General features: G+C 69.2%; 49 protein-coding genes and 3 pseudogenes. 16 read left to right on the top strand and 36 right to left on the bottom strand.

The window, feature by feature from the left end; all coding sequences use genetic code 11:
* Together AOM45_RS47140 and AOM45_RS47135 are read right to left on the bottom strand one after the other, a co-directional pair.
* On the bottom strand, window positions 1-786 hold a 786-nt coding region (locus AOM45_RS47140), incomplete at its 3' end, for a transposase (RefSeq protein WP_174517981.1).
* Between the two features lie 120 nt (window positions 787-906).
* Complete coding sequence (locus AOM45_RS47135) at window positions 907-1,998, bottom strand: alkaline phosphatase family protein (protein WP_236704091.1); 1,092 nt, start codon at window positions 1,996-1,998, stop codon at window positions 907-909.
* Between the two features lie 48 nt (window positions 1,999-2,046).
* Here AOM45_RS47135 and AOM45_RS47130 point away from each other — a divergent pair, with 48 nt between their 5' ends.
* Window positions 2,047-4,371 (top strand): Tex family protein, encoded by a 2,325-nt coding sequence (locus AOM45_RS47130; RefSeq protein WP_030473582.1) that lies wholly within the window; start codon window positions 2,047-2,049, stop codon window positions 4,369-4,371.
* 54 nt (window positions 4,372-4,425) lie between these two features.
* Here AOM45_RS47130 and AOM45_RS47125 read toward each other — a convergent pair whose 3' ends face one another.
* Window positions 4,426-5,664 carry an ABC transporter substrate-binding protein gene (locus AOM45_RS47125; protein WP_030473583.1) on the bottom strand — a complete coding sequence of 413 codons (1,239 nt, stop codon included), beginning with the start codon at window positions 5,662-5,664 and terminating at the stop codon, window positions 4,426-4,428.
* A 211-nt stretch (window positions 5,665-5,875) separates the two neighbouring features.
* Here AOM45_RS47125 and AOM45_RS47120 point away from each other — a divergent pair, with 211 nt between their 5' ends.
* From AOM45_RS47120 to AOM45_RS47110, 3 genes are read left to right on the top strand one after another with little or no spacing between them, the layout of a single operon-like run.
* Complete coding sequence (locus AOM45_RS47120; RefSeq protein ID WP_030473584.1) at window positions 5,876-6,415, top strand: hemerythrin domain-containing protein; 540 nt, start codon at window positions 5,876-5,878, stop codon at window positions 6,413-6,415.
* A complete protein-coding gene (locus tag AOM45_RS47115; RefSeq protein ID WP_035913860.1) occupies window positions 6,412-7,275 on the top strand; it encodes an NAD-dependent epimerase/dehydratase family protein in 864 nt (287 codons plus the stop codon). The genes AOM45_RS47120 and AOM45_RS47115 overlap by 4 nt, the downstream gene beginning before the upstream one ends.
* Window positions 7,272-8,810 carry a phytoene desaturase family protein gene (locus AOM45_RS47110; protein ID WP_030473586.1) on the top strand — a complete coding sequence of 513 codons (1,539 nt, stop codon included), beginning with the start codon at window positions 7,272-7,274 and terminating at the stop codon, window positions 8,808-8,810. The genes AOM45_RS47115 and AOM45_RS47110 overlap by 4 nt, the downstream gene beginning before the upstream one ends.
* Here the strand turns inward: AOM45_RS47110 and AOM45_RS47105 are convergent.
* From AOM45_RS47105 to AOM45_RS47090, 4 genes are all read right to left on the bottom strand, one after another.
* Window positions 8,804-9,238 (bottom strand): SRPBCC family protein, encoded by a 435-nt coding sequence (locus tag AOM45_RS47105; protein ID WP_030473587.1) that lies wholly within the window; start codon window positions 9,236-9,238, stop codon window positions 8,804-8,806. The two genes, AOM45_RS47110 and AOM45_RS47105, sit on opposite strands and share 7 nt — an antisense overlap.
* Window positions 9,239-9,259: 21 nt before the next feature.
* A complete protein-coding gene (locus AOM45_RS47100) occupies window positions 9,260-9,889 on the bottom strand; it encodes an SNIPE associated domain-containing protein (RefSeq protein WP_169792654.1) in 630 nt (209 codons plus the stop codon).
* Between the two features lie 75 nt (window positions 9,890-9,964).
* On the bottom strand, window positions 9,965-10,723 hold the full coding sequence (locus tag AOM45_RS47095; RefSeq protein ID WP_030473589.1) for an LLM class flavin-dependent oxidoreductase: 759 nt from the start codon (window positions 10,721-10,723) through the stop codon (window positions 9,965-9,967).
* Window positions 10,724-10,769: 46 nt separating this feature from the next.
* Window positions 10,770-11,237 (bottom strand): hypothetical protein, encoded by a 468-nt coding sequence (locus AOM45_RS47090; protein ID WP_030473590.1) that lies wholly within the window; start codon window positions 11,235-11,237, stop codon window positions 10,770-10,772.
* A gap of 147 nt (window positions 11,238-11,384) precedes the next feature.
* On the opposite strand from AOM45_RS47090, the gene AOM45_RS47085 reads away from it, so the two are divergent.
* Entirely contained in the window at window positions 11,385-11,936 is a 552-nt protein-coding gene (locus tag AOM45_RS47085; protein WP_051784756.1) for a hypothetical protein, read from the top strand.
* On the opposite strand, the gene AOM45_RS47080 is transcribed toward AOM45_RS47085, so the two are convergent.
* The 5 genes from AOM45_RS47080 to AOM45_RS47060 all read right to left on the bottom strand — a co-directional run bounded on the left by AOM45_RS47080 (window position 11,937) and on the right by AOM45_RS47060 (window position 18,030).
* The gene (locus AOM45_RS47080; RefSeq protein ID WP_051784757.1) at window positions 11,937-14,765 is read right to left on the bottom strand and encodes an AfsR/SARP family transcriptional regulator; all 2,829 of its coding nucleotides are present in this window, start codon (window positions 14,763-14,765) and stop codon (window positions 11,937-11,939) included.
* Between the two features lie 193 nt (window positions 14,766-14,958).
* Complete coding sequence (gene mug / locus AOM45_RS47075) at window positions 14,959-15,453, bottom strand: G/U mismatch-specific DNA glycosylase (protein WP_030473593.1); 495 nt, start codon at window positions 15,451-15,453, stop codon at window positions 14,959-14,961.
* Between the two features lie 9 nt (window positions 15,454-15,462).
* On the bottom strand, window positions 15,463-15,771 hold the full coding sequence (locus AOM45_RS47070; protein ID WP_030473594.1) for a sunset domain-containing protein: 309 nt from the start codon (window positions 15,769-15,771) through the stop codon (window positions 15,463-15,465).
* 10 nt (window positions 15,772-15,781) lie between these two features.
* On the bottom strand, window positions 15,782-16,240 hold the full coding sequence (locus AOM45_RS47065; RefSeq protein ID WP_030473595.1) for a hypothetical protein: 459 nt from the start codon (window positions 16,238-16,240) through the stop codon (window positions 15,782-15,784).
* A 74-nt stretch (window positions 16,241-16,314) separates the two neighbouring features.
* Entirely contained in the window at window positions 16,315-18,030 is a 1,716-nt protein-coding gene (locus tag AOM45_RS47060; protein ID WP_081902800.1) for a bifunctional metallophosphatase/5'-nucleotidase, read from the bottom strand.
* Window positions 18,031-18,129: 99 nt separating this feature from the next.
* Between AOM45_RS47060 and AOM45_RS47055 the strand changes: the two genes are divergently transcribed.
* Both AOM45_RS47055 and AOM45_RS47050 read left to right on the top strand, forming a co-directional pair.
* Window positions 18,130-18,846, top strand: a complete 717-nt coding sequence (locus tag AOM45_RS47055; protein WP_428829547.1) for a response regulator transcription factor — start codon at window positions 18,130-18,132, stop codon at window positions 18,844-18,846.
* Window positions 18,824-20,167, top strand: a complete 1,344-nt coding sequence (locus AOM45_RS47050) for a sensor histidine kinase (RefSeq protein WP_030473598.1) — start codon at window positions 18,824-18,826, stop codon at window positions 20,165-20,167. The genes AOM45_RS47055 and AOM45_RS47050 overlap by 23 nt, the downstream gene beginning before the upstream one ends.
* 180 nt (window positions 20,168-20,347) lie before the next feature.
* On the opposite strand, the pseudogene AOM45_RS53355 reads toward AOM45_RS47050, so the two are convergent.
* The 4 genes and pseudogenes from AOM45_RS53355 to aspS all read right to left on the bottom strand — a co-directional run.
* A pseudogene (locus AOM45_RS53355) lies at window positions 20,348-20,890 on the bottom strand (SGNH/GDSL hydrolase family protein); the annotation flags it as partial.
* 38 nt (window positions 20,891-20,928) lie between these two features.
* Window positions 20,929-22,101, bottom strand: coding sequence for a hypothetical protein (locus AOM45_RS47045; RefSeq protein WP_030473600.1), 1,173 nt, complete (start codon window positions 22,099-22,101; stop codon window positions 20,929-20,931).
* A 102-nt stretch (window positions 22,102-22,203) separates the two neighbouring features.
* On the bottom strand, window positions 22,204-23,145 hold the full coding sequence (locus AOM45_RS47040) for a DUF389 domain-containing protein (RefSeq protein ID WP_030473601.1): 942 nt from the start codon (window positions 23,143-23,145) through the stop codon (window positions 22,204-22,206).
* On the bottom strand, window positions 23,145-24,917 hold the full coding sequence (gene aspS, locus AOM45_RS47035) for an aspartate--tRNA ligase (protein WP_030473602.1): 1,773 nt from the start codon (window positions 24,915-24,917) through the stop codon (window positions 23,145-23,147). The genes AOM45_RS47040 and aspS overlap by 1 nt, the downstream gene beginning before the upstream one ends.
* 96 nt (window positions 24,918-25,013) lie before the next feature.
* On the opposite strand from aspS, the gene AOM45_RS47030 reads away from it, so the two are divergent.
* Window positions 25,014-25,301 carry a hypothetical protein gene (locus AOM45_RS47030; protein ID WP_030473603.1) on the top strand — a complete coding sequence of 96 codons (288 nt, stop codon included), beginning with the start codon at window positions 25,014-25,016 and terminating at the stop codon, window positions 25,299-25,301.
* A 66-nt stretch (window positions 25,302-25,367) separates the two neighbouring features.
* Here AOM45_RS47030 and AOM45_RS47025 read toward each other — a convergent pair whose 3' ends face one another.
* From AOM45_RS47025 to AOM45_RS47015, 3 genes are all read right to left on the bottom strand, one after another.
* Window positions 25,368-26,546: a S8 family peptidase gene (locus tag AOM45_RS47025; RefSeq protein ID WP_030473604.1), complete on the bottom strand. Its 1,179-nt coding sequence runs from the start codon at window positions 26,544-26,546 to the stop codon at window positions 25,368-25,370.
* 110 nt (window positions 26,547-26,656) lie between these two features.
* On the bottom strand, window positions 26,657-27,730 hold the full coding sequence (locus AOM45_RS47020; protein ID WP_051784758.1) for a S8 family peptidase: 1,074 nt from the start codon (window positions 27,728-27,730) through the stop codon (window positions 26,657-26,659).
* Window positions 27,731-27,804: 74 nt separating this feature from the next.
* Complete coding sequence (locus tag AOM45_RS47015; RefSeq protein WP_081902802.1) at window positions 27,805-28,968, bottom strand: S8 family peptidase; 1,164 nt, start codon at window positions 28,966-28,968, stop codon at window positions 27,805-27,807.
* 179 nt (window positions 28,969-29,147) lie between these two features.
* Here AOM45_RS47015 and AOM45_RS47010 point away from each other — a divergent pair, with 179 nt between their 5' ends.
* Window positions 29,148-30,053 (top strand): hypothetical protein, encoded by a 906-nt coding sequence (locus AOM45_RS47010; protein ID WP_051784759.1) that lies wholly within the window; start codon window positions 29,148-29,150, stop codon window positions 30,051-30,053.
* Here the strand turns inward: AOM45_RS47010 and AOM45_RS47005 are convergent.
* From AOM45_RS47005 to AOM45_RS46970, 8 genes and pseudogenes are all read right to left on the bottom strand, one after another.
* A complete protein-coding gene (locus tag AOM45_RS47005) occupies window positions 29,993-30,796 on the bottom strand; it encodes an alpha/beta fold hydrolase (protein WP_030473608.1) in 804 nt (267 codons plus the stop codon). The two genes, AOM45_RS47010 and AOM45_RS47005, sit on opposite strands and share 61 nt — an antisense overlap.
* 13 nt (window positions 30,797-30,809) lie before the next feature.
* The gene (locus tag AOM45_RS47000) at window positions 30,810-31,949 is read right to left on the bottom strand and encodes an acyl-CoA dehydrogenase family protein (RefSeq protein ID WP_030473609.1); all 1,140 of its coding nucleotides are present in this window, start codon (window positions 31,947-31,949) and stop codon (window positions 30,810-30,812) included.
* Entirely contained in the window at window positions 31,946-33,778 is a 1,833-nt protein-coding gene (locus AOM45_RS46995; protein WP_030473610.1) for an ATP-binding protein, read from the bottom strand. The genes AOM45_RS47000 and AOM45_RS46995 overlap by 4 nt, the downstream gene beginning before the upstream one ends.
* 8 nt (window positions 33,779-33,786) lie before the next feature.
* A complete protein-coding gene (locus AOM45_RS46990) occupies window positions 33,787-35,337 on the bottom strand; it encodes an acyl-CoA carboxylase subunit beta (RefSeq protein ID WP_035913872.1) in 1,551 nt (516 codons plus the stop codon).
* The gene (locus AOM45_RS46985) at window positions 35,337-36,449 is read right to left on the bottom strand and encodes an acyl-CoA dehydrogenase family protein (protein ID WP_030473612.1); all 1,113 of its coding nucleotides are present in this window, start codon (window positions 36,447-36,449) and stop codon (window positions 35,337-35,339) included. The genes AOM45_RS46990 and AOM45_RS46985 overlap by 1 nt, the downstream gene beginning before the upstream one ends.
* Window positions 36,446-37,941, bottom strand: a pseudogene (locus tag AOM45_RS46980) (acyclic terpene utilization AtuA family protein). Before AOM45_RS46980 ends, AOM45_RS46985 begins: the two are co-directional and overlap by 4 nt.
* Window positions 37,942-38,221: 280 nt before the next feature.
* Window positions 38,222-38,956: a TIGR03084 family metal-binding protein gene (locus tag AOM45_RS46975; RefSeq protein WP_030473613.1), complete on the bottom strand. Its 735-nt coding sequence runs from the start codon at window positions 38,954-38,956 to the stop codon at window positions 38,222-38,224.
* Window positions 38,953-39,480 (bottom strand): TetR/AcrR family transcriptional regulator, encoded by a 528-nt coding sequence (locus AOM45_RS46970; protein ID WP_081902805.1) that lies wholly within the window; start codon window positions 39,478-39,480, stop codon window positions 38,953-38,955. Before AOM45_RS46970 ends, AOM45_RS46975 begins: the two co-directional genes overlap by 4 nt.
* A gap of 306 nt (window positions 39,481-39,786) precedes the next feature.
* Between AOM45_RS46970 and AOM45_RS46965 the strand changes: the two genes are divergently transcribed.
* Together AOM45_RS46965 and AOM45_RS46960 are read left to right on the top strand one after the other, a co-directional pair.
* On the top strand, window positions 39,787-40,524 hold the full coding sequence (locus tag AOM45_RS46965) for a putative protein N(5)-glutamine methyltransferase (protein ID WP_030473615.1): 738 nt from the start codon (window positions 39,787-39,789) through the stop codon (window positions 40,522-40,524).
* A gap of 67 nt (window positions 40,525-40,591) precedes the next feature.
* The gene (locus AOM45_RS46960) at window positions 40,592-40,939 is read left to right on the top strand and encodes a hypothetical protein (RefSeq protein WP_051784760.1); all 348 of its coding nucleotides are present in this window, start codon (window positions 40,592-40,594) and stop codon (window positions 40,937-40,939) included.
* A gap of 63 nt (window positions 40,940-41,002) precedes the next feature.
* Here the strand turns inward: AOM45_RS46960 and AOM45_RS46955 are convergent, their stop codons facing one another.
* Window positions 41,003-42,979 carry an intein-containing Rv2578c family radical SAM protein gene (locus AOM45_RS46955; RefSeq protein WP_030473617.1) on the bottom strand — a complete coding sequence of 659 codons (1,977 nt, stop codon included), beginning with the start codon at window positions 42,977-42,979 and terminating at the stop codon, window positions 41,003-41,005.
* A gap of 45 nt (window positions 42,980-43,024) precedes the next feature.
* Between AOM45_RS46955 and pnuC the strand changes: the two genes are divergently transcribed.
* Genes pnuC through AOM45_RS46940 form a run of 3 tightly spaced genes read left to right on the top strand, consistent with a single transcriptional unit; the run spans window position 43,025 to window position 46,015 of the window.
* A complete protein-coding gene (gene pnuC / locus AOM45_RS46950) occupies window positions 43,025-43,594 on the top strand; it encodes a nicotinamide riboside transporter PnuC (RefSeq protein WP_236704090.1) in 570 nt (189 codons plus the stop codon).
* Window positions 43,591-44,649, top strand: a complete 1,059-nt coding sequence (locus tag AOM45_RS46945; protein ID WP_030473619.1) for an AAA family ATPase — start codon at window positions 43,591-43,593, stop codon at window positions 44,647-44,649. Before pnuC ends, AOM45_RS46945 begins: the two co-directional genes overlap by 4 nt.
* A gap of 34 nt (window positions 44,650-44,683) precedes the next feature.
* The gene (locus AOM45_RS46940; RefSeq protein ID WP_063757208.1) at window positions 44,684-46,015 is read left to right on the top strand and encodes a YibE/F family protein; all 1,332 of its coding nucleotides are present in this window, start codon (window positions 44,684-44,686) and stop codon (window positions 46,013-46,015) included.
* Here AOM45_RS46940 and AOM45_RS46935 read toward each other — a convergent pair.
* Entirely contained in the window at window positions 45,936-46,289 is a 354-nt protein-coding gene (locus tag AOM45_RS46935; RefSeq protein ID WP_030473621.1) for a DUF1304 domain-containing protein, read from the bottom strand. The genes AOM45_RS46940 and AOM45_RS46935 overlap by 80 nt on opposite strands.
* Window positions 46,290-46,334: 45 nt before the next feature.
* Here AOM45_RS46935 and AOM45_RS46930 point away from each other — a divergent pair, with 45 nt between their 5' ends.
* The gene (locus AOM45_RS46930; protein WP_030473622.1) at window positions 46,335-47,171 is read left to right on the top strand and encodes a spermidine synthase; all 837 of its coding nucleotides are present in this window, start codon (window positions 46,335-46,337) and stop codon (window positions 47,169-47,171) included.
* An 18-nt stretch (window positions 47,172-47,189) separates the two neighbouring features.
* On the opposite strand, the gene AOM45_RS46925 is transcribed toward AOM45_RS46930, so the two are convergent.
* From AOM45_RS46925 to AOM45_RS46915, 3 genes and pseudogenes are all read right to left on the bottom strand, one after another.
* Window positions 47,190-47,816 carry a hypothetical protein gene (locus AOM45_RS46925; protein ID WP_030473623.1) on the bottom strand — a complete coding sequence of 209 codons (627 nt, stop codon included), beginning with the start codon at window positions 47,814-47,816 and terminating at the stop codon, window positions 47,190-47,192.
* 92 nt (window positions 47,817-47,908) lie between these two features.
* Window positions 47,909-49,156, bottom strand: a pseudogene (gene hisS, locus AOM45_RS46920) (histidine--tRNA ligase); the annotation flags it as partial.
* Between the two features lie 5 nt (window positions 49,157-49,161).
* The gene (locus AOM45_RS46915; protein WP_030473625.1) at window positions 49,162-49,869 is read right to left on the bottom strand and encodes an MBL fold metallo-hydrolase; all 708 of its coding nucleotides are present in this window, start codon (window positions 49,867-49,869) and stop codon (window positions 49,162-49,164) included.
* A gap of 114 nt (window positions 49,870-49,983) precedes the next feature.
* Here AOM45_RS46915 and AOM45_RS46910 point away from each other — a divergent pair, with 114 nt between their 5' ends.
* Window positions 49,984-50,838, top strand: a complete 855-nt coding sequence (locus tag AOM45_RS46910; protein ID WP_030473626.1) for a peptidylprolyl isomerase — start codon at window positions 49,984-49,986, stop codon at window positions 50,836-50,838.
* A 66-nt stretch (window positions 50,839-50,904) separates the two neighbouring features.
* On the opposite strand, the gene AOM45_RS46905 is transcribed toward AOM45_RS46910, so the two are convergent.
* The 4 genes from AOM45_RS46905 to AOM45_RS46890 all read right to left on the bottom strand — a co-directional run.
* A complete protein-coding gene (locus AOM45_RS46905) occupies window positions 50,905-53,190 on the bottom strand; it encodes a RelA/SpoT family protein (RefSeq protein WP_030473627.1) in 2,286 nt (761 codons plus the stop codon).
* Window positions 53,191-53,312: 122 nt separating this feature from the next.
* A complete protein-coding gene (locus AOM45_RS46900) occupies window positions 53,313-53,519 on the bottom strand; it encodes a DUF397 domain-containing protein (protein WP_030473628.1) in 207 nt (68 codons plus the stop codon).
* A complete protein-coding gene (locus tag AOM45_RS46895) occupies window positions 53,494-53,832 on the bottom strand; it encodes a Scr1 family TA system antitoxin-like transcriptional regulator (RefSeq protein WP_269083685.1) in 339 nt (112 codons plus the stop codon). Before AOM45_RS46895 ends, AOM45_RS46900 begins: the two co-directional genes overlap by 26 nt.
* 141 nt (window positions 53,833-53,973) lie before the next feature.
* A partial coding sequence (locus tag AOM45_RS46890; RefSeq protein WP_269083684.1) for a group II intron maturase-specific domain-containing protein occupies window positions 53,974-54,582 on the bottom strand: 609 nt, incomplete at its 5' end.

Here is a 54,582-nt window from a genome sequence, read left to right as displayed (position 1 = left end):
CGCTTTGACCCCGTCCTGGGCGGGAAACCCGATCGAGTACTCCAGGCCCAGCTCGGTGAGATAGTGCAGCAGCGCCTGGGAACATCCGCCGGAGTCGGCGCGGATGAGCACCTGGTCCCGTTCGGTCTCGGGTAGCTGGGCCAGCGCCAGATCGACCGCCTCGATGTGGTCGCGGGCGTTCCAGGGGGAGGCGTTGCCCGGCCGCAACTGGGCGAGCAGGGTCTCCCCGGTGCCGTGCTCGCCGTGATCGACGAACGCGCACATCGGCGCGAACCCGAAACCCCGTTTGTGGGTGCCGGTGGCGTGTTGTTTGTCCGAGTGCGCGGTCACCAGTGTCGCGTCGATGTCCACGATCACCAGTCCGCCGTCACGGGTCCCAGCTCGCCCGGCCAGTGGCCGCCGCCGCGCCCATACCGCCGCCCGTGCCTGGGCACGAGCGGCGCGGATCGCCGCCAGCGACGCGCCGATGTCGGCGGCGAGTGTGCTGACCAGCCGTGACACCGTCGGGTCGCTGGCCACAGGGCCGAACAGCCCCGGCTGGGCGCGCACGAGGGCGAGATCGGCCAGGCAGTCTCCGCCCAGCGCGACCGCGATCGCGACATCGCAGAGGATCTTGCCCGGATCATGCGTGGCACGCCGGCCCCGCCACGGCGTCAGCGCGCCCGATAACGCCCGCTGCGCCCCGGACAGCCGCAGGGTCTGCCGCAGCAACACCGCGCCCGCCGACGACACCAACGACTCACGAGCCGGATCAAGAACCAGACACGGACCTGCGCTACGCTTCACCTGCGGAGTGCCTTCCTGTTCGGTGTATCTGATGTCTTCGCAAACACCAGTTTTCCTTACAGGACAGGCACTTCCGCGCATTCAGAGGCGTGTCACCTCAGATCAGGTGAAATCCCGAGGCTAAGGCGCCGAGTGGACGAGCAGCGGGATTGCGAGCTCCTGCGGGGTCCGCGAGCCGTGCATCCCGGTCAGCTTGCTCAGCACGGGTTCGGCCTGGCTGCGCACGACCACGGCGGACTTCCTCATCGCCACGACGACGTCCCCGATGCGGTCGACGGCCAGCGGGCCGACCGGGCCGAACCACCCCGCCGCCACGGCTTCCTCCCGCGACAGCACGTCCGCGCGGTCGCCGAGGAACTCCCGCCACACGTCCAGCACCTCGTCGCTCTCGGTGTGCAGGTAGCGCACGCGAGGCTCACCGGCGATCACGCGAACTCCCTCCCACAGCACGGGTTCGGTGTCGAAGTCGATCCGGTCGTCCGCGGTGATCATGCCGTGGTCGGCCGTCACGACCAGCACCGCACCGGACGGCAGGCGCGCCGCGATGCGTTCGGCGAGCGCGTCCACGAACTCCAGCTGCAGCAACCACTCCTCGGACCCCGGCCCGTAGAAGTGCCCGATCGTGTCGAGGTCCGGGTGGTAGGCGTAGCAGAACGAACGGTCCTGCCGGACCGCCGCGACCGCGCCCAGCGCGAGGTCGCCGAAGCCCACGGCACCGCGGTACCACGAACCGCGCAGCACCGCCCGCGTCAGGCCGCTGCCGGCGTGGACGCGGGGCGCGACCGAGCTGACCGCCACCCCGGCCGCCGCCGCGCGTTCGAACAGCGTCGGGTGCGGCTGCACGACCTCGGGCACGAGCGTCTTGCGCAGGTCGTGGTGGTGATCGCCGGCGCGCGACCAGGTCAGCGAGTTGAGCACCTCGTCCCCGACCGCGAACGTGTAGCCGACGATGCCGTGCTCGCCCGACAGCAGCCCGGTGCCGACCGAGGCGAGGCTCGTGGCCGTCGACGACGGGAACCCGACGGAGATGTCCCGGCCGGCCAGCGACGACAGGAACGGGGCGTGCTCGGCGTGCTCACGCAGCAGGTGGTGTCCCAGCCCGTCCACGAGCAGCAGCACGACACGCCGTGCGGACGGCAGGTCCAACGTGTTGTCGGCACCCGGAACTTCCAGGCCCGACAGCAGTGAGGGGACGACCTCGGCGATGGTCACCAGGACACCGTGCCACGTCGAAACGGACAACGGGCAGAATGGCGCGCTGTGACAACGCTCATCCACCAGAAGATCGCTGACGAGCTCGGTGTGGCCACCGGCCAGGTCAGCTCTGCTGTCGAACTGCTCGACGGTGGCGCGACCGTCCCGTTCGTCGCCCGATACCGCAAGGAGGCGACCGGCGGTCTCGACGACGCGCAGCTGCGCACGCTCGAAGAACGGCTCGGTTACCTGCGTGAGCTGGAGGAGCGCCGGGCGGCCGTCCTCACCTCGATCCGCGAGCAGGGCAAGCTCGACGAGGCGCTGGAGGCGCAGATCCTCGCCGCCGACTCCAAGGCGCGGCTCGAGGACCTCTACCTGCCGTACAAGCCGAAGCGCCGCACGAAGGCCCAGATCGCGAAGGAAGCCGGTCTCGAACCGCTGGCCGACGCACTTCTGGGTGACCCGAACCTGAACCCGCAGGAAGAGGCCGCGAAGTTCGTCGACCCGGCCAAGGAGGTCGCCGACGCGGCGGCCGCCCTGCAGGGTGCGCGCGCCATCCTGGTCGAGCGGTTCGGCGAGGACGGCGACCTGATCGGCGAGCTGCGCGAGCAGATGTGGACGCGCGGCCGCGTCGTCTCCAAGGTCCGCGAGGGCAAGGAGACCGAGGGCGCCAAGTTCGCCGACTACTTCGAGTTCGACGAGCCCTTCGCCAAGCTGCCGTCGCACCGCATCCTCGCGCTGTTCCGGGGCGAGAAGGAGGAGGTCCTCGACCTCGTCCTCGAGCCGGAGGAGCCGAACGAGGAGGGCGGCCCGTCGTCGTTCGAGGTGCGCATCGCGGCCCGCTTCGGCATCGACGACCGCGGCCGGCCGGGCGACAAGTGGCTCACCGACACCGTGCGCTGGGCGTGGCGGACCCGGATCCTCGTGCACCTGGGCATCGACCTGCGCGGACGCCTGCGGTCGTTCGCCGAGGACGAGGCCGTGAAGGTTTTCGCCTCGAACCTGCGCGACCTGCTGCTGGCCGCCCCGGCCGGTACGCGCGCCACGATGGGCCTCGACCCCGGCTACCGCACCGGTGTGAAGGTCGCGGTCGTCGACGCCACCGGCAAGGTCGTGGCGCACGGCGTGATCCAGCCGCACGTGCCCGCGAACCGCTGGGACGAGTCGATCGCGAAGCTCGCGGCGCTGGCCAAGGCGCACAACGTCGACCTGATCGCGATCGGCAACGGCACCGCCTCGCGCGAGACCGACAAGCTCGCCGCCGACCTGATCAAGCGCCACCCCGAGCTCAAGCTCACCAAGATCGTCGTGTCCGAGGCGGGCGCGTCGGTCTACTCGGCGTCGGCCTACGCGTCGTCGGAACTGCCCGGCCTCGACGTGTCGATCCGCGGCGCGGTGTCGATCGCCCGGCGCCTGCAGGACCCGCTGGCCGAGCTGGTGAAGATCGACCCGAAGTCCATCGGTGTCGGCCAGTACCAGCACGACCTGTCGGAGTCGAAGCTGTCGCGGTCGCTCGACGCGGTGGTCGAGGACTGCGTCAACGCGGTCGGTGTGGATCTCAACACCGCGTCCGTGCCGCTGCTGACCCGCGTCTCCGGCATCACCGCCGGTCTCGCGGAGAACATCGTGCTGCACCGCGACCAGAACGGTCCGTTCAAGACGCGCACCGCCCTGAAGGACGTGGCGCGGCTGGGCCCGAAGGCGTTCGAGCAGTGCGCGGGCTTCCTCAAGATCCGCGGCGGTGACGAACCGCTCGACGCGTCCTCCGTGCACCCCGAGGCGTACCCGGTCGTGCGGAAGATGCAGCAGGAGGCGGGTGCCGAGCTGATCGGCAACACCGCGGTGCTCACGAAGCTGCGGCCGGAGAAGTTCGTCGACGAGAAGTTCGGCCTGCCGACCGTCACGGACATCCTGAAGGAGCTGGAGAAGCCCGGTCGCGACCCGCGCCCGGCGTTCAAGACGGCGACCTTCGCGGACGGCGTCGAGAAGATCGCCGACCTCAAGCCCGGCATGGTGCTGGAGGGTGTCGTGACGAACGTGGCCGCGTTCGGCGCGTTCGTGGACATCGGCGTGCACCAGGACGGTCTCGTGCACATCTCCGCTCTGTCCAACAACTACGTCAAGGACCCGCGCGACGTCGTGAAGTCCGGTGACGTGGTGCGGGTGAAGGTGCTGGAGGTCGACGAGGCCCGCAAGCGGATCGGCCTGACGCTGCGCCTGACCGACGAGCCGGGCAAGCCCGCTCCGAAGCAGCAGGGCGGCGGTGGCGGCCGCGACCGCCGTCCTCAGCGCGGTGGTGGGCAGCAGCGCGGTGGCCAGCAGCGCAACTCGCCGCCACCGGCGAGCGGCTCGATGGCGGACGCGCTCCGCAAGGCCGGCTTCGGCAAGTAGCCAGATACGAGAAAGGGCCCCTTCCGCCGCGGGAGGGGCCCTTTCTCGTGCGTCCTACTTGGCGCGCGTGCCCTTGGCCTTCACCAGCTCGGACTCGAACAGCTCCTCGACGGTCGTGAGACCGCCGGGCGCCGACTTGTCGACCTTGGTGATGTACGACTGGGTGGACGAGGGCCGGCCCACCAGCGAGTAGTGCAGGGCGCCGGTGAGGCCCTGGGTGTCCAGGCCGTTGGTGTCGTGGAACGCCTTCAGCACGCCGTCCCGCGTGAGGTCACCGTTCTTGCAGGCCTTCTCGACGACCGACAGGAACACCTTCGCGACCGTGTAGCCGTGGTCGACGTACAGCGCGGGCTTGTCGTTGGGGTAGTTCTTGCTGAACGCCGCCGCCACCTCGCGCGGACCGGGCTGGGTGCCGGCGAACGGCGCCACCGACGTCACCACGGACACCTGCTTCTCCACGGCCGCGGCGACCGGCGAGTCCAGCAGCGCGGGGTCGTAGCCCACGACGTTGACCATGAACGGCACGTCCCACTTCAACGCCGCGGCGACGCCCACCGCGGCGGCGGTCTGGGCGGGAGCGGTGCTCAGCACGATCGCCTTGGCGCCCTGGGCCTTCAGCGCGCCGATCTGCTGGGCGAGGTCGGCCGTGGTCTCCCCGATGGGCTGCTCGGCGATCTTCATGTTCCACTGCTGGCCGACGAACCGACTGCCCTCGACCGCGTTGTCGCCGTAGCTGCCCTGGACGTACACGTGACCGACGGTGTCGCCCTCCTTGATGACACCGCGGCGCTTGTAGTGGTCGAGCCCGTTGATGACGTCGAGGTCGTAGGTGGTGCCCACGATCATCATGTGCGGGTTGCCGAGCAGCGACGCGGACCACGACGCGGGCGCGGTCAGCGTGCGGGTCTGCATGATGTCGGGCTCGATCGCCGTGGTCATCGGCGTGCCCGCGAGCTCCAGCAGGCCCAGGACCTGCGGCTCCAGCTCGAAGTAGGCGTCGAGCGCCTTCTGCACGTCGTACGCGTGGTCCTTCTGCTTGATCTCGACCTTGCGCCCGCAGATGCCCCCGCGGTCGTTGATCTGCTTCAGGTAGAGCTCGTAGCCCTTCATGCGGGTCAGCGCGGACGCCTTGAACGGCCCCGTCAGGTCGGTGAGGACGCCGAGCGAGATCTTGTCGTCGGTGACGCCCGGTCCGGTTTTGACCTGGACTTTCTGGTCTTCCTTCGCGCCACAGCCGGCCACGAGGACGGTGAGCGCTAAGGCGGTGGGCAGTACACGGCGGCGGAAGGGCATGCAGCAGTCCTTGGTCGAAAGATCAGGGCCGAACATACTAAGCGGTAGCTCAGTATTAGTTGATCGGTAACACAATGCCTACTTATGTGGTACGGAACACAGCCCGGTTGGGTTCATGTGACTACCGTTCGACTACGGAGTGTGCTAGCTCTTCGGCAACAAACGAAATGAGATACGGCGTTGTCGATCACATTTCGGGTATCCGGACGGCATGGCTGATGACGTGATCACGCTGCTGCACCGGCAACACGCGACCATCCGCACGCTCTTCGCGGAGGTCGAGACCGCCACCGGCGACAAACGCAAGGACGCATGGCATCGGCTCGTGCGGCTGCTCTCCATCCACGAGACGGCGGAGGAGGAGATCGTGCACCCCGCCGTGGCACGTGTGAACGGCGGCGAGCCGATCGTGGACGCACGGGTCGCGGAAGAACACCGCGCGAAGGAACTCCTCAGCACGATGGACGACATGGGCCCCGACGCCGAGGGCTTCGACACGTTGCTCGTGCAGCTGCGCGACGACGTGCTCGCCCACGCCGACCACGAGGAACAGGCCGAGTTCCCGCTGCTGCGCAAGGTGCACGACCAGGAACGTCTCGAACGCATGGCGAAGGCCGTGGAGGCCGCCGAGGCGATCGCGCCGACGCGCCCGCACCCCGGTGTCGAGAGCCCGGTCGCCAACCTGGCGCTCGGCCCCGTCGTGGCCGTCGTGGACAAGGCTCGTGACGCCATCCGCAAGGTCCTCGGGTGAAGATCGTCGTCACCGGCGGCTCCGGCAACGTCGGCACGGCGTTACGACGTCACATCGAGTTCGAGGACGTCGGTGTGGACGTGCGCGCGCTGTCGTCGTTGCGGGATGCCATCCGCGGTGCCGACGTCGTGGTGCACCTCGCGTGGGCGATCAAACCGACGAACCGCGAGACGAACGTCGACGGCAGCGAGCACGTGCTCGCTGCCTGCGTCAAAGAAGAGATCGGACACCTGGTCTGCGCGTCGTCGGTAGCCGCTTACGCACCGGCGGCGCGCTGGTCCAGGGTCGACGAGTCGTGGCCGGTGACGGGCATCCCCGGCAGCTCCTACAGCGCGCACAAGGTGCGACTGGAGGAGATGATCAGCCGCTACCCGTTGCCGTGCACGGTGATCAGGCCGTGCGGCATCGGGCAGGCGTCCGCCGCGGCACAGCTGCGGCGCTGGCTGCTCGGCCGCTGGCTCCCACCGCGGTTGCTGCCGTGGCTGCCGATCCCGTTGTGGGACGGCCTGCGTCTGCAGCTCGTGCATTCCGACGACGTGGCGCGCGCGATCGTGGAGATAGTGCGCCGTAAGGCGTTGGGCGCCTTCAACCTCGCCTCCGAGCCGGTGCTGACGGCGCCCATGATCGCTGAACGCGTCGGCGCCGGCCGGTTGCCCGTGCCGTATCCGGTGATCGAGAAGCTGGCGGGGGCGACGTCGAAGCTCGGGTTGCAGCCGCTCACCCCGGAGTGGGTCCGGATGGCCGATCAGGCACCCCTGGTACGGACCACCCGAGCCCACGAAGATCTGGGATGGTGGCCCGGACACGACGCACGTGATGTGCTGAGCGAGGTCGTCATGGCAATGGGAGGGCGTGCGTGAACGAGGTTGATGCGGTCGTCATCGGCTCAGGCCCGAACGGCCTGGTCGCCGCCACGCTGCTGGCGGACGCGGGCTGGGACGTGCTGGTGCTCGAACAGCGCGCCACCCCCGGCGGCGCCGTCGCCTCCGCCGAGACGACCGCGCCCGGATTCACGAACGACGTCTACAGCGCGTTCTACCCCCTTGGCCTCGGTTCGCCCGTCATCGGCGCGTTGAACCTCGACGTGCAGTGGGAGCACGCACCGGCCGTGCTGGCGCATGTGCTGCCAGACGATCGAGTCGCGCTCCTCTCTCGTGACGTCGATGTCACCGCGAAGTCCGTCGGCGCGTTCGCACACTCGGACGCCGAGGCCTGGCAGGCCGAGTACGCACGCTGGCGGCAGGTCCGCGACGGAGTGCTGGACGGGCTGTTGCGCCCCTTCCCGCCCGTGCGCGGTGGCCTGTCGTTGCTGCGCACGCTCGGTCTCGGCGACACGTTGCGGTTGACGCGACTGCTGACCCAGCCCGTGCGTCGGCTCGGTGAGGAGCTCTTCGCCGGTGAAGGCGCTCGTGTGTTGTTGGCGGGCAACACGATGCACTCGGACCTCGGCCCGGACCAGGCCGGTGGCGCGGGTTTCGGCTGGTTGCTGGCCATGCTCGGGCAGGACGTCGGCAACCCGGTGCCCCGCGGCGGCGCGGGTGAGCTGGCCGCGTCCCTCGTCCGCAGGTTCGGCGGGCGCGTCGAGACCAACGCGAAGGTGACGGACGTGCTCCACGCGCGCGGTGTCGCCGTTGGCGTGCGTCTGGCTGATGGGTCGGTCGTGCGCGCACGCCGCGCAGTCCTGGCCGACGTCACCGCACCGTCGCTCTACCTGGACCTGATCGGCGCGGACGCGTTGCCGGCGAAGCTCGTCGAGGACCTGAAGCGGTTCCAGTGGGACGGCGACACGATCAAGGTCGACTGGGCGCTGTCCGGCCCGATCCCGTGGACCAACCCCGAGGCCGCGCAGGCGGGCACCATCCACCTCGGCGGCGACGTCAACGGCCTGGCCGGCGTGGCGCACGAGCTCGCGTGCGGCAAGGTGCCGCGCAACCCGTTCATGATCCTGGGCCAGATGACGACGACCGACCCGACCCGCTCCCCCGCCGGAACCGAGGCCGCCTGGGCGTACACCCACGTGCCGCTGGGCGGTAACTGGACGCCGGACCGGCTGAAACGCCGCGCCGACCGCATGGAACTGATGATCGAGGAACGCGCGCCGGGCTTCCGTTCCCGCATCGTCGGGCGTTCGGTGCTGGGCCCGGCGGACATCGGCTCGGTCAACGGCGGCACGGCGGCCATCCACCAGCAGCTGGTCTTCCGGCCCGTGCCCGGTCTCGGCCGCGCGGACACCCCGTTCGACCGCCTCTACCTCACCGGTTCCTCGGCGTGGCCGGGCGGCGGCGTGCACGGCGCGGCGGGCGCGAACGCGGCACGGGCGGCACTCGCGCGCTGGGGCGCGGCGGGCGGCCTGTACAAAGCACTCGTCCAGGGCGCACAACGCGCTCTCTACTGACGACCCTTCGCCAGCGCTTTGAGGCGCTGCAACGTTTCCCGGTTGCGCGGAGTCAGCAGCAGGTCCTGCACGACGTCGGGCAGCAGCGTCGACGGACCGCGCACCACGCGTTCGGCCATGCGCACGTGCGTGAGCTGCCCCCGGTCCTCCAGCGTGAACGTGATCCGCGCGGCCCCGGCGGGCCACAGCCGGGCGTCCAGCTCCAGCAGCCGCGACGGCTCGCAGCGCACCACCTCGGTGGTGTCCTGGATGACGAGCGGCCACGGCCCGACGCTGTGGTGGATGCGCGTGCCGGGCTTGGGCCAGCCGGTGTCGACGTCGCGGATGTGCGACGCGCCCACCACCCAACCGGCGTACGACCAGCCGTCGGCGAGCACGGCCCACACGGCGTCAACGGGCGCTTCGACGTTCAGAGAGACCTCAGCCACGCCCAGGAGGTACCCCGCCTGTCAGGAGGCAATCCGGCGCGTGCGGCGGCTTTCGGCCTTGCGTTGCAGGTGGTCGGCGGTGAGCTCCAGCTCGTAGGTCCGCAACGCCTGGTAGCGCGGCGAGATCCGGAGGGCGAACGTGCCGCTGAGCCGCTCGATCGCCGACGCCGCGCGATCGAGCCGCCTGCGGGCGGCGTCCAGGCCACCGGCTCGCAACATGCGCAGGCAGTTCTCGGCCTCGCAGTTGTACGAGCGGAGCATCAGCGCCGACCAGTCCTCGACGAGCCGGCGCCCGGTGGCGTCCGACCCGTTGTAGGTGACCTGCCCGCCACCTTCGACCGCGGCGCCGGTCTTGATCAGCGTCTTCATCTCGCCGTGGATCAGGTCGAGCTGGGCCTGGTGGTCCGCGGCGGCGTCGGTGCGGAAGACACCGGCGCGCTGGAAGGTGAGTTCTTCCTTCAACGGCTGGAGTTCGGCACGGGCGTTCTTGATCCGGTGCCGCAACGCGACGAGCTCGGCGCCCGCGCGGTCGACCTCTTCCAGCGCGTTGTCCTGCGCTGTTCGGGCGTCACCGATTCGAGCGAGAAGCTCCTGCAGGCCCTCGACGGCCTGCTCCAGCTCAGCGATCCGGCGGTTCTTGCGCCCGAGCATGTCTACCTCCCCGAACAGCGACGAAAGGCCCATGACCGTTCCATCGCAAGGAGGTATCCGCCGTTATCTACCGCGCTATGCACCCACCCCATCGAGTGAACCGACGAATCGAACGAACCCTTCGGGGTCCTCGCTCGTTGCCGACTGCTGCAAGATCACGCTGGTAGCGCCCGCCTCGGCCACCGACGAGACGAGATCCGTGACGAACGCGCGGTCGCGCGAGTCCGTCTCCACGTAGACGATCACGGGGTGCTCGCGGGACGACCTGATCGTCCGCACCCGGTCGAGATCGGCGGAGGCGTCGAGGATCGTGCCGTCACCGACCTCTCCGGCGAGGTCCAGGGTCTTCATGCCGAGCCCGCCCACGTAGATCGGCATCGGCGCGGCGGGCGGCCAGTCCAGCGCCACACCGGTCAGGTTCACGTACCGGCCGGACGTGGTGACGCGCTCACCGGCCAGGAGCGCCTTGAGTGCGAGCGTGTACTCGCGCAGGAGCGTGAGCGGCGACGACGCCCGCGCGCCGACCTGACCCATCCAGTCCTGCACGCCGTGGCCCACGCCGATCGTGACGCGGCCGGGGAACAACCGGTCCAGCGTCGCCGCCTCCATCGCGGTCAGCGCGACGTTGCGCAGCGGCACCGGCAGCAGCCCGACGCCGACCTTCAACCGTTCCGTCCACGCCAGAGCCGCTGAGGCACAGGCGATACCGCTCTCCAGGAAGCAGTCCTCCCACAGCCACAGGGAGTCCACACCGGACTCCTCGGCGGCGAGGACGACGGAACGCAGGTTCTCGGGCGGGAGCTGGGGCCGGTAGACAGCGCCGAGTGTGGTCACTCGTCCACTACTACCGGCCCCACCGCGCTTCAGCAACAGAGTTGGGTCAGCCGGCGCTGTGGTACGTGACGTCCCAGTGGTTCGACTCGCGGTAGTAGATGTTGCCCGCGGCCGACTTCCACTTGTTGCCACCGATGGACGTGAAGGTCCCGGTGATGTAGTTGGTGACGCAGCTCGACAGCCGGTAGTCGACCTTGTAGCCGTTCCAGTGCGAGTAGGTGCCCGACGCGTGGCCCGTCTCGGTGCCGCCGGTGATGGTCAGCGCACAGCCCGACGCGCGCTTGAACGTCTTGGCTCCCGCGATGGTCGTCTGGTTGATCTGCTCGAACGAGGTGCAGTTCGGACGGTTGCGGTCACTGCACCCACCGCTCGAGGTCCACGAGATGCCGGCGGCGCTCAGCTGCGCCGTCGCCTGCGCGTGGGTGTACTTGGCCGGCGCCGCCGAGGCGACGGACGCCCCCATCAGCAGAGCGGCGAACATCGCGATCACAGCAGCGATCGTGCGAACGAACATGCTCTCTCCTTATGCCCAAACCGAAGTGCGGCAAAAGGTAGGAACCACCGGTAAAGAGACGCCTAAATCGACCTTTGGCCGATCTTTGGCGCTGCCCTGGACAGTTCCGGTCGTCACCAACGAGGCAAGTCGATCGGAGCAACAACGATGCGCATTCGCCACGCCGTCGCGGCGACCGCACTCTCGCTCGGACTGCTGTCCGGCATCTCCGGCATCGCCCACGCGATGCCCGAGGGTCCCGCCGAGCAGGAGACGCCCATCTCCCAGGAGCAGGCGGCTGCCGGCTACGGCGGCACGATCACCCGCACCGAGGTCATGAAGCGGGCCAAGGACTGGTGGGACCGCAAGGTTCCGTACTCGCAGAGCGCCTACACGTGGGACGTCAACCACGGCAAGAAGTACCGCCAGGACTGCTCGGGCTTCGTGTCGATGGCGTGGAAGCTGACGTCCAGCCGCACCACGTCCACTTTGGACGAGGTCGCCACGAAGATCTCGTGGGCCAACCTCAAGCCGGGTGACATGATCCTGCGCAACGGTCACGTCAAGCTGTTCGAGAAGTGGGCCAACAGCGCGCACACCTCCGTGTGGATCTACGAAGAGGGCAACACCCGCGACGACATGGACCACGAGTCCATCTCGATCGCTTCGCTCAAGGACGGTGGCTACGCCCCGTGGAAGTACAAGAAGATCAGCGGCTGATCAGCTGATCGCGAGGCCCCACTGGGCGTGCCAGGTGCGCACTTCCCCCACCTCCCTGGTGCCCAGCCGGGCGAAGATCCCCGCGGCCTCGTCCCAGCAGCGGTCCGCGCCTGCGACGTCCCCCGTGCAGGCGTGGACCGCTCCGAGGTCCCGGAGGGTGCGCGCCCGCCACAACGGCAGGCCGAGGTCGTGGAACCACGTGAGCACCTCGGTCAGCGCGACGCGGGCACCGGGGTGGTCGCCGGCCGCGAGCCGCCACTCCCCCAGCGTGCGGCGGACGAGCGCCTCGCCGAACCGGTCGCCGACGTCGCGGCAGCCGTTCAGCGCGGTGTGGATCAGCTCCTCCGCCGGGTCGAGGACACCCTTGCGCAGCAATACCTTCGCCCACGCCTGGGCGGTGTAGCAGCCGAGCAGCTCGTCACCGGTGCCCGCGACCATCTCGTGGGCGCGCACGATGTGCTCCTCCGCCAGGTCCAGCTCGCCGCGGGCTCGGTGCACGAGCCCGATCCCGCGGGCGGCGAGCGCCTCACCTCTCCTGCTGCGCGCCTCGCGGTACACGGACTCCGCGTGCGCGAGCGTGTCGAACGCCCCCTCGTCGTCGCCGAGTTCTCGTTTGATGGAGCCGATTCCGTACAGCGCGTGCCCGACCCCCTCGGGATCGTGCGACTCCAGCAGCTCGCGGGCCCTGCCCAACGCCTCCAGCGCGCACGGGTAGTCGCCGACGTCCCGGCAGACCATGCCGATGCCGTTCATCGCGACGGCTTCACCGCGCTTGTCGCCCAGGTTGACGAACAACGTCTTCGCGGTGTCGAACCACGACCGCGCGTCGGCCAGGTTGTCGCGCTTGTAGTGCATCTGCCCGAGACTGCACCGCAGCACCGCCTCGAGTCTCAGGTCGCCGGTCCGCCACACGGCTTCCAGTGCCGCCCTGTGCGTTCTTTCCCAGGCCTCGTACCGGTTTCTGAGCCCGAACCACGCGAAGACCAGCACCTCCGCGAGCTGGCACGCCATCTCCGCGAGATCCAGTTCCGCGGCGCGTTCGACGAGCTTGACGAGCAGCGACTCCTCGCGCGCGAACCAGGCGTCCTTGTCGGTCGGGCGCGCGGCGGAGGCCACGATCCCCAGCGAGTCCTGCATGCGCGGCACGGCGAGGAAGAGCTGCTCGGTGAGCCCGTCCACAGTGGACAGCGCGGCGACCACGGCCCTGCGGACGAGGTCCTCGCGTTCGTGTTGCGGGTCTTCGGCTTCCGCGAGCTCACGGGCGTGCAGCCGCACCAGCTCGTGCATCCGGTACCGCGCGCTGCCGATGACGTCGAGCAGCCGTGCGTCGACGAGCTGGTCGAGCACGTCCTCGTCGAGCAGGTGCGCCCACAGGAAGCTCGGTACCTCGGGCAGCCCGAGGAACCCGAAGATCCGGTAGGCGCCGCGGACGTTCTCGTCGAGCGCCCGGTACGTCAGCTCCAGACTGGACCGCACGGCGAGGTCGTCCGCGACCAGCTCGTCGAGTCTCGACCGCTCGTCGGAGAGCCGTCTGACGAGCTTCGAGACCGGCCAGTGCGCCCGTCCCGCCAGCCGCGCGCCGGTGATCCGCACCGCGAGCGGCAGGTACCCGCACAGCCGCGCGACCTCCCTGGCCTGGTCCGGCTCGTCCGCCACCCGGTCGTCGCCGAGGATGCGCTTGAGGAGGGTGACGGCCTCGTCGCCGCTCAGCACGTCCAGCGGGATCCGGCGCACGCCTTCGAGCGCGGACAGCCTGCTGCGACTCGTGATCAGCGTCAGGCAGCCGGGACTGCCGGGCAGCAGCGGCCTGACCTGCGACACGCTCGTGACGCCGTCCAGCACGATCACCACGCGCCGCCCGCCGACCGTGGCCCGCCACAGCGCCGCGCGTTCCTCAGCGGACTCCGGGATCCGCTCGCTCGGCACGTCCATCGCGCGCAGCAACGCGTCCAGCGCCCCAGACGGCGAGTGCAGGTCGACGAACAGCTGCCCGTCCGGGTACCGGTCCGCCAGCCGGTGCGCCGCGTGCACGGCCAGCGCCGACTTGCCGACCCCCGCGGGCCCTTCGATCCACCAGACGCCGCCGTCGCTGTCGAGCAGCCTCCCGAGCTCGCCGTCGCGCCCGGTGAAGTCACCGGCGTCGCGCGGCAGGTAGTTGCGCCGGCTGTCCCGCGCGCCCTCCAGGACGTCGCGGTAGAGCTGCTGGAGCTGCTCGCCGGGCTCCACACCCAGCTCGTCGACGAGGACCTTGCGCGTCTCCCGGAACACGCGCATCGCGTCGGCCCGCCGCCCGGCCCTGGCGAGCGCCGTCATGAGCTGCCCGCGCAGCCGTTCGGCCAGCGGGTACTCGCTCACGAACGCCCCGAGCCTCTCGACGAGCTCGGCGTGGCGCCCCAGCGCCAGCTCCGCGTCCACCCACATCTCGGCGGCGGCGAGCCGTTGCACGTCGAGCGTCTGCGCGAACACCACCGGCGTGCCGCGCCACAACCGCAGCGCCTGCCCGAGCGCCTCGGCCTTGACCTTGAGGTCGGTCTCCTCACCCGCCTGCGCGACCAGCCTGCGGAACGCGTGCAGGTCGACGTCCTCGGGTTCGGCGTTGAGGACGTACCCGGCGGCCCGGTGCTCGACCGGCAACCCGGCCCTGCGCAGGCTGGAGATGTGCACCTGCAGCGACTTCCGCGCCTGGGGCGGCGGCTCCTCACCCCAGATGAGATCGATGAGCCGGTCGACCGGAACGATCTTCCCGCACTCGACCGCCAAGACGGCTAAGATCTGCGCGGGCTTCGGCGGCACGGACGGCTCGACCGGCCCCAGAATCCTGACCTCCACTGCGCCCCCACCAGTGTTGATGATTCACCAAGTTCTGCGCGGTATTGCCAAATACTGACGCAGCCCGGCGTACCCGGTTCCGCTTTGGGGTGAGGGCCACTCGAATGGACGCAGAGCTGGATGCAACCAGACCAGAGAACACTCCGTCCAGCCCACTTTCAGTGGGCATGAATGTGAACCTTTGTTGCGATTTCTACAGGCTCGCTTTGAGCCTCGCGAACTCCTCGGCCAGCGCGGGCAGCTGCCAGTGCGCGTTCAACCCGCTCGGATTGGGCAACAACCACACCCGAGCCCCACCTACCGTGTCCTGCTGCGGCCCGACCTGCGCCTTCTTGCGCCCGAAGGCGGCCCGGTACACCGTCACGCCCAGCACCGCCAGAACTCCAGGCGAATACCGCTCGACTTTTTCGGCGAGCTCGACCCCGCCCGCTTTCAGTTCGTCAATTGTTAATTCGTCGGCCTTGGCACTCGGCCGCGCGACGACGTTGGTGATGCCGAGCCCCAGTTCGAGCAGGCCTTCCTGTTCGGCGGGCGCGAACCGCCTGGGGGTGAAACCGGACAAATGCAGCGCGGGCCAGAACCGGTTTCCCGGCCGCGCGAAGTGGTGCCCGGTCGCCTCCGACACGAGGCCGGGGTTGATGCCGCAGAAGAGCACGTCGAGGCCGGGCTTGATCACGTCGGCAATCACGGGCCGAGCTTACGACGACGACACCGGCACCCGCGGCCGCGGCGTCCACATCGTGTAGCCCGCCCTCCGCGCGTCCTCCGGCGAGTGGAAGAACGCGTCGCCCTTCATCCGCTTGTAGTACGGCGACTCCGGCGTGTGGTACATCATCGTCCGCGAGTTCGCCTTGATCGTGGGCACGGCCGCGACCGGCTCCTCCATGATCGACAGCGGCGCCTCGGGGGAGGTGTCCCGCGGCCTCATCGTCAGCCACGTCAGCAGCACGCCGGCCAGGAACGCGCCCGCGCACAGCAGGAACATCTGGAAGAAGAACCCGAACACCGAACAGCTCCTAGCCCGTAGTCGTGAAGTCCTCGTCGACGCGCAGGCCCGGGGCGGCGGCGCGCAGGGCGTCGCTCAGCGAGCCCGCGCGTTCGGGGTCCGCCACGCGCGCCGAGGCGGTCAGGTGTCCTTTGTGGACCACGCCGGTGAAGTCGGTGACGCCCTGGTCCAGCACCGCCTCGAGCAGTGCGGCGGCCACGTCCGGCGGGACGGGCATGCGTTCACCCTCGTCGGGGGTGATCATGTCGGTGATCCGGTGGGCCGCGGTCAGCGCGCGCACGGCGTCCACGACCTCCTGGCGCTCGCCCGCCGTTCCCGCGGTGCCGGCCAGCACGATCTCCGCCGAGCGCACCGCGATCACCAGGTGGCCGGGCGTCACGTCGGGCGCGGGATGGGCCGCGAGGCCCGCCGTGGCGAGCAACGCCGGCACGACGAGGGCGCCGACGAAGACGCGTTGCAGCAACTGCACGCGCCTGACCTATCTCATCCGGGCGACTCCATGCCACCACCTGGAGCAGAAGACCCTGGACAACACGCCCGAATTCACCCGTTCGGGGTTACCTCGACGGTCGAGCCCGCGGCCACGAGGCGCCAGTCCGACCCGGTGAAGTCGGCCGGGTTCAGCACGCCCGCCGCCTTGACCCAGTCGATCAGCAGCTGGCGGATCTCCTGCTGCTGGTTGTGCAGCACGGGCGCGGACGCGATGTGCGGGAAGTCGCCGCCGCCCGCCTGCCGGTAGTTGTTCACGGCCACCGCGAACTCGAACGAGTCCCCGACGGGCTCACCGCCGAACTTCAAACCGGTGATCCGCGAGCCGACCGGCTGCGCGATGTCGATGGAGTAGGTCAGCGGCGCGGTCAGGCCGTAGGCGATGTCGAAGTTGTAGTCCGGCACGTCCGCGGACACCTCCGCCGCCGAGAACGGCCCTGGCCCGGACACCTGCCGGAAGTACCGCGCCGACTCCTCCAGGAAGTCGCGCAGCTGCGCGCCGGTCAGCCGCACACCCACCAGGGTGTTGTCGAAGATGTAGAGCCCCGCGACGTCCCTGATGGACACCTCCCCCGCCGGGATCGCCGCCGCCCGGTTGAAGGGCGCGCACAACGACACCACGGGCAACGACGTCGACTTGGCGATCTCCAGCGCCTGCACGTGGTTGATGAACCGCAGCGCCGGCGTGTCCTCGAACCGCGAGCGCGACGCCGACATCGCCCCGGCGCACGTGCCGATCCGCGCGTTGACGTAGTCCACGACCTTCGCGTGGTCGTGCCGCAGCAGCCGCACGATCCGCGGGTCCTCCTCCACCGACGCCGACGACAGCACCTCGGAGCGCGACGCCACCAGCTCCCAGCGCTGGTCGTAGCGCAGGTCGAACTCCATCAGCGACAGCCGCTTGCCCCAGAACAACGGCTCGGTCAGCAGCACCGGCCGCCCGGTGACCTTGTTCGTCACGAACCGCTGCGGGATCTCCACGTGCGCGTGCCCGACCAGCACCGCGTCGACCCCCGGCACCGTCTCGGCCACCAGCTCGGCGCAGTTCTCCGGGAACGGCACCTGGTCGCCCAGCGACGACGAGAGGTCCGCGCCGGAGTGCGCCGCGATCACCACGAGGTCGGACTTCGACCGCACCTCCGGCACCCAGTGCAGTGCCTGCTCCACCAGACCGGGAAACGTCAGCACGCCCTCGACGTGGGCGCGGTCCCACACCGCGATGCCGGGGTTCGTCAGCCCGAGGATCCCCACCCGCAACGGCGGGCCGCCCGTGCGCCACACCGTCTTGATCACGTACGGCGGGAACGCGGGCTGCCCGGTGGTCACGTCCAGGGCGTTGGCCGCGAGCAGCGGGAACTCCAGCTGCCGCTCGAACGTCCGCAGCACCTGCAACCCGTAGTTGAACTCGTGGTTGCCCAGCGCCGCGGCGGTGTAGCCGATGGCGTTCATCGCGGCCGCCATCGGGTGCACGTGCGTGCGCGTGATGGGCTCGACCTTCGCGTAGTAGTACGCGAGCGGTGTGCCCTGGATGGTGTCACCGGCGTCGAGCAACAACGTCCTGTGGCGCCCCACGTCCGCACGCACCTGCGAGACCAGCGTCGAGATCTTCGCGAGCCCGACGTCGTTGTGCGCGAAGTCGTCGAACTCGCGGTCGAGGTAGTAGTCCCAGTTGAACAGGTTGCCGTGCAGGTCGGTGGACCCCATGACGGTCAGCGTGAACGTGCGCAGGCCGCTCACCTCCGTCAACTCGTCGGGCCTCAAACCGAACATAGCTCCTCACAATTGACGTAACCGCCAATCGCCCGAACGGTGGACGGGTCTCACAGGTGGTACACAGGATCGCCAGCGACCATGGAGGCCATGCGCACGATGAAATCCGAGCTCCGCAGGCCTGACGGGCAACCGGTGAGGGTGCTCGTGGTGGACGACGAGTCCACTCTGGCCGAGCTGATGACGATGGCGCTGCGCATGGAGAAGTGGGACGTCCGCACCGCCTTGGACGGCTCCACGGCCGTCACGACCGCACGGGAGTTCCGCCCGGACGCGGTCGTGCTGGACGTGATGCTGCCGGACTTCGACGGTTTCGAGGTGCTGCGGCGCATGCGGGCGGAGCAGCCGAACCTGCCGGTGCTGTTCCTGACCGCGCGCGACGCCGTGGAGGACCGCATCGCGGGCCTCACCGCGGGCGGCGACGACTACGTGACGAAGCCGTTCTCTCTCGAAGAGGTCGTGCTGCGGTTGCGTGCACTCATGCGGCGCACGGGTGTCACGGAGGAGGATGCGGGCGCACGGCTCGTGGTCGGCGATCTCGCCCTGAACGAGGACACGCGCGAGGTGACGCGTGGTGGTGAGCAGATCTCGTTGACCGCGACGGAGTTCGAGCTGTTGCGGTACCTGATGAGCAACCCGCGGCGCGTGCTGAGCAAGGCGCAGATCCTCGACCGGGTGTGGAGCTACGACTTCGGCGGGCAGGCGAACATCGTCGAGCTCTACATCTCCTACCTGCGCAAGAAGATCGACGCCGGGCGCGCACCGATGATCCACACGATGCGGGGCGCGGGCTATGTCCTCAAGCCTTCGTCCTAAGACGCTGCGGTCCAGGCTGATCGCCGGGCAGATCGCCGTCCTGGTGGTGCTCACGGTCGTCACCGGTGTCGTCGCGGTGTTCGCGCTGCACGAGTTCCTCACCAAGGACCTGGACCGCCAGATCGAGGACCTGGTGCAGCCCCCGGTGGGAGCGCGCGCACCGGGGATCAACGCGGTGATCGTCGACGGGGAGGTCAAGGGCACCATCGAGCTGCCGCGCAAGAAGATGCGCGTGATGAACGCCCAGGAGACCGCGGCGCTGACCGGGCTCAGCCCCGGTGCCCACTCCGTCGACATGGGCGCCGAGGGCTACTTCCGCGTCAACGTGGACCAGTCGCGGATCAAGGGCCTGCCGTCCGGCCCGGTCGACGAGGTCGTGTGGCAGATGATCTGGCTCATGGTCGCCCTCACCGCGGCGGGCGTGGCGGCGGCGGCCCTGGTCGGCCGCAGGATCATCCGCCGCAGCCTCGTGCCGCTCGACCGCGTGGCCGATACCGCGACCCGCGTCTCCGAACTGCCGCTGCACCAAGGTGACGTCGCGCTCGCCGAACGCGTGCCGGACACCGATCCCGACACGGAGGTCGGCAAGGTCGGGCTGGCGTTCAACCGCATGCTCGGCCACGTCGGTGACGCGCTGAAAGCCAGGCACGACAGCGAAACCCGCGTCCGCCGGTTCGTCGCGGACGCCTCCCACGAGCTGCGCACGCCGCTCGCCGCCATCCGCGGTTACGCCGAGCTGACCCGCCGCTCCGAGGAGGACGTGAGCCCGCAGATCGCGCACGCCATGAGCCGCGTCGAGTCCGAGGCCGTGCGGATGACGTCGCTGGTCGAGGACATGCTGCTGCTGGCCCGCCTCGACGACGGCCGCCCGTTGGAACGCGAGGAGGTCGACCTGACGAAGCTCGTGCTGGACGTGGTCGGCGACGCGCGGATCTCCGCACCGGGCCACAGCTGGAAGATCGCGGTGCCGCCCGACCCCGTCACGATCCAGGGCGATGTCCAGCGGCTGCACCAGGTTCTCGGCAACCTGCTGTCGAACGCCCGCACGCACACCCCGCCCGGCACGACGGTCACCACCGGCCTGACCGTCCACAACGGACGGATCGACCTCACCGTCACCGACGACGGGCCGGGCATTCCGGAGGGTCTGGAGGTCTTCGAACGGTTCGCCCGCGGCGACAGCTCGCGGTCACGCGCCGCCGGCAGCACGGGGCTGGGGCTGTCCATCGTGGCCGCCGTCGTCGGCGCGCACGACGGCGAGGTGTCCGTGCAGAGCGTCCCAGGCGAGACCACGTTCACCGTCTCGCTGCGCGTCGGATGACGCCTCCCACAGCAGCGGGATCAGGTCCGCCCCGCGCCGCCACAGCCACGGAATCCCCTTGAGAAGCAACCACGCGACGTGGTGCCACACGGTCAGCTCGCGCCCGCCGGAACACTCCAGGCTCACGTCGCCGACCCGGTGCCCGAGGGCGCGCAGCTCGGACGCGAACGCCCGCGCCAGCATCCGGTGGCCGCGCTCGGACGGGTGCAGCCGGTCGACCGCCCACGTCTGCAGCTCGTACGCGCCGGGCAACGTGTGCAGGTCCACGCACCGCACGCCGTGCCGCGCGACGACGACGTCGATCACGCGGTTGAACTCGTCGATCCGCTCCTTGAGCACCCGCCGCAACCGGCCCGGCAGCTTGAACACGCGGCCCTGGTCGTGGAACCGCACGGTGACCACGGAAGCGCCCGCGGCCGTCAGCGCGCGGCAGATGTGGTCGAGGTCCTCGTGCATCCGCCGCACGGAGAAGTCCGACCGCAGCGTGTCGTTCACACCGGCGATGACGACGGCGGCGCGGGGCTCGTCGCGCAGCGCCTGCGGCAGCTGGGTGCGCCTGACGTCGGCGAGGCGGGCACCGGAGACGGCGTAGTTGCGGTAGCCGTTGTCCTCGAACGCGGACGAGAGCAGCGGGCCGAAGCCGCGCCAGCCGCCGGGAACGAGGTCGCCGATCCCCACCGCTGTCGAGTCACCGAGTAACACCAGCACGCGACTCAGGATCATCTTGCCCGGTGATCCTGGAATGACCGTGCGGGAACGGTTCAGCGAAATGCTGGGTAAAGCGGGAGTTCGAGCACCTCGGCGCCGTAGTGGTCGACCAGTGCGCCGACCACCGCGTCGGCGTGGGAGGCGACCGTCTTCTCGCCGAGGATCAGCGCGTCGGACCGCAGCCGCACCCACCGGCCCGCCAGCACGACGCTGCGCGGTGGTGCGTTGACGACGCTCGGCATCGGCTTGGACAACGCGCGCCACGTCGCGAGCCACACCCAAAGCAGCTGCGCTTCCAGCAGACGCGGTAAGAGCACCGTGTCGTCGTCCATCTCGGGCCACACCGCCCCGACCTCGGCCCGCCACGCGGCGACCATGGCCTCGGACATGCCCGGCGGCAGGCCCCAGCCGCACCAGCACGACGGGAACGGCACGCGCAGGGCCGCGGCGTCGAACACGATGTCGCGGACGCAGCCGGCCTCGAAGTCGACGAACCGGACACCGCGCGAGGTGACCAGGTGGTTGTCCGGACAGGACGTCGACGGGCTGAACGCACGCCGCCGCGAGGTGCTGAACGCCCGTGCGGCCTCGGCGGCGAACTCGATGGCGTGCGGAGAGGTCTCAACGGCCAACGTGGACTCGAGCAGCGCCGGTAACCCCGCGATGGCCGCGTGCACGTCGACCGCGATCGGGTCCTGGCAGCACTGCGCACCTGCTCGGCGCATCAACGCGTCGAAGTCCGCGTCACGGCCCGCCGTCGTGGCGTGCAGGCGTCCCATGGCGTGAGCCCACGACAGCAGACCACGTTCCGCGGCGCGCGCGTCTTTCGCATGCAGCTTCTCGGACAGACGCGGCGCACGGCCCAGGTCTTCCAGCACGACCAGACGCGACGTCGCGTCGTGCGCGAAAAGCTCTGGCGTAGCGCGCTCTTCTGCCGGAAGCGCCGTCAACAGCTGGTGGCTGACCGCCTCGTGCGCCCACGGGTCGCGATCGCCGGAACCAGCCGGATAGCGCTTCACCACGAGCGTGCGGGGCATGGAGAACGGCGAGGAAGCGACTCTCACGCGAATGACGACGGAACGACCGGTACCCCCGAGAGCCTCGGGGTCCGCGAGGCGCACCTGTGCGCCCAGTCGCCTGGTCAGTACCCGCTCCGCCGCCCCGACAGCGTCCGCAATTTCCGGTGAAGTCGTGTCGGGAGGGCCCGCGGTGATCTCCACGCTCATCCCCTCCGACCCTACTCCCCATGTCCTCGAGCCGGACCGACGCTAATGCGGCCAGGCTGCGACTACCACCACTCGTTGATAACGGCTCGCGCGGTTTCCGGATCACCCCTTGGACAGTGGACGTGTGGAAACACCATCCGTTGCCCGGCGCCTGCGGATCAACAGAACGAGCGCGGCGGCGGCGACAATACCGATCAAGTTGATGCCCAACTGGGCAACGGCGGGGCCAACTCTGTCCCACACTCCGAGAACTGCGGCCAGCGCGGCGTAGCCGGCGGCCGGAACCGTGGTGACCGAGATGAACACACCGACCAGTGCCGCGGACTTCGCCGACGTCATCGACAGCATGCCCGCCGCGCCCGCCAGCAACGCGACGATCAGCGAGAACGGCCCGAACTGGTAGACGAAGTCGACCTGGTGCCCGTTGATCAACGCGGTCTTGTCGAACAGTCCGCCGAGCTCGCCGAGCCAGGTCAGCACGGACGTGATCACCATGGCCAGCGGGAACCCGACGCCGAGCGCGATCGATGCCCGTCTGACCAGGTCCCACCGCTTCGCGACGAGCCCCACCGCGATGGCGGCGAGCGGGCCGAACTCCGGCCCGACGACCATCGCGCCGACGATCGTCACCGGCGAGTTCGTCGCGACGCCCACCGCCGCGAGCAGGCACGCGATGGTGAGGAAGGCCTGGAAGGTGACGCTCGGCCGGGACTCCTCGCCCGACTTCGAGATCAGCTCCTCCCACACGATCACGTCCGAGCCCTCGCCCGGCGCGTTCTCCTCGGCGCGGTCGGCGGCGTCGGACAGCGACGTGTCGATCGTTTCGATCGTCACGCCGCCGGTGTGGTCGATGGAGAGGTCGCAGAGCGCGACGACGATCTCGTCGACGGCCTCACGCGCCACGTCGGCGGTGATGAGGTCGCCCTCGGGGTCGACCGCCGCGCCACGCAGGACCACCAGGTGGGTGGCCCCTGCGTGGTCGCGGAGGATCTTCTGGGCGGCCTCGGACTCCCCCGCCGGGCAGACCACCCGCAGCCTGAGCATTACTTCTGGTCGGGCTTGGCGTCGACGCCGGCTTCCTTGCGCTGCAGGGCGGTGATCGGCGCCGGGGCCGCGGTCAGCGGGTCGTAGCCTCCGCCGCTCTTCGGGAACGCGATGACCTCGCGGATCGAGTCGACGCCCGCGAGCAGCATGCACAGGCGGTCCCAGCCGAGCGCGATGCCGCCGTGGGGCGGGGCGCCGAACTTGAACGCGTCGAGCAGGAAGCCGAACTTCTCCTGCGCCTCCTCGGCACCGATGCCCATGACGTTGAACGCGCGCTGCTGCACGTCCGCGCGGTGGATACGGATGGAGCCACCGCCGAGCTCGTTGCCGTTGAGGATCACGTCGTAGGCGTAGGCCAGCGCGTTGCCGGGGTCGGTCTCGAAGTTGTCGATCCACTCCGGCGTCGGCGAGGTGAACGCGTGGTGCAGCGCGGTCCACTTGCCGCCACCGACCGCGACGTCACCGGCCTCGAGCTTGTCGACGGCCTCGAACATCGGGAAGTCGACGACCCACGCGAACGCCCACGCGTTCTCGTCGACCAGGCCGACGCGGTGCGCGATCTCGACGCGGGCCGCACCCAGCAGGGCGCGCGCGTCACGGGCCTCGCCCGCGGCGAAGAAGATGCAGTCGCCGGGGTTGGCGCCGACCGCCTTGGCCAGGCCGTCGCGCTCGGCGTCGGTGAGGTTCTTGGCGACCGGGCCGCCGAGCGTGCCGTCCTCCTGGACCAGCACGTACGCGAGGCCCTTGTGGCCGCGCTGCTTGGCGAACTCCTGCCAGCCGTCGAGCGTGCGGCGCGGCTGGGAGGCACCACCCGGCATGACCACGGCACCGACGTACGGCGCCTGGAACACGCGGAACGTCGTGTCCTTGAAGTACTCGGTCAGCTCGGTGAGCTCGACGTCGAAGCGCAGGTCGGGCTTGTCCGAGCCGTACTTCGCCATCGCCTCGGCGTAGGAGATGCGGCGGAACGGCAGCGGCAGCTCGACGTCCTTCGTCTCCTTCCAGATGGCGGCGAGCAGCTTCTCGGTCAGCGCGATGACGTCGTCCTGCTCGACGAAGCTCATCTCGATGTCGAGCTGGGTGAACTCCGGCTGGCGGTCCGCGCGGAAGTCCTCGTCCCGGTAGCAGCGCGCGATCTGGTAGTAGCGCTCCAGGCCACCGACCATCAGCAGCTGCTTGAACAGCTGCGGCGACTGCGGCAGCGCGTACCAGGAGCCGGGACGCAGCCGCGCCGGCACCAGGAAGTCACGCGCGCCCTCAGGGGTGGAGCGGGTCAGCGTCGGCGTCTCGACCTCGACGAACTTCTCACCGTGGAGAACCTCGCGCGCGATCCGGCTGACCTCGCTGCGCAGGCGGATGGCCTTGGCCGGGCCGGAGCGGCGCAGGTCGAGGTAGCGGTGCTTGAGGCGGGCCTCCTCGCCGATCTCGCCCTCGGCCTCGACCTGGAACGGCAGCGGCGCGGCCTCGTTGAGGACCTCGAGGTCGCTCACGTAGACCTCGATGGCGCCGGTGGCGAGGTCGGGGTTCTCGCTGCCCTCGGGACGCTTGCTCACGTCGCCGGTGACCTTGATGACGTACTCGCTGCGCAGGCGGTGCGCGCGCTCGGCCATCTCGCCCTCGCGGAAGACGACCTGGGCCACACCGGACGCGTCGCGCAGGTCGATGAAGATGACACCGCCGTGATCACGCCGGCGAGCGACCCACCCGGTGAGGGTGACGGACTGCCCGGCGTGCTCGGCCCGGAGTGATCCGGCCTCGTGCGTGCGCAACACGGTGGTGGCTCCTTGTAGACGAAGTCAGCTTTGCCGTCAAGGCTAGCTGGAGGCACCGACAGAATTTCACGCAGGGCTTTTCGCTAGCGTTCGGGCATGCGGATCCCGGTGGCCGTCTTCGGCATGTTCGTGATGTTCGTGGTGGCCGTCGGAGTGCTGTTCCTGGGCGTACTCGGCTTCACGCCCGTCAACGCGTGCACCGGCACGTGCTACGCGCCGTTCATGATGGCGACGGTCGGCACGGTGGTCATCGGGCTGTCGGCGACGTTCGCGACGTGGTTCCGGGCGCTGCGGGAGCCTCGCGCCTACTTCCCGTGGATCGGCGCCGCACTGATGGTCGCCCTCTACCTCGTGGCACTCTCAGTCGCCGAACAGGTCCTCTGACAACGCGATGAAGGGCGCCTTCATCCACTTGAGGTGGATGAAGGCGCCCTTCATCGACTGGCTAGCTCACGCGGTCGGCGCGAGGTACAGCAGGCGGTTCGGCGAGCCCGTGCCCGGCGACGTCACCTTCGACGGCGTCGACTGCCCGATCAGGTACGAGGCGACCTGAGCCGGCGTGGCCGTCTTGTTGGTCGACAGGTACCTCGCCGCGGCACCGGCCACGTGCGGGGTCGCCATCGACGTGCCCGAGATGGTGTTGGTGGCGCTGTCGGAGGTGTTCCACGCCGACGTGATGTTGCTGCCCGGCGCGAAGATGTCCAGGATCGAGCCGTAGTTCGAGTAGGACGCGCGGGCGTCGGTGTTCGTCGTGGCGCCCACCGTGATCGCCTCGGCCACGCGGGCCGGCGAGAAGCCGGACGCGTTGGCGTTGGAGTTGCCGGCCGCGACCGCGAAGGTCACGCCCTTGGCGATGGCGTTCCTCGTGGCCGTGTCGAGCGTGGCGTTGGAGCTGCCGCCGAGCGACATGTTCGCGACGGCCGGCTTGACCGCGTTCGCGCCGACCCAGTCGATGCCCGCCGCGACACCGGCGAGGGTGCCGGAGCCGTTGTTGTCGAGCACGCGGACGGCGACGATCTTGGCGGCCTTCGCGACGCCGTACTGCGAGCCCGCGATGGTGCCCGCGACGTGCGTGCCGTGGCCGTTGCCGTCCTGGGCGACGTTGTCGTTGTCCACGAAGTCACGTCCGTTGGAAGCGCGACCACCGAACGTGGAGTGGCTGATCCGCACACCGGTGTCGATGACGTACGCCGTGACGCCCGCTCCGGTCGAGGTGTAGCTGTACTTCTGGTCCAGCGGCAGGTTGCGCTGGTCGATGCGGTCGAGACCCCACGAAGGCGGGTTCGTCTGCGTGGCCTGTACGTGCACGACCTGGTCGGCCTCGACGAACTCGACGGACGGGTCCGCGGCCAGTCGCTTGGCCTGCTTCTCCGTGAGCTTCACGTTGAAGCCGCCGAAGGTGCTGTACTCCCGCTCGATCGTCGCGCCGAACCGCGAAGCCAGGGAGTGGGAGTTCGCCTTGCCCTCCTTCAGCTTCACGATGAAGCTGCCGGCGATCTTCTCCGGGGCGTTGAGGGACAGGACCTCGCCCTCGGCCGCGTACGCGTTGGGGATCATCAGGACCGACATGGCGAGGGTCGCCGCGCCGGCACCGGCCAGGAACCGGATCTTTCGCGTCATGGTGTGCATTCCGTTCTTTGCAGGGGAACGAAGCACTTTCGACGTTATGGATCGATCCGGTCCCTGCCAAGGGTGTCCTAAAGATTAAGACGCTCTTGCCTCACCTGAGAATTCACCTTTCACAGGGATGGCGGCCAGTAAAGGATACGAGTGACGGGTGGCGTGCCCGGTGTGCCCGTGGTAACCAGTGCGCGCTCGACCTGTGCGGGAGTGGCCGCACGGTTGAACTCCAGGTACCGCGCGGCGACTCCGGCCGCGTGCGGTGCGGCCATCGAGGAACCGCTCAGCGTGTTGGTCGCCGTGTCGTTGGTGTTCCACGCGGACGGAACGCTGACGCCCGCGGCCCAGATGTCCACCAGCGGGCCGTAGTTCGACGAGGACGACTTCGTGTCGTTCTGCGCCAACGCACCCACGCAGATCGCCTCCGCGACCCGTTGCGGAGAAGTGTTCTTCGGGTCGGTGTTGCTGCCACCGGCCGCGAGCGTGTACGAGACGCCGGACGCGATCGAACGCCGCACCGCGTCGTCCAGCGTCGCGGAAGCGCTGCCGCCCAGCGACATGTTCGCCACCGCGGGCTTCACGGCGTTCTTCGTCACCCAGTCGATGCCCGCGATCACACCGGAGATCGTGCCGCTGCCGCTGTCGCCGAGCACCTTGACGGCCCACACGGTGGCACGCTTGGCGGCGCCGTACTTCGTGCCCGCGGCGATGCCGGCGACGTGCGTGCCGTGGCCGTTGCCGTCCTGCGCGACCGCGTCGTTGTCGACGAAGTCCCAGCCGTTCTTGGCGCGACCGCCGAAGTCCGTGTGCGTCACGCGGATGCCTGTGTCGAGCACGTAGATGTTCACGCCGAGACCGGTGCTCGTGTAGGAGTACTTCTTGTCCAACGGCAACGCGCGCTGGTCGATCCGGTCCAGCCCCCACGGCGGGTCGAGCTGCGTGCTGTTCGCGTGCACGATCCCGTCCCGTTCCACACGGGACACGTTCGGGTCGGCTTTCAGCGCACGCAGCTGTGCGGCGGTCAGCCGCGCGCTGAAACCGTTGACAACACTGGTGTACCGGTGCTCCACGGCACCGCTGAACGACGACACCGCGCCGTCCTTCATCACCACGATGTACGAGGACGTGGCCGCGGACGCCGGGGCGACCACGACCGCTGCCGCCAGGGCGGCGACTGCCAGCAGGGCTCTCACGTGCGGATTTCCTTTCTTCGCAGGGAAAACAGCCCCGGCTCGCAGGAGCCGGGGCCGCACATCGATGATGCCGATCAGCTGGTCGGCGGCCAGTACAGGAGCCTGGTCGTCGTGCCGGCGCCGGGGTTGGTCACCTTGCCGTTGGTGGCGTTGGACTTGATCGCGGACTCCACCTGCGCGGGCGTCACGTTGAAGTTGCCCTGCAGGTACCGAGCCACCACGCCGGCGACGTGCGGCGTCGCCATCGAGGTGCCGGAGATGGTGTTCGTGGCGGTGTCACTGGTGTTCCACGCCGACGTGATGTCACGGCCGGGCGCGAAGACGTCGACGACGGCGCCGAAGTTGGAGAACGAGGAACGCGCGTCGGTGCGGTCGGTCGACCCCACGGTGATCGCGGTCGCCACGCGGGCCGGGGAGAAGGTGTTGGCGTTGGCGTTGGAGTTGCCCGCCGCCACCGCGAACGTGACACCACGCGTGATCGCACCGGCGACGGCGCTGTCGAGCGAGGAGTTCGCGCTGCCGCCGAGCGACATGTTCGCCACCGCGGGCTTGACGTGGTTCGCGGCCACCCAGTTGATGCCCGCGTTGACACCGGCGAGCGTGCCGGAGCCCTGGTTGTTCAGCACGCGCACGGCGATGATGTTCGCCGCCTTCGCCACGCCGTACTGGGAACCGGCGATGGTGCCGGCGACGTGCGTGCCGTGCCCGTTGCCGTCCTGCGCGACGGCGTCGTTGTCGACGAAGTCGTAGCCGTTCTTGGCGCGGCCGCCGAACGTCTGGTGGCTGATGCGGACACCGGTGTCGATGACGTAGGCGTTCACGCCGGAACCGGTGGTGTTGTAGGTGTAGCGCTGGTCGAGCGGCAGGTTGCGCTGGTCGATCCGGTCCAGACCCCACGACGGCGGGTTCGTCTGCGTGGCCTGGATGCTGAGGACCTGGTCGCGTTCCACGTACTCGACGGACGGATCGGCCGCGAGTCTGCGGGCCTGGGCGTCGGACATCTTGACCGAGAAGCCCTTGAACACGGTGTCGTAGACGTACCCGATCTGGCCGCCGAACCGGGCACCGAGAGTCGCGGCACTCGCGGTGATCCGGTCGTCCTTCAGCTTCACGACGAAGCTGCCGGGGATGTTGTTCGCGCCCTCGAAGGTGCGGATCTCGCCCACGGCGGCGGAAGCGGGTGCCGCGAAGGCGGCGACCATGACCGCCGAGCCCAGCAGGATTGCTGTCTTGCGCATTGTGTTGTCCTGTTCGTCGCAGGGATGCTCAGGAACCCGAAGGGGACTATTGGCGGCGTAATAGGCCCGAGATCTGAACTTTCCGGGTTTCGAACCGGCGCAAAACCGCCGATCGGCTGTACCGCCTTCCCTTTGCTGCCGATAGCCTTCCGATCTTGACTCCGTGAAACGGAGGCGTGATGCTCACGATTTACCCACCCCGCGAGGAGCTCGCCGACCTGTTGGTGACGGGTCCGTTCGCGGACGCGTTGCGGGTCGCGATCCAGCTGAGAGGTCTCAGCCTGGAACGGCTGCAGCACCGGTTGCGGATGCGCGGCGCGCCGATCAGCGTGACGGCGCTGAGCTACTGGCAGTCGGGCAGGCGCAGACCCGAGCGACCGGAGTCGATGAGGGCGCTCGCCCACCTCGAGGACGTGCTCGGGCTCCAGGAGAACGCCCTGTCCCGGCTTCTCGGCCCACCACGGCCGCGCGGGCGTTCCCGCAGGCGGGAGCTGTCGGCACGGGCGCAGTGGGACAGCTCGGGGCTGGTGCTGACCGCGCAGCACGACCGGGTCGACGTCGCGCCCTGCGGCGGTGTGCGCGGCGTCCGGTCACGCCAGGTCATGCAGGCGAGGACGGCCAATGTGGACCGCTGGATCCTGTGCCAGGAAACGGGATCGGCGCAGCCCGCGCTGACCGCCGTGCGGTCCTGCCGGGTCGGCCGGGTCGCCCGCGAGCGCACGAACGGCGTCCTCGTCGCGGAGCTGTTGTTCGACGAACCACTGGCCGCCGGCACCTCGATCGCGATCGAGTACGAATTGATCTATCCACACCCGACGGTCGAGCACACGCATTTCCGCCGGTTCGCCGAACGGGTGCACGACTACGTCCTGGAGATCAAATTCCCGGCCGGGTCCCCGCCCGCTTCCTGCGAGCAATTCGCGTCGGGCCCGGCGGGAACGGAAATGTTCGGCGGCGCACGCCCGGCCCCGGTGGACGCCTGGGGTTACGCGCACGCCGCCGCGCTGGACTTCGGGCCCGGCCTCTACGGGATGCGCTGGACCGCGGCCGCGAACGCCTCCGGGTCGTCCACCCAGGGGAAGTGACCGGCGCCGGGCTGCACGACGAGCCGCGCGCGTGGGATCAGGTCCGCGAACTCCTGCGCGCGCCGGGGCGGTAACGCGACGTCGACCTCGCCCGCGATCAGAACCGTTGGCACGTCGAGGTTCTTGAGCTTCGCGCGGACCCGTTGCGGGTCGAACGCGCCGCCGGCGTAGAACTCGAGGGCGGCCTCGTGGTTGCGGGGGTGGTCGTCCAGCGCCCGCGCCGCGTCGTCCCAGCGGCCGTGCCAGAACGGGCTGATCTTCGCGAACGCCTCCGGCGTCACGTTGCCCGCCCAGATCTCCTCGAACCCCTTGATCGCCTCGGCGTACCAGGGCTCGCCACTGCGCCGCAGGGCGACTTCGCGGCGATCGTCGTCGCTCACGTCGATGCCGACCACGCGCGGACTGGGTGCGACGAGCACCAGTTCCTTGACGTGCTGCGGAAATCGCAGGGCGTACAGGACGGCGAGAGTGCCTCCCGCCGAGTGGCCGAGCAGGCTGATCCGGTCGAGTCCCAGGTGCCGCCGCAACGCTTGCACGTCGTGGACCTGACGGTCCACGCGGTAGTAGCCGGCCTTCTCCGAGTCGCCGGTGCCGCGCAGGTCGAGCCTCACGATGTTGTCGAGCGGCAGGCCACCCAGGTAGGACGACGCCTGCATCGGCCCGCCGGGCAGGCAGATCAACGGGTCGTCGGCCTCGCCGTGGTAGGCGAGACCGAGCCCGTCCGCGTTCTTGAAGGTCCCCATGCCCCGCAGTGTGTCAGTACGAGCGGGGCAGCTTCAGGCTGTTCTGCGCGACGAAGTTGAGCACCATCTCCCTGCTGACGGGCGCGATCCGGGCCATCCGGGACATGCCGAGCATCGACGCGAGGCCGAACTCGGCGGTCAGCCCGTTGCCGCCGTAGGTCTGGATCGCCTGGTCGACGGCCGCCGCGATGGCCTCGCCCGCCGCGTACTTGGCCATGTTCGCGGCCTCACCGGCCTCCTTGTCGCGACCGGAGTCGTAGAGCGCGGCCGCCTTCTGCGTCATCAGCCTGGCCAGCTCGATCTCGATGTGGATCTTCGCCAGCGGGTGCGCGAGGCCCTGGTGCGACCCGATCGGGCTGCCCCAGACGGTGCGCTGCTGGGCGTACGTGACGGCCTTGCTGACCGCGAGGCGCGCCGAGCCGGTCGCCATGCTCGCGCCCATGATCCGTTCGGGGTTGAGGCCGGCGAAGACCTGGAGCAGCCCCTGGTCCGGTGATCCGACGACGGCGTCCGACGGCAGCCGCACGTCGTCGAAGAACAGCGTGAACTGCTTCTCCGGCGCGACCAGGTCCATGCCGATCTGGTGCCAGGTGAAGCCTTCGGCGCTCGTCGGGACGACCACGAGCACCGGTCCGGTCTGCTGGATGGCGACCACGAGCACGGCGTCGACCTCGTCGATGCCGGAGATGTAGGTCTTGGTGCCCTTGAGGACCCAGTCGTCACCGTCGCGGCGGACGTTCGTCCTGAGCTTGTGCGAGTTGGATCCCGCGTCCGGTTCGGTGATCGCGAACGCCATCTTCAGCGTGCCGTCCGCGAAACCGGGCAGCCACTTGGACTTCTGCTCCTCCGTGCCGAACCGGGCGATCACCGTGGCGCAGATGGCCGGTGAGACCACCATGAGCAGCAACGGACATCCCGCTGCCGCCAGCTCCTCGCACACCGCGGCGAGGTCACCGATGCCACCGCCACCGCCGCCGTACTCCTCCGGCACGGCGACACCGAGGTAGCCGAGCTTGCCGGCCTCCTCCCACAGCTCGGTGGTCTTCTCCCCCGCCCTGGCCTTGGCGATGAAGTAGTCGTGGCCGTACTTCGCACCGAACTCGGAGACGGCCTTGCGCAGCGCGATCCGCTCTTCTGACTCGACGAAGCTCACGATTCCTCCACTACGGCCAGGACGTCTCCGACGTTGACCTGCTGAGACTGTTCGACGAGAAGTTCGGTGACGGTGCCAGCGCTGGTCGCGAGCACGCGGTGTTCCATCTTCATGGCTTCCAGCACCAGCAGTTCCGCGCCTGCTTCGACCCGGTCGCCCTGCCCGACGCTGACGCGGACGACCGTGCCGGGCATCGGGGCGACGGTGGCGCCCGGCGCGAGCTTGGTCTCCGGTTCGGGGAAGCGCGGCACGACCCTCAGCGAGACGGACCCGCGCGGCGAGTCGACCTCGACCAGATCGCCGTACGTGGCGACGTGGAACGGGGTGCGCACGCCGTCCAGGTCCAGTGTGATCACACCGGATGTGGCCTGCTTCGGGTCGTACTCGACCTCGATCTCGCTGTCCCCGAACAGGAACTTCGCCTTCGGCTGCTGCGAGCGCACGTTCCGCCAGCCGAGCGGCAGGTTCCCGATCCTGCGACCGGCCGCCTGGGCGAGTGCCGCAGCCAGCGCAAACGGTTGCGGGTCAACGGTCCTGGTGAAGTCGTGCTCGGCGAGGAACCCGGTGTGCGTGTCCCCGTTGAGGAAAGCGTCGTTCTGAAGGATGTCCACGAGCAGCGCGCGGTTCGTGACCAGGCCGTGGATCCGGGCGTTCTCCAGCGCCGTCGCGAGCTTGCGGGCCGCTCCGGCCCTGGTCGGCGCGTACGCGATCACCTTGGCCAGCATGGGGTCGTAGTGGACCGAGACCACCGAGCCGTCCTCGACACCGCTGTCGAGCCGGACGTCACCGGGCACGTGGAACCGGTGCAGGGTGCCGCTCGCCGGACGCCAGTCGTGGTCGGGGTCCTCGGCGTAGAGGCGGACCTCGATGGCGTGCCCGCGCGGTTCCGGTGCCTCTCGCGGCAACCGAGCGCCTTCCGCGATCCGCAGCTGCCAGTCGACGAGGTCGACGCCGTACACGAGTTCGGTGACCGGGTGCTCGACCTGGAGGCGCGTGTTGACCTCCAGGAAGTGGAAGTCCTCGCCCTTCAGCATGAACTCGACAGTGCCCGCGCCCACGTACCCGATCGACTCGGCCGCCGCCGTCGCCGCCGCGAACAAACGCTTGCGCACGTCGTCGGTGACCGCCGGGCTCGGCGACTCCTCGACGATCTTCTGGTGCCGGCGCTGGATCGAGCACTCGCGTTCGCCGAGCGCCCACACCGTGCCGTGCGCGTCCGCGAGGATCTGCACCTCGACGTGCCGCGCGTGCTCCAGCAGCGGCTCGCAGAACACCGTCGGGTCACCGAACGCCGACTCGGCCTCGCGTCGTGCGCTGGCCAGAGCGTCGGCGAACTCCTCGTGCTCGCGCACGATCCGCATGCCGCGTCCACCGCCACCGGCGGAAGCCTTGATCAGCACGGGGAACTCGGTGACGGTCTCCGGGTCGAGCTCGGGCAGCGTCGGCACGCCGGCGGCCGCCATCCGCTTCTTCGCGGCGACCTTGGAGCCCATCGCCTCGATGGAGTCCGGCTCCGGCCCTACCCAGGTCAGTCCGGCGGCCTGCACCTTGCGCGCGAAGTCGGCGTTCTCGCTGAGGAACCCGTAACCGGGGTGAACGGCGTCCGCACCGGCTTTGACCGCCGCCTCGACGAGCAGGTCGGCGCGGAGGTAGGTCTCGGCCGGTGCCGCCCCCGGCAGGTTGACCGCGAAGTCGGCCTCCCGGACGTGCGGGGCGGCGGTGTCCGGGTCGGAGAACACCGCGACCGTGCGGATTCCGTTGGCCTGACAGGTGCGGATGATCCGGCGGGCGATCTCGCCGCGGTTGGCGATCAGGAGTGTCTTGATCACTGTGGTCATCACATCCGGAAGACGCCGAAGCCGTCGGCGCCCTTGATCGGTCCGCTGTGGACGGCGGAGAGGCAGAGGGCGAGCACGGTCCTGGTGTCGCGCGGATCGATCACGCCGTCGTCGTAGAGCTTCCCGGACAGGAACGGCGCCAGCGACTGCTCCTCGATCTGCGCCTCGACCATCTTGCGCATGGCGGCGTCGTGCTCCTCGTTGTACTCCTGCCCCTTCGCCATCGCGGCCTGCCGTCCGACGATCGAGAGCACACCCGCGAGCTGCGCGGGTCCCATCACGGCCGACTTGGCGTTGGGCCAGGTGAACAGGAACCGCGGGTCGTACGCCCTGCCGCACATGCCGTAGTTGCCCGCGCCGTACGACGCGCCCATCGTGATCGTCAGGTGCGGCACCCGGCTGTTGGACACCGCGTTGATCATCATCGAGCCGTGCTTGACGATGCCGCCCTGCTCGTACTGGGCGCCGACCATGTAGCCCGTGGTGTTCTGCAGGAAGACCAGCGGGGTGTCGCTCTGGTTGGCGAGCTGGATGAACTGCGTGGCCTTCTGCGACTCCTCGCTGAACAGCACGCCGCGCGCGTTGGCGAGGATGCCGACCGGGTAGCCGTGGATCCTGGCCCACCCGGTGACGAGGCTGTTGCCGTACAACGGTTTGAACTCGTCGAACTTCGATCCGTCGACGAGCCGTGCGATGATGTCACGCGGGTCGAACGGCACCCGCTGGTCCTCGGAGACGATGTCCAGGATGCTGTCGGCGTCGAAGAGCGGCTCTTCTGCCGCGTGCGGCTCGGGGCCCTGCTTGCGCCAGTTCAGCCTGGCGACGACCCTGCGCGCGAGCCGGATCGCGTCGGTCTCGTCCTCCGCCACGAAGTCCGCGAGCCCGGACGTGGCACCGTGCATGGTCGCGCCGCCCAGCGACTCGTCGTCCGAGTCCTCCCCGGTGGCCATCTTGACCAGCGGCGGACCGCCCAGGAACACCTTCGACCGTTCCTTGATCATGATCACGTAGTCGGACATGCCCGGCACGTACGCACCGCCGGCCGTCGCGTTGCCGAACACCGCTGTGATCGTCGGAATGCCCGCCGCGCTGAGGCGCGTCAGGTCGCGGAACGCCCGGCCGCCGGGGATGAAGATCTCGCTCTGCGTCGGCAGATCGGCCCCGCCGGACTCGACGAGGCTGACCAGCGGCAACCGGTTCTGCAACGCGATGTCGTTGGCTCGCAGCGACTTCTTCAACGTGTACGGGTTCGACGCGCCACCGCGCACGGTCGGATCGTTCGCGACGATCACGCACTCGACGCCCTCGATCCGCCCGATGCCGGTGACGACGCTCGCCCCGACGGGGAAGTCCGTGCCCCACGCGGCGAGCGGCGACAGCTCCAGGAACGGGCTGTCCTCGTCGATCAGCAGCTCGACCCTTTCCCTGGCCAGGAGCTTGCCGCGCCTGTGGTGCCGCTCGACGTACTTCGGCCCACCTCCCGCGAGCGCTTTCGCGTGCTCGGCGTCCAGCTGCGCGATCTTCGCGAGCAGCGCCTCCCTGTTGCCCATCAGGCGAACCCCAATCGTCGTGCCGCGAGCTCGGTCATCACTTCGCTCGCGCCGCCCCCGATGCCGAGGATGCGGGCGTCCCGGTAGTGACGCTCCACTTCGGACTCCCGCATGTACCCCATGCCGCCGTGCAGCTGCACCGCCGCGTCCACGACCTCGCCGCACGCCTGGACAGCGGCGTTCTTGGCGAAGCAGACCTCGGTGACGCACTCTTCGTTCCGGTTGACCCTGGCGGCGACCTCGCGGGTGTAGGTCCGCGCCAGGTCGATCTTCTGCGCCATCTCGGCGAGCTTGTGGCTCACCACCTGGTTCTTGATGAGCGGCTTGCCGAACGTCTCGCGGTTGCGGGTCCACTCGACGGTCAGGTCCAGCGCCCGTTGCGCCGTCGCGTACGCCTCGACGGCCATGGTGATCCGCTCGACCTGGAACTGCCGCATGATCAGCGCGAAACCCTGGTTCTCTTCTCCCACCAGGTTCTTCGCGGGCACGTGGACGTCGTCGAAGTGCAGTTCGGCGGTGTCGCTGCAGTGCCAGCCCATCTTGTCGAGCTTGCGGCGCGTGAACCCGTCCTCGATCACCAGCAGCGAGATGCCTTTGTGCCCCTTCTCGCCGGTCCGGACGGCCGTCGTGACGAAGTCGGCCCGGCAGCCGGACGTGATGAACGTCTTGGTGCCGTTGACGATGTAGTGGTCGCCTTCTTTCACGGCTTTGGTGCGGATGCCGGCGACGTCCGATCCGGCGCCAGGCTCGGTGACGGCCAGGCTGCCGATCTTCTCGCCCCGGATAGCGGGCTTCGCGAACCGTTCGATCAGGTCCTGGTTGCCGCTCTGCCAGATGTGCGGGATCGCGATGCCGAGCGTGAACAACGCCGCCATCACCCCCGACGACCCTCCACTTTGGATGATCTCCTCGGTGAGCACGACCGAGTCGAGCAGGTCACCGTGCTCGAACCCGATGCCCAGCAGGTCGAGCTCCGCCGCCTTCTTGTGCAGCTCGCGCGGAACCTCGCCCTGGCGCTCCCACTCGTCCAGGTGCGGCACGATCTCGTTGCGCGTGAAGTCCTTCACGAGCTGCCTGAACTCTTTCCGCTCGTACAGGTCCTTGGTGATCACAGGAGCTCCTCCGGGATCTCGACTTCCCTGCTGCGCAACCACTCGCCCAACGCCTTCGCCTGCGGGTCGAACCGCGTGCTGCTCGCCACGCCGTCTCCGAGCAGTCCGTGCAGCACGAAGTTGAGCGCCCTGAGGTTCTTCAGCTCGTACCGGCTGACCTCGCTCGCCTCCGGCAGCAACTCCTTGAGCTTCTCGGTGGTGAGGAACCGGTTGAGCCACTCGTAGGCCTCGTCGGTGCGCACCCAGACGCCGAGGTTCGCGTCCCCGCCCTTGTCGCCGCTGCGCGCACCGGCGATCGTTCCCAGCGGCCTCTTCACAGCAACACCGCCTTCGCACTGACCTCGTCACGATTCACGTACGCAGCTCGGTAAACCCCGAACGGTGTCCCGTCCGCCGGCGGTGCCGTGACGTGGAAGCCGGGATAACTGGCCAGCGCCAGTTCGATCGCGGCCCTGCTGAACCCCTTGGCACGCTTGGGGTCCGCGGTCTTGATCGTTACGTGCAGCAGCGCGCTGGCCTGCTCTTCGGTACCCGCGTCCGGCTGGTCGGTCCGCGCGAGCGTCCAGGTCAGCCCGTCGTCCCCGACGGCTTGCCGGAGCTGCTTCCTGACCAGGTCGGCTTTCGCTTCGACGTCGAGTCCGGTGAGGACGAACGTCGTGGCGTTCCTGAAGCCGCCCAACGTGTTCAGGCACACCTTGAGCGTGTCCGGCGGCGGGCTGCCCCTGGTGCCGCTGATCCTGACCCCGCGCTCGTGCTCTTCGAGCCGGATCGTGTCGAAGTGCGTGGTGACGTCCGGCCCGAGGTACTCCGGCGCCCCGATCTCGTACAAGAGCTGCGCCGTGACGGTGTCGATCGTGACCGCGCCACCCGTGCCGTCGTGCTTGGTGATCACAGCCGACCCGTCCGCGTCGATCTCCGCGATCGGAAACCCGGGCCGGGTCGCGTCGATCTCGGTGAAGAACGAGTAGTTCCCACCCGTGGCCTGCGTCCCGCACTCGAGCACGTGCCCCGCGACGGTGGCCCCGGCCAGCCGATCCCAGTCGTCGCGCGCCCACCCGAAATGCGCCGCGGCGGGCCCCACCACGAGACTCGCGTCCGTGACGCGCCCGGTGACCACGACCTGCGCCCCTTGGCTGAGGCAGTCCGCGATCTCCCACGCGCCGAGGTAGGCGTTGGCGGTCAACGCCTCGGGGAACCGGCTCTTGAGGTCGTCGCCGGTGACGTACCCGACCTTGCCGGCCAGCCCCGCGGGGTTCAGCTCGCTGAGCCTGCGAGCGAGTCCCTCGGGGTTGAGACCGCCGGCGTTCACCACGATCTTGACGCCCCGGTCGAGCGCCAGCGCCAGGCAGTCCTCCATCTGCCGCAGGAACGTCTTGGCGTAGCCGAGTCCGGAGTCCTTCATGCGGTCACGGCCGAGGATGAGCATGGTGAGCTCGGCGAGGTAGTCCCCGGTGAGGACGTCGAGGTGCCCACCCTCCAGCTGCTCGCGCATCGCCGAGAGCCGATCCCCGTAGAAACCCGAGGCGTTGCCGACCCTGATCACCGCTCGCCTCCCGGCCACGCCACCGATTCCCCGCTCACTGACCACGTCTCGGCCCACGCCGCCGATCGCTCGCTCACCGGCCACGTCCCGGCCCACACCATCGATCTCCCGCTCACCGGCCACATCCCGGCCCACGCCGCCGATCGCTCGCTCACCGGCCACGTCCCGGCCCACACCATCGATCTCCCGCTCACCGGCCACGCCCCGGCCCACGCCACCGATCCCCCGCTCACCGGCCACCCCCAGGCGGCCCCGCGAACGCCTGCGCGATCGGCACCCAAGCCTCCGCCACCGGCCCCACGGCCTCGACCGCGAGCTCCTTGCGGTTGCGCCGCTGCGTCACCAGCCACGAGAAGTCCAGCGCCGGCCCCGAAACCCGGTTCTCCGCGCCCTCGGGCCCCCACGTCCACGACTCGCCACCCGGCCCGGTCAGCTCGACCCGGACCTCGGCCTCCGGCACCGCCAACCCGTTGAGCAGGAATGCGAACCCCATCGTCCGCACCCCGATGTGACACACGTGCCTGATCCGCGCCGTCGGCTCCCGCACCACCCCGAGCGCGTCGGCGACGTCCTGCCCGTGCGCCCACGTCTCCATCAACCGGGCGGTGGCCATCGACGCCGGGCTCATCGGCGGCCCGAACCACACGATCTTGCCGTGAGCCCCCGCCAGGTGCTCGTGCAGCGCAGACCGGCTGGCACGCCACAACTCCAGCAGGTCCGGCAGCGCCGCCGCCTCCGCCGCGGTGCGGTCCACGAGGTCCGCGGTCAGCGGCTGCGCCCGGAACGCCTCGGGATCGGCGATGGCGAGGATCGCCGCCTTGTCCGTCCACATGAGATGGCCGATCTGGTGCCCGATCGTCCACCCCTCGGCAGGGGTCGCCAGCGTCCAGTCCGGCGCTCCGGCCACCAGCTCGTCGAGGTCCCGCGACTCGGCGTCGAGATCGGCCAGCAGTTCCGTGATCACAGCTGCTCCTCCAGCATCTTCGCCCAGTAGCGCACGACGTGGGCGCGGCGCTTGCCGTCGTCGGCGAGCTGGTTCGCGAGCGCCAGGCCGCGCACCAGGTCGAGCGTCGCCTGCACCGCGTCCTTGACCCCGGGCTTCGCGTCGTCGACGTCGAGCAGTTCCAGCGCCAGGCCGTACACCTCGCGCCCGAGCCGCGCCTGCAGTTCCAGCACCTGTTCGCGCAGCTCCGGGTCCGTGCGCGCGGCGACCCACAGCTCCAGCGCGGCGGTGAACAGGTCGCTCGCGTGGAAGTCCGCGATCAGCTCCACCACCGCGTGCGTGCTCTTCTCCGCGATCTGCGCCCGCCGCTTGAGCACCTCGACGCTCTCCGCGCCCACGTACTCCACGGCCGAGGCCACCAGCTCGCCGCGGGTCCTGAAGTGGTGCAGCTGCGCGCCTCTCGACACGCCCGCCCGCTCGGCCACCTCGGTCGTCGTCGTGCCGGACCAGCCGCGCTCCACCAGGCACTCGACGGTCGCCTCCATGAGCTTCCGCTTCGTCTCGCGGGTGCGGTCGGCCTGACGCTGCCTCGTTTCCACGCCCCGAGTGTTCCGGCCCACAAACAAACAGTCAAGACTGCTTGTAAATGCCGAGCCACCCGAACCGCCTCCCGAACCGCCTCCCGAACCGCCACCCGAACCGCCACCCGGAAGCCGCCACGCCGCCGCCCGCCCGCCCCTTCCTAATTGCGGGGGCGAAGATGACCATGATTTCCGGACACCTAACAGGCGCTGCCAGGCGTGGATCCGGACAGACTTCACCCGCCCGAGTGACTGCTACCGTCCGGTGCGATGAGCATCGTCGATCAACTCAGGGCCGCGGGCTGCGTGTTCGCCGAGGACGAGGCCGCCCTGCTCGAAGAAGCCGCCACCAGCCCGCAGCACCTCGACGAGCTGGTCGCGCAACGAGTCGCAGGGCTGCCGCTGGAGCACGTGGTGGGCTGGGCCGAGTTCTGCGGCCAGCGCATCACGATCACCAAGGGCGTGTTCGTGCCCCGTCACCGCACCGAGCTCCTGGTCGACCTCGCCACCGAGCTGAAGCCCGGCGTGGTCGTCGACATGTGCTGCGGATCCGGCGCGGTGGGCACGGTGCTGCAACACAGACTGCCGAACGCAACGGTGTACGCGGCCGACATCGACCCCATGGCCGTGGCGTGCGCGCGTAAGAACCTCACGAACGTCTACGAGGGCGATCTGTTCGATGCACTGCCCACGCACCTACGAGGTCACATCGACGTCGTGGTCGCCAACGTGCCGTACGTGCCCACCGGCGACATCGAGTTCATGCCGTCCGAAGCACGCGACCACGAGGCACGGATCGCTCTGGACGGCGGCACGGACGGCCTCGAGGTCATGCGCCGCGTGGCCGCCCAGGCGGCGAGCTGGCTGCGCCCCGGCGGCACCCTGATGAGCGAGACCAGCGCGCGCCAGGCACCCGAAGCACTCCACACCTTCACCTCCGCCGGTTTCGAAGCCAACCTCGTGACCAGCGAAGACACCACCGCAGTGGTCGGCACCCTGCCCGCCTAGACCGTGCCTAGACCCCGCACGGAAATCCGCCTCGACGCACCGCGCCCGACTCCGTACGATGTACGGTATGTCGTACGACGAGGTCATGCAGTGGTTCGCACGGTGGGACGAGCTCGCGGTCAAGGGCGAGGTCGAAAAGATGGCCGACATGGCGCTGTTCCCGATCAACACCGTCACCGACGGTTCGGCGACGTCGTGGGACCGGGAGAGGTTCCTCGAGGAGATGGGGGCTCAACTCGGAGGTGACGTGCAGATGGAGTCCACCAGGACGCCGCACTTCATCAACGACAACCTGGTCTTCGTGATCACCGACGGCACGATCAACGGGATCACGGTCCGCTACGGCGACCTGCTCGTGAAGGTCGGCGGCGAGTGGAAGTTCCAGACGATGGTCCAGGGCGGCTGGGCCGAGTGACCGAAGCGGTGAAGGACACCCCGGGGAAGAGGGTGCCTACCGCAGTGCTCAACAAGAGCGATTTCAGAGCAGCGTGAGCTGTTCCTGGTCCACGCGTGGCGCCGGCACACCCACCGGCAGGCTGCCGTCGGGCCACACGCCGTCGTCGTCGCCGGGCACACCGGTGACGGCGTCGGTGGAACGGCCGCGTGGTGCCAGCCCGTGCTTCTCGATCAACGGAACCACCCGCGCGGTCAACCACTTCCGGTACCGCTTGTCCACATAGGACCCGTTGCCGTACAGGTGCCGGTAGGTCTCGACCAGGTCCGGGTGCTCACGGCGCAGCCAGGCCGCGAACCACTCCCGCGCACCAGGACGCAGGTGCAGCGGCAGCACGGTCACACCGGTGGCGCCGGCGTCCGCGATCTGCTCCAGCAGGAAGTCCAGCTGCTCCACCGAATCCGTCAGCTCCGGCAGCACGGGCGCCACGAACACCCCGCACGGCAACCCCGCCTCCCGCACCTTGCGCACCAGGTCGAGGCGAGCGGCGGGCGTCGGCGTGCCCGGCTCCAGCGACCGGTGCAGATCGCGGTCCATCAACGCGAGCGACACCGCGATCCCGACCGGCACGACCTCGGCCGCCGCGGTCAGCAGCGGCAGGTCGCGGGCCAGCAACGTGCCCTTGGTGAGGATCGAGAAGGGCGTGCGGGAGGCGGTCAGGGCCTCGATGATCCCTGGCATCAAGGCGTACCGCCCCTCCGCCCGCTGGTACGGGTCGGTGTTCGTGCCCAGCGCGACGTGCTCCTGCTTCCAGCGGGGAGACCGCAGCTGACGCGACAGCACCTCCCCCGCGTTGACCTTGACGATCAGCTGGCTGTCGAAGTCCTTGCCGGAGTCCAGATCCAGGTACGTGTGCGTCTTGCGCGCGAAGCAGTTGTGCGACACCACGCCGTTCGCGATGAAGTCCGAAGTACCGGTCGTGATGTCGTACAACGTCATCTCGCCGAGCGGTTCGACGGACACGACGCCCAACGGCTGCTGCGACTTGATCGCCACGCCGTCGATGTCCCGCTTGCGCGTGATCGCCGGGTCGACGGTGTGGAAGAACCGCAGGTTCTCGCGCAGACCACCGCGCAGCCGCACGACCCGCACACCGCGGCGGCGGCGCAGCTCCTCGATCGCGAAGTCGAAGTGGAAGTGCTTCAACGCCAGCACGATCGCCTCGATGACGGTGGCGTTGCGCGACGACAGCCGCAGGATGCTGCGCGAGCAGGTCCCCAGGTAGTCGAACGCGCCGGCCAGGAATCCCTTGAGCCAGTCGGGGTTCGGGGCTATCTGCCAGTGCGCGAGGTCGCGCACTTGGTGCAGAAATCCACTCCCCTCTCGCACACCGAAGTAGTCGAGGTACTCCTGTGTGCGGTCCATGGCCTCTATGTCGGCCAACGGGATCCGGAACTCGTTCTCGTCGTCGACCATGCCGCGCAGGTAGCCGCGGCGGTAGTCGTCGGTCACGGTCGGCTGCTCGACGAAAGCCCCCGTGCCCATCAGCTTGTTGCCGGTCGTGAGGTGTGGACGGCGGCCGGTGCCGGCCGTCTCGCCAGTCACGTGCTTCCACCCGCGGTCGGTCAGGAAGCGATGATCACCGGACGCGACCACCGAGGTGCCGTCCTCCAGCGTCAGCCGGTACGCCTCCTTGCGCGTCTCCCAGTGCGCGAGAACGGTCGTGAGCTTGTAGCGCCGGTAGTTGCCGACGAGCTCGGTGCCGTAGATCTCATCGCCCTCCCGCAACTGCGACAACGGTTTGGTGCGGCCGTCGCCCATGAGGATCGGGGTGTCACCGGCCATGCAGTAGGTGCAGGCGTGTGAGCAGCCCCGGTACGGGTTCACGGTCCACGAGAAGGGCAGCGACGAACCCGGTACCCCGTTGAGCACGGATTTGGCGCGGACCTCGTGGAACACCACGTCCGCGAACTCAGGAGTTCGTACGCTGCGCACCAGTCCCGGTAGCCCCGGTAGTGCCTGCTGCGGCTCTGCCTCGAGTTTCTGTCCGTCCCATCGCACACCATCGATTCGAACACATGTTCGAACAGCGGTCAAGGAGGCCAGGTGTCACCCGTTGAGGTAGCAGGCTTCGTCACCGGCGCACTCTGCGTGTGGCTGGTCGCCCGGCAGAACCCGTGGAACTGGCCCATCGGCATCGCCAACAACATCGCCTTCCTGGTGCTGTTCTGGGGCAGCGGCCTGTACGCCGACTCCGGCCTCCAGGTCGTCTACATCGTGCTGGCCCTCTACGGCTGGTGGGCGTGGCTGCGCGGCGGCGAGCAGCACAGCGTTCTGCGCGTCAGCCGCACGACCACCCGGCAGTGGCTCTGGCTCGCGGTCGCCGGCGTGCTGGCAACGGCGCTGCTGCACTGGGTCCTCGTCTCCTTCAGCCCGTCCACCGTCCCGTTCTGGGACTCGATCACGACGGTGCTGTCGCTGCTGGCGACGTGGGGCCAGGCGCGCAAGAAGGTCGAGTCCTGGTGGCTGTGGATCGCCGCGGACGTCATCTACGTGCCGCTCTACGCGTACAAGGAGCTGTACCTGACGGCTGTGTTGTACGTGGGGTTCATGGTGCTCTGCGTGATCGGCCTGCGCAGCTGGACCAAGGACGTCAAGGACGAGGTGGCGGCGTGAAGGAGTTCGGCCACGCGCTGGTGCTCGGCAAGTTCTACCCGCCGCACAACGGGCACCACCACCTCATCGAGACCGCGGCCGCCCGCAGCGAACGCACCACGGTCACGGTCCTCGCGGCCTCCAGCGAGACCATCCCGCTCGCACACCGCGTCCGCTGGCTCACCGAGACCCACACCGCGCCGGGCATCCGGATCATCGGCGACCTCGACGACCACCCGATGGACTTCGACTCCGACGAGATCTGGCGCCTGCACGTCGAACTGACCAAGGCGGTGCTGGCCAGACGCGCGATCGCCGACGGGGAGCCGGAGAAGGCCGGGGTCGACGTCGTGTTCTCCAGCGAGAAGTACGGCGACGAGCTCGCACGACGGCTCGGCGCGCACCACGTGCTCGTCGACCTCGACCGGATCACGCACCCCGTCTCCGGCACGGCGGTGCGGACCGACCCGCTCGCGAACTGGCACCACCTCGCGCCCGCGACCCAGCGCGGCCTCGGCCGCAAGGTGGTGGTCGTCGGTGCCGAGAGCACCGGCACGACGACGTTGTCGCGCCGGCTCGCGGACCACTTCCGGGCACCGTGGATCCCCGAGTACGGCCGCGAGCACACCGAACTCAAGCTGCGCGCCGCGCTGTCGTTCGACCCGGACGCCACTCCGGACCGTCTGGTGTGGACGCTCGGCGACTTCGAAGACGTGGCGCGCGAACAGGAACGCCGCATCCGGGCCGAGACCGCACCACTGGTCATCGCGGACAACGACGCGTTCGCCGCCACCGTCTGGGGAGAGCGTTACCTCGGTTTCCGCCCGAACCTCTTCACCGGCACCGAACCGGACCTCTACCTGCTCACCGACCACGCGGGCGTTCCGTTCGAACAGGACGGCTGGCGTGACGGCGAACACCTGCGCGAGTGGATGACGGGCCTCTTCGAACGCGAGCTCACGCAGCGCGGCGTGCCGTGGCTGAAGGTGACGGAGAACAGGTTCGCGACGGCCGTCACCGCGATCGAACACCTGATGGGGCAGGATGTCACGCGTGGGTCACGGTCACGGGCATAGCCACGCACAACCAGCGGAACCCGCGTCGCAGCGCGTGCGCACGTTGCTGATGTGGCTGCTGGTGCCGTTGGCGCTGGCCACAATCGTCGGCGCGGCACTGCTCTACCCGTTCGGGCACGAGCAGAAGACCGGCGCCGCGATCGGCCTGCACCAGAAGCCGGTCGAGGCGGTCATCACCGGCTTGCAGGCGAACTGCGGCGACAAGTGCATCGCGATCACCGTGCGGATGACCGACGGCGACGCGAGCGGGCAGAGCGTCACGATCCCGAGCCCGCAAGGCCCAGGCGCACCGCACTTCCAGGTCGGCGACGAGGTCGTGCTGTCCTATTCGGGCAGTCAGCCGCAGGCCGCCGAGTCGTACCAGATCGTCGACTTCCAGCGCGGCTGGTCGCTCTTCGTGCTGGCGCTGTTGTTCGCGGGTGCCGTGCTGCTGCTCGGGCGGTGGCAGGGTCTCGCGGCGCTCGGCGCGTTGCTGCTGAGCTTCGCGGTGCTGGCGCTGTTCATCATGCCGTCGATCCTCGCGGGCGAGAACCCGCTGCTGGTGGCGGTGGTCGGCGCCGGACTGATCATGTTCGTGGTGCTGTACCTGACGCACGGCGTGTCCGCGAGAACGTCGACGGCGGTGCTCGGGACGCTGGTCAGCCTCGCGCTGATCGGAGTGCTGGGCGCGTTGTTCTCGGTGGTGTCGAAGCTGACCGGCCTCGACGAGGACACGGTCAACCTCGTCACCCTGCTCGGCACCGACATCGACACGCGCGGGCTGCTGCTCGCCGGCACGCTCATCGGCGCGCTGGGCGTCCTCGACGACGTGACGGTCACCCAGACCAGTGCGGTGTGGGAGCTCCGCCGCGCCAACGACAAGCTGACGTGGCGGGAGCTCTTCGCGGCGGGCTCGCGCATCGGGCGCGACCACATGTCGTCCGTGGTGAACACGCTCGTGATGGCCTACGCGGGCGCCGCGCTGCCGTTGCTGCTGGCGATCTCGCTGGCCGGGCGGTCGTTGGGCGAGGTGTTGACCGCACAGCAGATCGCGCAGGAGATCGTGCGCACCCTGGTCGGCAGCATCGGCCTGGTGGCGGCGGTCCCGGTGACCACCGCCCTGGCCGCGCTCGTCGCGGTGCGCCAGGAGGTTCCCGCTGCCGAGACGCCTCCGGAGCCGACGGAGCCGGAACCGAAGACCGTGAAGCGCCCGAAGCCCGAGCCGAAGACCGAGAAGCCGCGGCCCGCACGGATCGAGGGCGACCTCTTCATCGGCTACGACCCCGACAAGGGGCCGTGGGAACGCCCTAGCGCGCCAAGAGCACGAAGAGCAGCGCCAGCACGCCAGGCACCACCTGCACGAAGAAGATCTTCCGGCTCGCCGTGAACGTGCCGTAGACGCCCGCCACGATCACGAACACCGTGAAGAGCACCGACGCGCCGAAGTCCTGCCGGATCAGCGCGTAGATCAGGCCGGCCGCGAGGAAGCCGTTGTAGAGGCCCTGGTTCCCGGCGAGCGTCTTGGTCTCCTGGGCGAACTCCGGCGTCAGGTTGAACGCCTTCTGGCCACGTGGTGTCGTCCAGAGGAACATCTCCAGCACCACGATGTAGAGGTGAATCAACGCCACGAGGGCGATCAGGATGTTGGCGATAACCTGCACGTAGGTCCTCCTCTGGACTGACACGCCCGATGAGACAATAGAGCAGTGGGAAGACAGCGGCCCGACACCGAGGCGATCACCGAGTCGATCGACTCAGGTGTCGCGGAGCTGGTGCCCGACCTGGGTGGACGGAACTCGTGGACGTTGCGGGTCAACGGAACCCCACAGTCGCATGTGGACCTGGACGACCCGACCTACCTCGAGTTCGAGTACGTCCGCCGCCTGGGTCACATCGTCGACCTCACCGCGCCCTCGCGTGTTCTCCACCTCGGTGGTGGCGCTCTCACGCTAGCGCGCTACGTGGCACATCTCCTGCCCCGTGCGTCTCAGCAGGTGGCCGAGATCGACGCCGGGCTGATCGCGTTCCTCCGCCGCGAGCTCCCGCCACCGGCTCGGGTGAGGATCACCACCGGTGACGCCCGCGCGGTGCTGGTGAAGGCCCGCCCCGGCTCGTTCGACCTGATCGTGAGCGACTGCTTCGCCGGCGCCCGCACGCCCGCGCACCTGACGTCGGTCGAGTACGTGCGGCAGGCGTCCGCGGCGCTGGCGGAAGACGGGATCTACGCGGCGAACATCGGCGACGGCAACGGCCTGCAGTTCGCACGAGCCCAGTGCGCGACCGTGCGCTCGGTGTTCGAACACGTCTGCGTGCTCGCCGAACCAGGCGTGTTCCGCGGCCGCAGGTTCGGCAACTTCGTGATCCTGGCGTCGCACACGGGCCTGCCGATGCAGCAGCTGACGCGGGCGACCGCCGGGGATCCGTTCCCGGGGCGGGTCGAGCACGGCACGGGGCTGACGAAGTTCATCGGTGGCGCACCGGTCACCACCGACGCGACCGCGACCCTGTCCCCCGCGCCGCCCTCGGGCCTCTGGGGCACGTAGGCGGCTTGCCCAGCACACTCAGTCCAGCGACGTCACGAACTTCGACACGGCGTCCGGATGGAGCTTCTGCGCCATGCGGCCCGCCGGCGCGAGCGACCCGAGCCGGTACAGCGGACGGTCGGCCGCGGCCAGCCCGCGCGCCTCGGCCCGCAGCTGGGCCACGAGCAGCTCCGAGAACACCAGGCCGGGCGTGTCGCCCCGCGCCGCCAACGCGTCGGCCAGCCTGCGCAGCTGGTAGATGCCCAGCTCACGGCCACCGGTGCCCGCGTACATCGACAACGCGACGTTGATCGCCTTCTTGCCGCCGCGCACGAACAGCCCGACGGTCCTGGCGCCGCGCAGGTCGGTCACCAGGAGGTCGAGCGCGTCGGCGGTGGCCAGGTCGACCTGGCGCGTGCCGAACGCGCGGACGTACACGGTCGTGCCCTCCAGCCACACCGTGCGGCGGGCCTCGGACAGCGCCAGCAGGATCACCGGCAGGGACACGATCAGGAACGCGATGATGCCCGCCCAGCGGCCGCCGAAGAACCCGATGACCGCACCGAAGGCGAGGGCGACCATGAGGCCGCCGATCGCCACCATCCGCGCACGCTTGCGGACCGTCGCCTGGTCCAGCAGGTCGAGAACGAGCTTGTCGTCGCTCACGGGGTCTCCCGCACCGCCTCGGCCACCGCGCCACCCAGGTCCGACGCCAGCGCCTCGGCGCCACCCGGCACCGCGGCCACCAGCTCGCTCGCCTTCAGCGCGTCGCGCACCGCGGAGATCACGTCCGCGAGCGGCACGGTGATCTGCTCGCCGGTCGCGAGGGTCTTCACGCCGATGTTGCCGGCCTCCAGGTCGCGCTCGCCCAGCACGAGAGCGAGCTTCGCGCCCGACTTGTCGGCCGCCTTGAAGCCCGCCTTCATCGACCGGCCGCCGTAGACGAGGTCCGTCCGCACCCCGGCGGCACGCAGCTCGCCGGCGATCGCGACCAGCCGGGCCCGCGCGGCCTCACCCAGCGGCACGCCGATCACGTCGACGCGGCCGAGCTCGGGCAGCACGCCCTCCGCCTGCGCCGCGAGCAGCGCGCGGTCGACGCCGAGACCGAAGCCCACACCGGACAGCTCCTGGCCGCCCAGCTGGGCCATCAGGCCGTCGTAACGGCCGCCACCGCCGATGCCGGACTGCGCGCCCAAGCCGTCGTGGACGAACTCGAACGTCGTCTTCGTGTAGTAGTCGAGGCCGCGGACCATGCGCGGGTTCTCGACGAACTTCACGCCCAGCTCGGTCAGGTAGCCCTTCACGAGCTCGTAGTGCGCGCGGCACTCGTCGCACAGGTGGTCCACCATCAGCGGCGCCTCGGCGACCATCTCGCGCACCTCGGGGCGCTTGTCGTCGAGCACGCGCAGCGGGTTCAGCTCGGCGCGCTGGCGGGTCGCCTCGTCGAGCGGCAGCTTCGCCAGGAACGCCTGGAGCTTCTCCCGGTACGCGGGACGGCAGTTCGCGTCGCCCAGCGAGGTGATCTCCAGGCGGTACCCGGTCAGGCCCAGCGCGCGGAACCCGGCGTCGCCGACCGCGATGACCTCGGCGTCGAGCGCGGGATCGTCGACGCCGATCGCCTCGATGCCGACCTGGTGGAACTGCCGGTACCGGCCGGCCTGCGGGGCCTCGGCGCGGAAGAACTGGCCCGCGTAGAAGAGCTTCACCGGCAGCGAGCCGCGGTCGAGGCTGTGCTCGATCACGGCCCGCATCACGCCCGCGGTGCCCTCGGGGCGCAGCGTGATGGACCGGTCGCCGCGGTCGAGGAAGGTGTACATCTCCTTGGTGACGACGTCGGTCGACTCACCGACACCGCGGGAGAACAACGCCGTGTCCTCGAAGACGGGCAGCTCGATGTAGGCGTAGCCCGCGAGCTCGGCGGCACGGGTCAGCGTCGACCGGACGTGCAGGAACGCGGCGGACGTCGGCGGGATGTAGTCGGGAACGCCTTTGGGTGCGGAAAACACGTCTCTCAAAGTCCTCGGTGCGGGGCGGCCTGCGCGTCGGGAACAGCGTCCTGCAGCTGGAGCAGGTACGGGTTCGTCGCGCGCTCGCGGCCAATGGTCGTCGTCTGTCCGTGGCCGGGCAGCACCACCGTGTCGTCGGGCAAGGTCAAGACCTTGTTCTGCAGAGACGACAACATGCGTGAGTGGTCACCGCCGGGCAGGTCGGTGCGTCCGATCGAACCGGCGAAGAGCGTGTCACCCGAGATCACCAGGCGACCGCCTTCCTGCACGCCGGAGCGGAACATCACCGACCCGCCGGTATGGCCCGGCGTGTGGTCGACGGTGATCTTCAACCCGGCGAGGTCGAGGTCGGTGCCGTCCTTCAGCTCCCGGACCTCGTTCGGCTCCCGCATCTCCAGGTTGCCCCCGAAGAACACGGCCGACTCGCGGCTGACGCCCTTGAGCGGGTCGGACAGCATCTCGACGTCGTCCGGGTGGATGTAGGCGGGGATGTCGTTGCCGTCGCACACGGGCGTGACGGAGAACGTGTGGTCGAAGTGCCCGTGCGTGAGCAGCACGGCGACCGGTGCGAGCCGGTGCTTGCGCAACGCCTGCTCGATCGGCTCGACCGCGTCCTGACCGGGATCGATGATCACGCAGGGCTCGCCCTCACCGGCCGCCAGGACGAAGCAGTTCGCCTGGAGCGCACCGGTCGGGAACCCGATCACGAGCACGAAAATGACCTCCCTAATCCCCTTCAGCCTAACCACTACACAAAGGCCATATGCGCAGGCCCTAGACTCCCGAGCCGTCCGCCCTATTCGCATGAGTCCCTGGGGAGGGAGCACGTGCCCACCAACGAGCAGCGACGCGCGGCAGCCAAGCGCAAGCTTGAGCGTCAGATGGTCTACCGCCAGGAGCGGGCCAAGAAGCGTCGTATCATCGCCGTCGTCTCGACGGTCGTCGTTGTTGCGCTCGTCGGAGGTGGTGTGTGGTGGCTCGCGACCCACGACTTCGGCAACGGTGACGCCGCCGCATCAGAGACTCCGCAGCAGGAGTCGGTGGACAAGGCGGAGAAGATCCCCACCGAGATGCACCAGATTCCGAAGCGCCCGCAGGCGTTGCCGGAAAAGGTGAACTGTGAATACACGAAGGGCCAGGAGCCGGCGGCCAAGGAGAACACGCCGCCCGCGAACGGCGAGCAGCCGGCGACCGGCACCGTCGGCGTCACGCTCGGCACCTCGATCGGCGACCTGAAGTTCAACCTCGACCGGTCGCTGGCCCCGTGCACGGTGAACAACTTCATCTCGCTGGCCAAGCAGAAGTACTTCGACAACACCACGTGCCACCGCCTCGTGGTGACCGGCATCCAGGTGCTCCAGTGCGGCGACCCCGGCGGCAACGGCATGGGCGGCCCCGGCTACTCGTTCAAGGACGAGGTCTACCCGGAGCTGACCTACGGCCGCGGCGTGCTCGCCATGGCGAACTCGGGCCCGGACACCAACGGTTCGCAGTTCTTCATCGTCTACGGCGACGGCGCGAACCTGCAGCCGAAGTACACGATCTTCGGCACGGTCGACCAGGACTCGCTGAAGAAGATCGACGAGGTCGCGAAGACCGGCACGATCTCGCAGCAGCCGGGTCAGGGTGACGGCAAGCCCAAGACGCCGGTCGACATCAAGTCGGCGCTGGTCGCGAACTAACTCTTCACAGAGAACAGCCCCCGGAGCTGCCCGCTCCGGGGGCTGTTTCGCGTCTTGCCCCAGTGACTACGACGCCGACGTGACGCGGTAGACGTCGTAGACGCCCTCCACGCTGCGCACCGCCTTCAGGACGTGCCCGAGGTGCTTCGGGTCGCCCATCTCGAACGAGAACCGGCTGACGGCCACGCGGTCCCGCGACGTCGTCACCGACGCCGACAGGATGTTCACGCGCTCGTCGGCCAGCACCTTCGTGACGTCCGAGAGCAGGCGGTGCCGGTCGAGCGCCTCCACCTGGATCGCGACCAGGAAGACGCTGGAGGCCGACGGCGCCCACTCGACGTCGAGGAGACGTTCCGGCGACTTCAGCAGCTCGTCCGCGTTCGTGCAGTCGGTGCGGTGCACGGACACGCCGCCGCCGCGCGTGACGAAGCCGAGGATGTCGTCGCCCGGCACCGGAGTGCAGCAGCGGGCGAGCTTCACCCACACGTCGCCCGCCTCCTTGACGATCACGCCGGCGTCGCCCGTGGGGCGGCGCCTGGTGACCGTGGACGGGGTGGCGCGGTCGGCCAGTTCCTCCTCGGCGTGGTCGACACCGCCGAGCTGCGCGACGAGCCGTTGCACGACGTGGCGGGCGCTCGTGTGGCCCTCGCCCACCGCCGCGTACAGCGCGCTCATGTCCGGGTAGTGCAGTTCCTTGGCCAGGGCCTGCATCGAGTCGACGCTGACCAGACGCTGGATCGGCAGCCCGACGCGGCGGACCTCCTTGGTGATCGCGTCCTTGCCCTGCTCGATCGCCTCTTCCTTGCGCTCCTTGGCGAACCACTGCTTGATCTTCGCCTTGGCGCGCGGTGACGCGACGAAGCTCAACCAGTCGCGGGACGGACCCGCGCCCTCCGCCTTGGAGGTGAAGATCTCGACGACCTCGCCGTTCTCGAGCTTGCGTTCGAGAGCGACCAGACGACCGTTGACGCGCGCACCGATGCAGCGGTGCCCGACCTCGGTGTGGACGGCGTAGGCGAAGTCGACGGGCGTGGACCCCGTCGGCAGCGTCTCGACGTCGCCCTTCGGCGTGAACACGAAGATCTCGCGCGCGGCGAGGTCCCAGCGCAGCCCTTCGAGGAACTCACCGGGGTCCGCGGCTTCCCGCTGCCAGTCGAGGAGCTGGCGCATCCACGCCATCTCGTCGATCTCGACGGACTTGCCGTTGTGCGTGCCCTTGGTCTCCTTGTAGCGCCAGTGCGCCGCGATGCCGTACTCGGCCCGCTGGTGCATCTCGTGTGTGCGGATCTGCACCTCGAGAGGCTTGCCGTCGGGACCGATGACGGTCGTGTGCAGCGACTGGTACACGCCGAACCGCGGCTGCGCGATGTAGTCCTTGAACCGCCCCGGCATCGGCTGCCAGGCCGCGTGGACCACACCCATGGCCGCGTAGCAGTCACGCACCTCGTCGACCAGGATCCGGACACCCACGAGGTCGTGGATGTCGTCGAAGTCCCGGCCGCGCACGATCATCTTCTGGTTGATCGAGTAGTAGTGCTTCGGCCTGCCCTCGACCTTCGCGACGATCCGCGCGGCCTCGAGCTGCGTGTTGAGCTCCTCGACAACCGTCCGCAGATACGTGTCGCGACTCGGTGCACGCTTCGCGACCAGGCGGACGATCTCGTCGTACTTCTTCGGCTGGAGGATCGCGAACGCGAGGTCCTCCAGCTCCCACTTGACGGTCGCCATGCCCAGCCGGTGGGCCAGCGGTGCGAGCACTTCGAGCGTCTCACGGGCCTTGCGGGCCTGCTTCTCCGGCGGCAGGAACCGCATGGTGCGCATGTTGTGCAGCCGGTCGGCCAGTTTGATGACCAGAACCCGAGGGTCCTTCGCCATCGCGATGACCATCTTGCGAATGGTCTCGGCCTCGGCCGCTGCCCCCAGCTTGACCTTGTCGAGCTTCGTGACGCCGTCGACCAGCCGGGCGACTTCCTCACCGAAGTCTTCCTTGAGCTGGTTGAGCGAGTAGTCGGTGTCTTCCACGGTGTCGTGCAGCAGCGCGGCCACCAGCGTCGTGGTGTCCATGCCCAGCTCGGCGAGGATCGTCGCCACGGCGAGCGGGTGGGTGATGTACGGATCGCCGGACTTGCGGCGCTGCGGGCGGTGCTTCTCCTCGGCAACGTCATATGCGTGCTGCAGAAGCGCCAGATCGGCCTTGGGATGGAGGTCACGGTGCACGGCGGCGAGAGGTTCGAGGACCTGCTTCACCGGGGCCGCACGTTGGGCGGTGATGCGCCGCGCAAGGCGGGCGCGCACGCGCCGGGTAGCCGACGGTTGAACAACCGTCGCAGCGGGTTCGGTGTCTTGACTCAACCCCACGCTCCTCGGGTCTCGCGAGTACCGAGGATAACGCGTTCACGCTGACGAAACTTCCGATGGCGCGCTGAGCGGCGCAGCTCACACGGTGAACGCCGCCCAAACTTTTGCTGAGCCGATCAGGCGACGCTCGCCACGAACGCCGCCCAGGCGGAGCCGGAGAAGGCCAGAACGTGACCGCGAGTGTTCTTCGAGTCACGCACGAGCGCCGCGGCGGAGTCGAGCGCGTAAGGGGTGACGGGTGCCGCGAGCGACACCTCGACGCACGAGCCACTCGCCGTGTCCCCGCTGTAGGTGCTCTTACGCCAGGTCCGCTCCGGGGTCATGAGAGTCCTCTCGCAGTCCGCTGACGTAGTTCGCCAGCAGGCTTCGCGATTGTCCCTCATCCAATGCTCGCGCCTCCAACCACTTGAAGAACTCCCGACTGTTCGCAATGGCCTTGCCGTCGTGCGCGAACACCTGAGCCACGTCGGTCTCGCTGTACGCCAAGGGCGTGTGCTTCTCGAAGCTGAACAACATGCGCGACGACCTCGTGGCTACAGCCGCGCCCGCCGACATGGGAATGATGCGGAGGATGTGCGTGTGGAAGAGCATGCGCAGGTACTGCTCCTCCATGATCCGCGCATCGCCCACGCGAATCCTCAGGGCAAGGTGAGGTCGACTCGGAGCGCCCTGTCAGCATTGCTGCTGGTGGGTTTCTCCGAGCCGCCTCCCGAACCCGGCGTGCCCATTACTGAGCACCGGGCTCTCCATGATTCCCGTGTGGACGATCGGGTCGCCTCATCCGATGGCCGCCCAGGGCGTAGGAATACGGGCTCCTCGATACCGGTAGCGAGTAGTGGACACCCGGCCCGGTTCGAACAGCCGTCCCCGCGCTGTGATCGGCCACCATCCGCCGCCGCAATAACGTCGGCGGAGCTGCTTCCACGTGATCCGGCGGTGTTTGCGTCGGATCCATCCAATGACCTGCCGCCAGGTGAGATGACTCAGCCAGTGGAAGGTCGAACTCGACACCCCCGGCTGGAAGTAGGCGCACCAACCCCGCAGAGCCGGGTTGAGCCGACTCAGCAAGACCGGAAGCGGCCGGTTGATGTCCTGTCGACACAACTTCTTCACCTTGCCCATGATCGCCTTGAGCGATTGCCGGGACGGATAGGTGTAGATGTAGCGCCGATCGCTGCCCTTCTGCCGATGACGCTGGATACGCCACCCCAGAAAATCGAAGCCCTCGTCGATATGGGTGATCATCGTCTTGGACGCCGACAGGCATAACCCCATCGGCGCCAGCACCTCCGCCACCACCTCACGCAACTGTTCAGCGTGCTCACGGCTGCCCGACACCAGCACCAGGAAATCGTCCGCGTACCGCACCAAGCGGTAGTTGGCCTG

The sequence above is a fragment of the Lentzea aerocolonigenes genome (genome assembly GCF_000974445.1).
Lineage (GTDB): Bacteria > Actinomycetota > Actinomycetes > Mycobacteriales > Pseudonocardiaceae > Lentzea > Lentzea aerocolonigenes.
Note: the sequence above shows the minus strand (reverse complement) of the source record. Positions and strands in the feature narration are given on the sequence as shown.

Bases quoted from the DNA above. Each gene is read 5' to 3' on its own strand.
- AOM45_RS47045 (WP_030473600.1), bottom strand. From the start codon at position 22,101: ATGAGCGTGGAGATCACCGCGGGCCCTCCCGACACGACTTCACCGGAA.
- AOM45_RS47090 (WP_030473590.1), bottom strand. From the start codon at position 11,237: ATGTTCGTTCGCACGATCGCTGCTGTGATCGCGATGTTCGCCGCTCTG.
- AOM45_RS47085 (WP_051784756.1), top strand. From the start codon at position 11,385: ATGCGCATTCGCCACGCCGTCGCGGCGACCGCACTCTCGCTCGGACTG.
- AOM45_RS46960 (WP_051784760.1), top strand. From the start codon at position 40,592: ATGTCGTACGACGAGGTCATGCAGTGGTTCGCACGGTGGGACGAGCTC.
- AOM45_RS47010 (WP_051784759.1), top strand. From the start codon at position 29,148: ATGCTCACGATTTACCCACCCCGCGAGGAGCTCGCCGACCTGTTGGTG.
- AOM45_RS47015 (WP_081902802.1), bottom strand. From the start codon at position 28,968: ATGCGCAAGACAGCAATCCTGCTGGGCTCGGCGGTCATGGTCGCCGCC.
- AOM45_RS46990 (WP_035913872.1), bottom strand. From the start codon at position 35,337: ATGGGCAACAGGGAGGCGCTGCTCGCGAAGATCGCGCAGCTGGACGCC.
- AOM45_RS47030 (WP_030473603.1), top strand. From the start codon at position 25,014: ATGCGGATCCCGGTGGCCGTCTTCGGCATGTTCGTGATGTTCGTGGTG.
- AOM45_RS46970 (WP_081902805.1), bottom strand. From the start codon at position 39,480: ATGGAGGCGACCGTCGAGTGCCTGGTGGAGCGCGGCTGGTCCGGCACG.
- AOM45_RS46900 (WP_030473628.1), bottom strand. From the start codon at position 53,519: ATGACCCCGGAGCGGACCTGGCGTAAGAGCACCTACAGCGGGGACACG.
- AOM45_RS47100 (WP_169792654.1), bottom strand. From the start codon at position 9,889: ATGCTCGGGCGCAAGAACCGCCGGATCGCTGAGCTGGAGCAGGCCGTC.
- AOM45_RS47040 (WP_030473601.1), bottom strand. From the start codon at position 23,145: ATGCTCAGGCTGCGGGTGGTCTGCCCGGCGGGGGAGTCCGAGGCCGCC.
- AOM45_RS46965 (WP_030473615.1), top strand. From the start codon at position 39,787: ATGAGCATCGTCGATCAACTCAGGGCCGCGGGCTGCGTGTTCGCCGAG.
- AOM45_RS47005 (WP_030473608.1), bottom strand. From the start codon at position 30,796: ATGGGGACCTTCAAGAACGCGGACGGGCTCGGTCTCGCCTACCACGGC.
- AOM45_RS47060 (WP_081902800.1), bottom strand. From the start codon at position 18,030: ATGTTCGGTTTGAGGCCCGACGAGTTGACGGAGGTGAGCGGCCTGCGC.
- AOM45_RS47025 (WP_030473604.1), bottom strand. From the start codon at position 26,546: ATGCACACCATGACGCGAAAGATCCGGTTCCTGGCCGGTGCCGGCGCG.
- AOM45_RS47055 (WP_428829547.1), top strand. From the start codon at position 18,130: ATGAAATCCGAGCTCCGCAGGCCTGACGGGCAACCGGTGAGGGTGCTC.
- AOM45_RS47120 (WP_030473584.1), top strand. From the start codon at position 5,876: ATGGCTGATGACGTGATCACGCTGCTGCACCGGCAACACGCGACCATC.
- AOM45_RS47050 (WP_030473598.1), top strand. From the start codon at position 18,824: ATGTCCTCAAGCCTTCGTCCTAAGACGCTGCGGTCCAGGCTGATCGCC.
- AOM45_RS47125 (WP_030473583.1), bottom strand. From the start codon at position 5,664: ATGCCCTTCCGCCGCCGTGTACTGCCCACCGCCTTAGCGCTCACCGTC.